Consider the following 57037-nt stretch of genomic DNA (forward strand, 5'->3'; position numbering starts at 1 on the left):
GTCCTTTGTTCCAGGTCGATATATCCGAGATCATAGTGCATGAAGCTGATGAGCCAAATGCCGTCGTCGACTTCGGTGATTCCGAGCCTTTGGCCGGCGAGCACGGTGGAGATGTTGATCTTCTTCCTGTGCATGCAGATGCGGCCGCAGGCGGTGACGAGAATGTCCTTGTCATGGAAGGGGTAGTCCAGCTCGGGGAGGCCTTGATAGGCTCTTGAAGAAGCTCTGTAGAGCTCGGCTGGCACTTTCATTTGGATCGCCTCGTGGGGTCTCTCGTCGTTGAATTCGCTCATGAAAGCATCGAACCGGGCCTGCTGCTGGAGGGCGTTCATGCCCGGCGGCCGCGNCTCTCGTCGTTGAATTCGCTCATGAAAGCATCGAACCGGGCCTGCTGCTGGAGGGCGTTCATGCCCGGCGGCCGCGTGGTCTCCTGCTTCAGGGTGCGGTGCATGCGCTCATGGCGGCCGTTCTGCTGCGGGTGACCGGGCTTGATGCGCTCGACGGCGATGCCGAGCCTGAGCCAGAAGACCGACAGCTTCGAGAGGTTGTAAAGGCCGTTGGGGCTGGCGAAGGGCAGGCCATTGTCGCTTCTGATCGCTTCCGGCAGGCCGCGTTCCTTGAAGAGCCGGACGAAAGCCTCGAGGACCGGAACCTCCTTTGTCGATTCAAGGGCTTCGCAGGCCAGCAGGTAGCGCGAGGCCTGGTCGGTGACCGTCAGGGGGTAACAGTATTGGCGGTTGCCGAGCTTGAACTCGCCCTTGAAGTCGGCGCACCACAGATCGTTGGGCACAACCGCCTGGGACAGTTGCATGCCCACGGCCTTGTTCGCTCGGTTCCTCTTGCGGGCCTGGCTCACAAGGCCGTGGCGATCGAGCACGGCATGAACGGTGCTCCTGGCCGGGATANCGGTTCCTCTTGCGGGCCTGGCTCACAAGGCCGTGGCGATCGAGCACGGCATGAACGGTGCTCCTGGCCGGGATACGGACGTCGCCGGCCAGCCTGCGCACCAGCAGCTCGCGTATCTTCCTGGCACCCCAGTGCGGCTTCTCCGCTTGCTCTCCACGATCAGCCGCTCGATCTGGTCGGGAAGCTGGTTGGCGTAGCGCACCGGCCGCCGCGAGCNACCTCCGGCCAAAAGCCAAAAGTGTTACCCATGTGTCCGGTACAAATCGTCACCTATGTCTCGGGCCGCTCACTGAACATCAAGGGCTTGACTTCCTGGCGCCGCACCGACGGATTCCTGATTTCGGCCTGCCGGCTGTGCTGGCAAGCCTGCGCAACCGAGTTATGAACTTTCGGGGCGCACGGTCTCCACGCGCAGCGAGCCGGCTGGAAGCGGCTGCAGCAGTTCGGCTTCCGGCTTCGTCAGACTGAGCCAAGCCGCCCAATCGCCGGGCCGAAGCACCACGACCTGCCGACTGTGATACGGCGCAATATCCGGTCCAGGCTCGGTTGTCAGCATGGTGAAGGTTGGCGGCTTGTTGCCGGCAGCTTCACGCCAAAGCCCTGCGATGGCCATGAACGGCGAGCCGTTGAGCGTGAAGCGATGCTTTGCCTTCGGATACTTCGTGCCCGTGAACTCGAAGAAGGCGGATGCCGGCACGAGGCAGCGTTTGCTGCCGGCGAATTGCCGGCCTTCGGAGCGGAAGTTGAACACTGGTCCGCCTTTCGGTCCGGCCGGTGGAAATCCGAACGTCATCGACGTCAGTTCAACGACGCCAGTGTCGCCGGCGGCGCGCATGATCGGGGCTGGATCGTTGATATGGATGTCATCAACCCGCGGCAGGTCAAGTTCGGTCTGATGGGTCGGGATCTCAAGTGCCAGCGACTCCAGCATCCGGCAATATTCAGCCCAGAGAATATGCTGCTCATAGTCGTTGCACATGGAAGGCTCCCGACCGGTCTGCCAGTTTACCTCACGCCAAACAAAGAGGCGATGGACCGCTCAACCCTCGCGGTCGCGCTCGACCAGTATATCGGCCTCGATCGCCGCGTTGACGAAGGCGGCGCGGGCATAGCGCGCCTCTTGAAGGCCTTCCAGAACGCCAAGGCAGGCTTTGCGGGCGGCGACGTGATAGCCGCCTGTCTTCACGGGCCATCGGTTCATCAGGATATCGGCGGCCTGCGCGACACGCTCCACCTTGTAGATCTTGTTTCTGGATCTGCCGAGCGCCACGCGAACCGGCTCATCGAAATGCTGATCTTGCATGCTTCCCCTCCCGAACGCGATCGCGAGTCAATTCGGGGGAGGCAAGTTCGGTTCCACGGGAGCGATCTGCCAACGCAATAAACCCGCCTTCTGAAATCACTTTGCGCGCATAGGCCAAATGGCGGATTTGATTTGCTTGGTGATCCCCTCTCCCTGGGGCAAACTACCTGCCGGGGCTGCAGGAGGAGAAATGCGAGCACGCGCAGCTACGATCGGCGATCTCGAAAGTGTCTTCCGTGATCTGTCCACGCGGATGTCGGACGAGTATGTGGCCGCCGGCAAGGACAGCAAGGTCGCCTACGACAATCTGATGATGAATTTGAAGGAAGGCCGGGCGCACGCGCTGGTCGACGGCGACAAGACGGTGGCGATCGTCGCCTGGCACGAAAACAGCGACGCCGCCGACACGCTGTTTGCCGCGCAGGAGGGTTTCTTCAGCGCCGCGACGGTCCGCTTCTGCAGGCGCCACATCCGCCACATTCAGGCGCTGGCCGGCAACCTTCCCATCCACTCGCGCAGCTGGCTGCAGCGGGCCGACGTCGGCAAATGGTTCCGTGTCATCGGTTATGTCGAACGCGGCCGAGAGAACGGCGCCACTGTGTTCGAATTGCCGCCGGCACGGGGAGCGTCAGCTGCGCGGGCTGCCTAGGGCTGCGCACCCACGGATGCCATCACGGAAAAGCCCCCGCCAGGATGGCGATGGGCCAATATCGCCTGCAATGGGCTCATATCCGGGGGCTCAGATATCGGGCTGATCCAGCGCCTCGAAAATCACCCGTTCCAGCGGACCGAGATCCTCTTCGATCTCGCTGACCTCAAGGCCTAAATGCCGAGCATCCAGGGCAGCTCGCGTGGTTAGGGTTCGAGCCGTTGCCTTGTCGGCAGGCAGTTCGCCCGGCAGGTGCTCGTGGATCCAGCCCTGCAGGAAATCAACGCCGCGCTCGCTCATCGATTTATCCCTTCCGTTATCTGGGGGATCATTCCCCCAGAATGACCCCAGAAGCGACGATCTGAGCCGTCAGGCTGGTGAGCCTGCCTCGCTTCACGAGCGTCGGCTTTTGGTAGATTTTCTTCATGGCGGTGCCTTTCGCGACAAATCGCTCGTCGGCAACAACGTCCGTCGCGGGGCAGCGTTCCATGGCGGGCTGTTGAGCCCGACCCCCCTGACACATCGTATTTGAGAACAGCCCCGCTCCCGCGACCCGTGATGTTGATGCCGCGGCAGGTTGCGAAGCCAATGCGGGGCGTGGCATTTGTCGATGCCGATCATTGGGATGGCAAGCAGGACATGGCACGGCCACCAGACATCGCCCGACACCAGGCCGCCAAGGCAGGCGTTAGCCTGAACCGGGCGCTTTCCAAACTCGGCCTGTGTTCGCGCAAGCAGGCCGAGCTGCTGATAGCCGAAGGGCGCGTGCGGGTTGGCGGCAAGGTGGTGCGCGATCCGTCGCTGCGTGTCGATCTCGGCCGCGACCGCATCGCTGTCGACGGCGAGCAGATCGTCGGCGAGGCAAAAGTCTACCTGATGATCAATAAGCCGCGCGGACAGGTCACCACGCGCGATGACCCGCAGGATCGTGGCACCGTCTATGACTGCCTGGTGGAACTGGAGTTGCCTTTCGTGTCGCCGGTCGGCCGCCTCGACAAGGCCAGCGAAGGCCTGTTGCTGATGACCAACGACACGCGCTGGGCCAACCGCCTGCTCGATCCGGCCTCGCATGTCGCCAAGACCTATCATGTCCAGATCGGCACCGCGCCCGACGAAGCGATGCTGGCGCGCTTTCGCGACGGAGCGATCGTCGACGGCGAACTGCTGACCGCAAGTTCGATCGAACTGCTGCGCAGCGGCGGCCGCACTGCCTGGCTGGAAATCGTGCTCGACGAGGGCCGCAACCGCCAGATCCGCCGCCTGCTCGGGGCATTCGATATCGAGATGCTGAGGCTGGTTCGGGTGGCGATCGGCGGTTTGCAGCTCGGCGAACTCGCCAAGGGCAAGGCGCGGCATCTGACATCGGAGGAATTGGCGGTGCTCGCGCGATAAGAGGCAGGCTTGCCGCGAAACCCTACTTCTGGTTCCACCTGCGTATCACCGGCTCGCTCAGATCGTGCTCATAGCCGAGGATGCTGAGGCTCGCGGTATCAAGTACGAAGTGCGCACCGCCTTCGGGTGGCAGACCGAGCCAGCGCGCGGCCAGCACGCGCAGGAAATGCGAGCTTGAAAACACCAGCACATTGCCCTCGATTGCCCGCAGCCCGGCGATGATCCTGTCGGCCCTGGCGCCAACATCCGCTACCGACTCGCCGTCGGGACAGCCGTCACGGAACAATTGCCAGCCGGGGCGCTGCACAAGAATCTCCTTGGTCTTAACGCCCTCATAGGCGCCATAGTCCCATTCCTGCAGGTCGTCCTTCTTGACGGCAGCAGCGCCGAAGCCGGCAAGCGTGCAGGTGCTGAAGGCGCGCTGCGACGGGCTCGACCACACCGCCTGGAAGGACAGATCCTTGAGCCGGTCCGCCACGACGCGAGCCGCCGCCTCGCCCTTTGCCGTCAACGGTATGTCGGTGCGGCCGGTGTGTTTTCCCGAAGCGCTCCACTCCGTCTCGCCGTGACGGACCAGATAGATCTCGGGGTATGCACTGCTCATTCGCCGGCCTTTCGGTTGAAAACCGCCGACATCCTAGCCGGGAAGCTTTGGCCAACACCAGCCGCCATGCGCGCCAAAACAAAAGGCCGCAACGGGCGAACCGGCTGCGGCCTTGTGGCGAACGTCTGCGTTCAGTAATCAGGCGGGCTGCAGATCGCCCGACAGCGCCAAAACAAAAGGCCGCAACGGGCGAACCGGCTGCGGCCTTGTGGCGAACGTCTGCGTTCAGTAATCAGGCGNGCGCCAAAACAAAAGGCCGCAACGGGCGAACCGGCTGCGGCCTTGTGGCGAACGTCTGCGTTCAGTAATCAGGCGGGCTGCAGATCGCCCGACAGCGCCAGGTCGGCTTCCTCGGACAATGTGCCGGCCATGGCGGCGGCGAACTTGGTCTGGTCGAGTTCGCCTTCCCAGCGCGCCACAACGATCGTCGCCACTGCATTGCCGACGAAATTGGTCAGCGCTCGGCATTCCGACATGAAGCGGTCGACGCCGAGGATCAGTGCCATGCCGGCAACGGGTACCGTAGGCACGACAGAGAGCGTGGCGGCCAGCGTGATAAAGCCGGCGCCGGTGATGCCGGCGGCACCCTTGGAGCTCAGCATGGCAACCAGCAGCAGCAGGATCTGGTCGCCATAGGTGAGCGGCGTGTCGGTCGCCTGGGCGATGAACAGCGCCGCCAGCGTCATGTAGATGTTGGTGCCGTCGAGGTTGAAGGAGTAGCCGGTCGGGATGACCAGGCCGACCACCGAGCGGTTGCAGCCGGCGCGCTCCATCTTGGCCATCAGGCCGGGAAGAGCGGCTTCCGAGGACGAGGTGCCGAGCACCAGCAGCAGCTCTTCCTTGATGTAGCGGATCAAGGCGAGGATCGAGAAGCCGTTGTACCAAGCGACAGCGCCGAGCACGACCAGCACGAAGAGCAGCGACGTCAGGTAGAAGGTGCCGATCAGAAAGGCGAGGTTGGCAATCGCGCCGATGCCGTATTTGCCGACGGTGAAGGCCATGGCGCCGAAGGCGCCGATAGGGGCGGCCTTCATCAGGATGGCGACCAGGCGGAAGATAGGCGAGGTCAGCGCCTGCAGGAAATCGACGACCGGGCGGCCGCGCTCGCCGACCAGAGCGAGAGAGATGCCGAACAGCACCGAGAAGAACAGCACTTGCAGAATGTCGCCTTGCGCGAAGGCGCCGGTGATGGTGTCGGGGATGATGTTGAGCAGGAAGCCGACGATGGTCGTGTCATGCGCCTTCTCGGTGAAGGTGGCGACCTTCGAGGGGTCGAGCGTCGCCGCATTGATGTGCATGCCGGCGCCCGGTTGGACGACGTTGGAGACGACCATGCCGACGACCAGCGCCAGGGTCGAAAAGACCAGGAAATAGATCATCGCCTTGCCGGCGACGCGGCCAACCTTTTTCAGGTCGGAGACGCCGGCAATGCCGGTGGTCACCGTCAGGAAGATGACCGGCGCGATCACCATCTTGACCAGCTTGATGAAGGCATCGCCGAGCGGCTTCAGCGAAGCACCGAGTTCGGGATAGAAATGACCGAGCAGCACGCCGGCGGCGATCGCCGTCAGGACCTGCACGTAGAGATGACGGTAAAAGGGTAGCTTGCCGCGCGGTTCGGCGGCAGCGAATGCTGGCTGCATGACGTCCTCCATGGCGCCCGATCGAAAGCTCGACCTCCCGGGGCAGTTGTTTTCCGCAGCCTTGCGACTGCTGTATTGGTCACTGCAACTGCCGTGCCAGACTGTGCGGCATACCGCAGCCATTGATTTTGTTGGGTATTCGTCCGATCGAGGCTGCTGCCGCTCAACGCAAGTGCGGACATCCGCATGACTGAATTGTGCTTTGTGCGAAATCATGCACAAATAGGGAATGCTGCAACGCCCTGCCGCGGTCCTGTCGCCGACGCCCGAGCAACTCGGCAAACGCGCGCGTCGCGCCTGGCTGCTGTTTGCGGCGATCGCGCTGGTGATCGTTGCCACGGCGCTCACCGGCGCCGGCCTCTACGCGCGCCGCGCCGAGGTCGCGGCACTGGCGGCGCAAGGCCGCACCGATGCCAATCTGAAGGTTGCGTTGCTGCGCGCCGTGCTGGAAAGCCCGCGGGCGCTGCCGCTGCTCTTGTCCGAGGACCAGCAGGTGCATGACGCCCTGCAGAACAAGGGCGCTGTCACGATCGACGTGCTCAACCGCAAGCTCGAAGGGCTGGTCTCCGGCACCAAGGCTTCGGTGCTTTACGTCACCGGCGTCGACGGGTTTGCGATCGCCTCCAGCAACTGGCGCGAAACAACCAGCTTCGTCGGCAACGACTATGGTTTCCGCGCCTATTTCTCCGGCGCCATGCAATCGAGAACGGCCGAATATTTTGCGCTGGGCAACATCAGCAAGCGCCCGGGCCTCTATATTTCGCGTCGCGTCGGCAATGCGGCGGCACCGCTCGGCGTCGTCGTCGTTAAGATGGAATTCGACCAGCTTGAAGCCGACTGGCATGAGGCCAACCGGCCGGCCTATGTCAGCGACGACCACGGCGTCGTGCTGATCACCAGCGTGCCGTCCTGGCGCTTCATGACCACCGCGCCGCTGACCGGCCCGGTGGCTGCCGCCATCCGGAGCAGCCAGCAATTCGGCAACGCGCCGCTGATCCCCTTGCCGATCACACGCCCCGAGGCATTGAGCCCTGACGTGTCGATGGTGCATGCGATAACACCGGGCGGCAGCGATGCCGAATATCTCAGGCTTTCGACACTGGTCCAATCGACGCCATGGCGGCTCGATTATCTCGTGCCGGTCGAAGCGCCGATCGCGGCTGCGGTGCGTGAGATGCGGCTGCTGGCGCTGGGCGTCGTGGTGCCGTTGCTGGCGCTGGCCGGCTATCTCCTGTGGCGCCGTCAGTCGGCGCAGATGCGCATCGCTGCCGAACAGGCAGCGCGCATCGAGCTTGAGCGCCGCGTCGTCGAGCGTACGCATGACCTCAGCCTGGCGCGCGACCGGCTGCAGGCCGAGATCACCGATCACCGCAGCACCGAAGCCAAGCTGCAGGTCATGCAGCAGGAATTGGTGCAGGCCAACCGTCTTGCTACCCTCGGCCAGGTTGCCGCCGGGGTCGCGCATGAGATCAACCAGCCGGTGGCGACGATCCGCGCCTATGCCGACAATGCGCGTGTGTTCCTGGAGCGCAAGCAGACCGCCTCGGCCGAGGAGAACCTTGGCGCGATTGCCGCGCTGACCGAGCGCATCGGAGGCATCACCGAAGAGTTGAAGGTCTTTGCCCGCAAGGGGCGCACGGCAGCCGAACCGGTCGAATTGCGCGGCGTCATCGAGGGCGCCGTGGTGCTGCTCAGAAGCCGCTTTGCCGGTCGGCTGGACGCACTCGATATCACGCTTCCGCCGGTAACGCTCAAGGTGATGGGCAACCGGCTGCGGCTCGAACAGGTGCTGATCAACCTGTTCCAGAATGCGCTGGAAGCGCTGGACGGGCGCGACGGCGCCAGGGTGCAGGTGTCGGCCCAGGAGACGGCCGACGGCGTGGCGCTTGCCGTCGCCGACAATGGGCCGGGCATTTCGCCTGCCATCCTCAAGTCATTGTTCACGCCGTTCAACACCTCGAAGGAAAAAGGCCTCGGGCTCGGCCTCGTCATCTCGCAGGACATCGTCGCCGACTATGGCGGACGCATCGAGGTGGCGAGCGACCAGGCCGGCACGCGCTTTACCATTCACCTCGCCAGGGCAGCATGATGGACACCGCACCGGTCGTATTGATCGACGACGATAGCGAATTGCGGAGGGCCACGCGGCAGACGCTGGAACTCGCTGGTTTTTCCGTCTCGGCCTTTGCGGTGGCGAACGAGGCGCTGGCCGGGCTCGACGCCAATTTTCCCGGCGTGGTGGTGTCCGACATCCGCATGCCCGGCATTGACGGCCTGCAGCTCTTCGACCGCGTCTTGCAGCTTGATGCCGACATTCCGGTAATCCTGGTCACCGGGCATGGCGACATCGCGGTTGCGGTCAAGGCGATCAAGGATGGCGCCTACGACTTCATCACCAAGCCTTTCGCCGCCGACCGGCTGGCGCAAAGTGTGGCACGGGCGGCGGAAAAGCGCCGGCTGGTGATGGAGAACCGCGCCTTGCGCGAAAGCGCCGAACAGGCGCAGGACGGCCTGCCGCTGATCGGGCAGACGCTGGCGATGGAGCGATTGCGCCGGACGCTGCGGCAAATCGCCGATACCGATGTCGACGTTCTGGTGACCGGCGAGACCGGCTCCGGCAAGGAGGTGGTGGCGAGCCTGCTGCATCGCTGGAGCCGCCGCGCCAGGGGCAATTTCGTGGCGCTGAATTGCGGCGCGCTGCCGGACACGGTCATCGAAAGCGAGCTGTTCGGCCATGAGGCCGGCGCCTTCACCGGCGCACAGAAGAAGCGCATCGGCCGGATCGAGCATTCGAGCGGCGGCACGCTGTTCCTCGACGAGATCGAAAGCATGCCGGCCTCGACCCAGGTGCAGATGCTGCGGGTGCTGGAAATGCGCGAGGTGACGCCGCTCGGCACCAATGAAATCCGGCCGGTCGACCTGCGCGTCGTCGCCGCCGCCAAGGTCGATCTCGGCGACGCCAGCCGGCGCGGCGCCTTCCGCGAGGATCTCTACTACCGGCTCAATGTGGTGACGATCTCGATCCCGCCGCTGCGCGAACGCCGCGACGACGTCGCCCTGCTGTTCTTCTACTTCGCCGAGCGTGCAGCCGGCCGCTTCCGCCGGCAAATGCCAGCCGTGCCTGCCTCAGTGCACCGCCATCTGAGCCAGCACGACTGGCCGGGCAATGTGCGTGAACTCGCGCATTTCGCCGAGCGTTTCGTGCTGGGACTCGAGGAAGCGGCGCAAGCGCCACCTTCCGCCCCGGCGGAGCCGGATGACGCCAGCTCACTGCCGGAACGGCTGGAACGCTATGAAGCCAATGTCATCCGCGAGGCGCTTGGCCGCAATGACGGCGATGTCCGGCGCACGATTGAAGCGCTCGGCATTCCGCGCAAGACCTTCTACGACAAGCTGCAGCGGCACCGCATCGTGCGCAGCGATTTTTCCAGGTAATTCATTTTCCAGGTATTCAGGCGTGTGGACCCGAAAGCAGGGTAGATTTTGTGAACCGGCGCAAAAAAACCGTGGCAAGTCGGCATCAGAAAGTGTTGAAGACCGCATCGGCGGCCTTCGGCACGGCGCGATCCGGTTGCGCTCGGCAGATGTTGATGATTTGTTGCCGGTCAGCGGAGAATGAATGATGCGAGAACCTGTCGGTCAAGATGAATATGGATCGACCAACCCGTTCGATCCGGACGATCTGACGAATTTGAACGCGATCGGCCCGGCCATGGGCGGCGGCAACGACTTCGAGAAATACGCCGTTGCCGTGATCATCGTCTTCGGCGCGCTGATCATTGGCGGGCTGATGGCCGCTTCCATGACCTTTGGTCACCGGAACGGCTTCCTGTTTGCGCTTGGCGGCGCAACCGCGGCCTGGATATCGGGCAATGCGCTGCTCCTCGACCGTCCCCGCATCTACGCGGCGTTCGTCGTGATCGCGGCGCTGATGCTCGTCGGGTCGACGCTTACGCTCGTCCTCTGATCAATCTCTTGTTTTGATCAGTAGCCAATCGCCTCGCCGGATGCGGCGCGGCTGTCGATGGCGCCGTTGTAGCGGGCGCCGCCGCCCTTCTCGATTTCCGCCAGGCTCTTGCCGCCGACAAGAATGCCGGCCGCCTGACCCCAGGTAGAATCCGCGAGATCGAGGTGGTAGCCCATGCCGGCCAGCAGTTTTTCAGTGTCGGGCGACAGGCCGAACGGTTCGACATAGATCGTGTCGGGCAGCCATTGATGGTGGATGCGCGATGCGTCGATCGCCTCCTGGATGTTCATGCCGTGGTCGATGACGTTGACGATGGTTTCCAGCGTGATGGTGATGATGCGCGAGCCGCCGGGGCTGCCGATAACCATGAACGGCTTGCCGTCCTTGGCGACGATGGTCGGGCTCATCGATGACAGCGGCGTCTTCTTCGGCTGGATGGCATTGGCCTCTCCCTGCACGAGACCGTAGAGGTTGGGCACGCCAGGCTTCTGGGTGAAATCATCCATCTCGTTGTTGAGCAGGATGCCGGTGCCGTCGGCGACCACGCCGGCGCCGAACGAACCGTTCAGCGTATAGGTGACCGCGACCGCATTGCCGTCATCGTCGATGATTGAATAGTGCGTCGTTTCCTTCGACTCGCCGAAGCCCTTCGGCATCAAATCCTGCGAGACGCCGGCGCGGAACGGGTCGATCTTGTCGCGGATCTCCTTGGCGTAACCCTTGTCGAGCAGTTTCGAGACCGGATTGTCGACGAAATCGGGATCGCCGAGCGCCGAGTTGCGGTCCACATAGGCGTAGCGCATCGCCTCGACCATGACATGCACGGTCTCGGCCGAGCGGGCGCCGAGATAAGACAGCGGGTAGCCCTCCAGCACGTTGAGGATTTCGCAGATGATGACGCCGCCGGAGCTTGGCGGCGGCGAGGACGTGATCTCATAGCCCCGATAGGTGCAGCTCACCGGTTGCAGCTCGCGTACCTTATATTGCTCGAAGTCTGAGTTGGCCAGAATGCCGCCCCTGGCGCCGCTCGCCTTGACGAGGGCGCCGGCGATGGCGCCTTTGTAGAAGGCGTCGGCGCCTTTTTCGGAGATGGCGGCGAGCGAGGCTGCAAGATCGGGCTGGAGGAGACGCTCGCCGGCGCCATAGGGTTTGCCGTCCGGCTTCAGGAAGATGGCGGCGGCGGCAGGGTCCTTCGCCAGCCGTGCGGCATTGCTTGCGAATGAAGCAGCGTCGCCCTGGTCGAGGATGAAGCCATCCTTGGCATAGGCAATTGCCGGCGCCATCAAATCCTGGCGTGGCAGCGTGCCATATTTTTCACGAGCCATCTCGAACCCTGCCACGGAACCCGGTACGCCGACCGCAAGGTAGCCATCAAGGCTGGCGCCCTTCACCGGATTGCCGTCCTTGTCGAGATACATGATCTTGGTTGCCGCCAGCGGCGCGCGCTCGCGGAAATCGAGGAAGGTCGATTTGCCGTCCTTGAAGCGGATGGTCATGAACCCGCCACCGCCGATATTGCCGGCATTAGGGTAGACGACGGCGAGCGCATAGCCGACGGCGACCGCCGCATCGACGGCATTGCCGCCCTTCTTCAGCACCTCGACGCCGGCTTCCGACGCCAGATGCTGGGCAGTGACGACCATGCCGTGCTCGCCCTTCGCCGGTTGAGGCGAGGCGGCATGGAGCGCGCCGGATGGCGCGAGCGCAATTGCGAGCGAAAGGGTGACGCCAATCAGCGTCCGGCGGGTCAAGGGCATGGCGGTGCTCCAAGTGCGGTGTGCCTAGAAGAGCTACATGGAGCGGCCGAGTCCATCATCAATATGAGCGAACACATATTGGTGTTCGCCTGCCGGCAGAGGCAAGCTGATCTCCCCCCTGTGGTGGAGATTAGCCAATCTCAAACAATCCCGCCTGAACCGCCCACAACCGCCGGCCGTTCCGCCGCGACCTTCGCCCGGTAGCCCGCCGCGCGATATGCGGCGACTGGATCGATGGCGCCGCCTGTGTTCAGCCGCGCCATGGCAAGGATCGGCTCGACATCGGTGCGGTAGGCAGCTTTCAGAGTCTGCGTCGCCATCAGCGCATCATTGCCGTCTTGGAAACCCTCGAGCGCCTTGCGGTCGACCAGCAGCGCCTGCGCATAGGCGCGCTGCACCTCGACTGCCGACAGCATCAGGCTTTCGATCGGGTCGGTGACGTTGTGGCTCTGGTCGAGCATGTGGGCGGGATCGAAACCCTCGGCGCCGGAAAGCTCTGCATCAACCAGTTCGTTGAAGACCAGGAACAGCCGATAGGGATCGATCGAGCCGGCATCGAGATCGTCGTCGCCATACTTCGAATCGTTGAAATGGAAGCCGCCCAGTTTTTTGAACTGGATCAGCCGCGACACGATCATCTCGATGTTGACATTGGGCGCATGGTGGCCCAGGTCGACCAGGCAGAACGCCTTGTCGCCCAGCTCCTTGGCGATCATGTAATTGGTGCCCCAGTCCTGCACGACCGTGGAGTAGAAAGCCGGCTCGTACATTTTGTGTTCGGTGAACAGTTTCCAGTCGGCGGGCAGTCCGGCATAGATCTCCTTCATGGCGTCGAGATAGCGCTCGAAGGCTTTGGCGAAATTGACCTGGCCGGGGAAATTCGAGCCGTCGCCGATCCACACTGTCAGCGCCCTGGACCCCAGCGTCTTGCCGATCTCGATGCATTCGAGATTATGCTCGACGGCCTGGCGGCGCGTGCCGGCATCGGCATGCGAAAGCGAGCCGAATTTGTAGGAGAGCGTCTGATCCCTGGCATCCGAAAAGGTGTTGGAGTTCATGGCGTCGAAGCCGAGGCCGAAGCGCGAGGCGGCCTGCTTCAGCCGGTTCGGATCGGCCTTGTCCCACGGGATGTGCAACGAGACGGTCGGTGTCGCCTGCGTCAGCTGGCTGATGACGGCGCAGTCCTCGATCTTGTCGAAAATGTCGCGCGGCTCGCCGGCGCCGGGAAAGCGGGCAAAGCGTGTGCCGCCGGTGCCGACGCCCCAGGACGGAATGGCGACGGCGAATTTCTCGACCTTACCGCGGATGGCGTCGATGGCGATGCCGCGACGATCGAGGCGTTCCCCGAGCGAGGCGTAGTCGCGTTCGAGGTCGGGTTTGCGCTGGGCGTTGTGGCTGGAGACGAGATCGGCGGCGATGATGGTTTCGGACAAGTGCTATTCCTCCCAATGCGTTCAGTCAGCGCTGCCCCTCATCCGGCCCTTCGGGCCACCTTCTCCCCGTATAGTGACGGGGAGAAGAGAAGCGCTCCGCCCTTAACTCAGCGCGTAAAGCTCTGCGCGTTGCCGGCGTCGACGTTGATGATGTTGCCGGTGGATTTGGCCGACATGTCGGACGCCAGGAAATAAATCGCTTCGGCAATGTCTTCCGGAAACACCGAGCGCTTCAGCATCGAGCGCGAGCGGTAGTGCTCTTCGAGGTCGTCGGTCGACATCTTGTAGGCGGCGGCGCGCTGTTCCTTCCACTCGCCGGTCCAGATCTTCGAACCGCGCAACACGGCGTCCGGATTGACGACGTTGACGCGGATCTGGGCTTCCGCGCCTTCCAGCGCCAGGCAGCGGGCGAGATGGATTTCGGCCGCCTTGGCGGTGCAATAGGCGGCGGCGTTGGGTGACGCGGCAAGGCCGTTCTTGGAGGCGACGAAGACGACATTGCCGCCGATCTTCTGGGCGCGAAACAGCCGGAAGGCTTCGCGCGAGACCAGGAAATAGCCGGTCGACAATATGTCCATGTTCTTGTTCCACAGCGCCAGCGTCGTCTCCTCGATCGGCGCCGAGGAGGCGAGGCCTGCGTTGGAGACGAGAATATCAATGCCGCCGAACTCGACGGCTGTCTGGGCGAAGCCGGAAATCACCTGCTCCTCCGCGGTGACGTTGATCAGCACCGGCCGGACGAAGTCCTTGCCATAGGCTTTCGCCAGTTCGTCATTGGCGCTGGCAAGTGCGGCCTCGTCGATATCGGCCAGCACCACGCAGGCGCCTTCGCGCAGCAGCCGGCTGGCGGTGGCGCGGCCGATGCCGCCGGCGCCGCCGGTGACCAGCGCGATTTGGCCGGCGAGCGACTTCGGCTTCGGCATGCGCTGCAGCTTCAAATCCTCGAGCAGCCAGTATTCGATGTCGAAGGCCTCCTGCGCCGGCAGGCCGACATAGGACGAGACGGTCGAGGCTCCGCGCATGACGTTGATGGCGTTGACGTAGAATTCGCCAGAGATGCGGGCGGTGGCCTTGTCGCCGGCGAAGGTGAACATGCCGACGCCGGGCATCAGGTAGACCACGGCATTGGGGTCGCGGATCGGGGGCGAGTCCGGATGCTTGCAGCTGTCGTAATAGGCCTGGTAGCCGACACGGTACTCAGCAATATCGTCGGCGAGGCGCGCAATCACGGCTTCGACGTCGGGCTTCGCTGGGTCGAACTCGATAACCAGCGGGCGGATTTTTGTGCGCAGGAAATGATCCGGGCATGAGGTACCGAGTGCCGCCAGCGGGCGCAAATCCCTGGAGTTGACGAATTCGAGCACAGCGGCGGAATCGTCGAAATGGCCGAGCTTGTGGCTCTTCTCCGAAATCAGGCCGCGGATCCTCGGCATCAGTCTCGCCGCGATGGCGCGGCGCTCAGCGGCGTCTAGCGATTTGACGACTTCGCCGCCGAAGATGGCGAGACCCTCGGAGCGGCGCTCGAACCATTCGATCGCCTGGTTGATGACCGAGATCGTCGTCTCATAGCACTCCTTGGGTGTGTCGCCCCAGGTGAACAAGCCGTGGCTTTCGAGGATGACGCCCTTGGCCTCGGGGTGTTCGACGCAGAATTTCTCCAGCCAGAGGCCAAGTTCGAAGCCCGGCCGCTTCCACGGCAGCCAGCCGATGGCGTCACCGAATATCTCCTTGGTCAACGCCTTGGAATCCTTGGCCGCGGCAATCGCGATAATGGCATCGGGATGCATGTGATCGACGAACGGCTTCGGCACATAGGCGTGCAGCGGCGTGTCGATCGAGGCCGCGCGCGGGTTGAGATTGAAGGTGCAGTGGGGAAGATAGCCCACCATCTCGTCCTCATGCGCGACGCCGCGATAAAGGCCTTTCAGCGCCTGCAGTTTGTCCATGTAAAGCGTGGCGAAACCGTCCAGCTTGATCGAGGCGCTGTCGCCGCCCGAGCCCTTGACCCATAGCACTTCGACTTCGGCGCCGGAGAGCGGGTCCTTCTGCCGGATCTTGGACGAGGTGTTGCCGCCGCCATAATTGGTGACACGCTTGTCGGAGCCGAGCGTGTTGGAGCGATAGACCAGAAGCTCAGGCTCGCTCAGCCCCTTGGCTTTAGCATCGTCCCAAAGGTTGGCAAGGCGCGAGCCGGAGCGCTTGTCGAGCATGATTATCCTCCCTGGACGCAAAAGGCGCGGTCCATTTTGCCGGAAATGTCTACGCAAGCATCTCGGTTGTCAATCATAAACGATCAAGATCGATCATATTGCACTGCACAATGAAATTATATGAGCGGAAATGATTGACACTGGTGGTTTTCTAGTGCCTCATGACCATGCAGGGAGGAACCATGCACGAAAAAGAGCGCCACAGGATCATTCTGTCCGCCGTCCAGGAAAAGCCTGTGGTGACGGTGCAGGAGATGGTCGACCTGACGGACTCCTCCGAGGCGACGATCCGGCGCGATATCGCGGCTCTTCATGTGCAAAAGCGCCTGCGTCGCGTGCGTGGCGGCGCCGAGGCGCTCTCGCCACCGCAGTTCATCGGCCTCGCCGGCCGGCCCTTTTCCGTCAACGAAACGCTTAACGCTTCGCAGAAGCGCGCGATTGCGCGCGAAGCGGTGGAGCTGTGCAAGGACGGCGAACCGATCATCATCAATGGCGGCACCACCACCTTCCAGATGGTGCATTTCCTGACCGGACGCCGCATGCCGATCTTCACCAATTCGTTCCCCATCGCCGAGCACCTGCTCAAGCATTCGAAGAACACCGTCATGCTGTCGGGCGGCACCATCTACCGCGAGCAGAACATCATCCTCTCGCCCTTCGACAATGACGTGACGCGTAATTTCTACGCGCGCCGCATGTTCATGGGCGCTCAAGGGCTCGGGCCTCTTGGCCTGATGGAAGGCGACCCGCTGCTGATCCAGGCGGAGCAGAAACTGATTGACCAGGCCGACGAACTGGTGGTGCTGGTCGACTCATCGAAATTCCGCCAGCGCTCGAGCCTGATCCTGTGCGGGCTCAAGCGCATCGCCACCGTCATCACCGATGACGGCATCGAGGATCGCGAAGCCAACATGCTGGAGGCCGCGGGTGTGACGCTGATCGTCGCCCGCAAGTCGGCAAAGGAAGAATCCTCGCTGCAGGCCTGAGGCCAACCGCAGCGACGATGGAATGCAACGCTCAAGGGAGGAAATACGATGAGCTTTCTGAAGAAATTGATGGTGACGGCCGCGTTCTCGGCCGCCATGTTCGTGAATGCCGCCTATGCCGAGAACGTCAAGATCGCGCTGGTGGTGAAGTCGCTCGGCAACGGCTTCTTCGACGCCGCCAATAAGGGCGCCGAAGAGGCGGCCAAGGAACTCGGCGATGTCGACATCATCTACACCGGCCCGACCAAGGCGACCGCCGAAGCGCAGATCGAAGTGGTCAATTCGCTGATCGCGCAGAAGGTCAACGCCATTGCGATTTCGGCCAATGACGCCGACGCGCTGGTGCCGGTGCTGAAGAAGGCCATGGAGCGTGGCATCACCGTCATCTCGTGGGATTCGGGCGTCGCCAAGGAAGGCCGCCAGCTGCATCTCAACCCGTCCGACACCGGCCTGATCGGCGAGACCATCATCAAGCTGGCCGCCGACTATCTGCCGGAAGGCGGCGAAGTCGCCATTCTGTCGGCTTCGTCGACCGCGACCAACCAGAACGCCTGGATCGACGCGGCCAAGAAGATCCTGCCGGAGAAATTCCCCAAGATCAAACTCGTCGCCACCGTCTACGGCGATGACGATTCGGCCAAGAGCACCGACGAAGCCAAGGGCCTGCTGAAATCCTATCCGAACCTCAAGGCGATCATCGCGCCGACCACCGTCGGCGTCGTTGCCGCTGCCCAGGTCGTCACCGACGCGAACCTGATCGGCAAGGTCAATGTCACGGGTCTGGCGCTGCCGTCGGAGTTCAAGAAGTTCATCGACAACGGTTCCAGCCAGGCGGTTGCCCTCTGGAATCCGATCGACCTCGGCTACTCCGCCGTCTACCTCGCTCATGATCTGGCGGTGAAGAAGGAAGAGGCAAAGCCGGGCGCAACGCTGTCGATCGGCCGCGTCGGCAAGGTCACGCTCGATGACAGCAACTCGGCTGCGATGGCTCCGCCCTTCCAGTTCGACAAGTCCAACATCGAAAAGTTCTCCAAGATCTATTGATCTCGGACGTCTCGGACCAAGCGCGGCGGGACCAAAATCCCGCCGCGACTTTAAACGGACCTTGTTTCAGGGCTTGATACGGATATGGACACGACAGCCCAGCACGGCATTGCGAAGGAGGAGCCCACGGGTCCTGCCCCGCGCCTGACGCTGTCCGGCGTCTCCAAAAGCTTTCCCGGCGTGCGCGCGCTGCACAATGTCAGCCTGTCGCTTTACCCCGGCCAGGTTACGGCGCTGATCGGTGAAAACGGTGCCGGCAAGTCGACGCTGGTCAAGATCATGACCGGCATCTACCAGCCCGACGCCGGCACGATCAGCATTGACGGCCAGGCCGTCACCCTGCCCAGCGCGCATGCCGCCTTCGGCCACGGCGTCACCGCCATTCATCAGGAAACCGTGCTGTTCGACGATCTGAGCGTCGCCGAAAACATTTTTCTCGGCCATGCGCCGCGCACGCGGCTAGGCACCATCGACTGGCGCACCATGCGAAAACACGCGCGCGAAGTGCTCGACACCATGCATGCCGGCCATATCGACGCCGATGCGCGGCTGAAAGACCTCGGCATCGCCAACAAGCATCTGGTAGCGGTTGCTCGCGCGATGTCGATCGATGCGCAGATCGTCATCATGGATGAGCCGACCGCAGCCCTTTCGATGAAAGAGATCGAGGAGCTTTTCCTGCTGATCGAATTCCTCAAGGAGGAAGGCAAGGCGATCCTGTTCATCAGCCACAAGTTCGACGAGATCTATCGGATCGCCGATCGCTACACCGTGTTCCGCGACGGCGAGATGGTTGGCGAGGGCCTTATCAAGGATACCGGCCAGAGCCAGATCGTGCGCATGATGGTCGGCCGCTCGGTCGATCACATCTTTCCGCAACGCAAGGCCGAGATCGGCGCGCCGGTGCTGTCGGTCGCTGGCCTTTCGCACCCGACCGAATTCAACGACATCGGCTTCGAACTGCACAAGGGCGAGATCCTCGGTTTCTACGGCCTTGTCGGCGCCGGGCGGTCAGAGGTGATGCAGGCGATATCGGGCATCACCCGCATATCGGGTGGAACGATCACGCTGGAAGGCAAGACGATCACGCCGAAATCGGCGGCGGATTCCATCGAAGCCGGCATCGTCTACGTGCCGGAGGAACGCGGCAAGCAGGGCGTGGTGATCGGCCTGCCGATCTTCCAAAACGTCTCGCTTCCCTCGCTCAAGCGCACCTCCAAATCCGGCCTGCTGCGATTGTCGGACGAATTCGCGCTCGCCCGCTCCTACACCGAGCGGCTAGACCTGCGCGCCTCGTCGCTGAGCCAGGATGTCGGCACGCTGTCGGGCGGCAACCAGCAGAAGANGATCATCCTGGACGAGCCGACCAAGGGCATCGACATCGGCTCCAAGGCCGCCGTGCACGGCTTCATGGCGGAGCTCGTCGCGCAGGGCCTGTCGGTGATCATGGTGTCGTCGGAACTGCCGGAGATTCTGGGCATGTCCGACCGCGTCGTCGTCATGCGCGAAGGGCTGGTTGCGGCGGTCTACGATAGTAAGGGGCTGGACGCCGAAACGCTGGTCCGGACGGCAGCGGGGATCGCGGCATGAAGGCTCTCCTGAAATTCCGCGAGATCTGGCTGGCAGCGGCGATCGTCGTTTTGATTGCTCTGATCTCGACGCGCTTCCCGGCCTTTGCCGACCCCGGCAATCTCGCCCAGGTGTTCAACGACACCTCGATCCTGATGATCCTGGCGCTGGGACAGATGGTCGTCATCCTGACCCGCTCGATCGACCTGTCGATGGCCTCCAACCTGTGCTTCACCGGCATGGTGGTGGCGATGCTGAACGCCGCGCATCCGGCGATCCCTATCCCGCTGCTGATCGTCATTGCGCTGGCCGTCGGACTGGTGCTCGGCGCCATCAACGGCCTGCTGGTGTGGCGGCTGAACATACCTTCGATCGTGGTGACATTGGGCACGCTCACCATCTATCGCGGCGCCACCTTCGTCCTGTCCGGCGGCGCATGGGTCAATGCCGACAAGATGAGCCCTGAGTTCATCGGCTTCCAGCGCGCAGCTTTCCTGGGCATTCCGGTTCTGTCCTGGATCGCCATACTGGTCATCGCGCTGTTCTTCGTGGTGATGACGCGAACCGCGCTTGGCCGTTCGATCTATGCCATCGGCGTCAACCCGACGGCGTCGGTCTATGCCGGCATCGATGTCGGCCGAACCAAATTCATCGCCTTCTGCATTTCCGGCATGATCGGCGGGCTCGCCGGTTATCTCTGGATTTCTCGTTATGTCATCGCCTCGGTCGAGGTCGCCAATGGCTATGAACTCAATATCATCGCCGCCTGCGTCATCGGCGGCATTTCGATTGCCGGCGGCATCGGCTCGGTCGGGGGCGCGGTGTTAGGGGCGCTGTTCCTCGGCATCATCTCCAACGCGCTGCCCGTCATCAACATCTCGCCCTTCTGGCAGATGGCGATTTCAGGCAGCGCCATCATCCTGGCCGTCGTGCTCAACGCGCGTGGCGAACGTCAGCAGGGGCGGATCATTCTGAGGAAGGCGGAGGCGGCATGACCGACACCCCCGCCCCGCGCCACATTCCCGACCGGCTCGACAAGCCGCTCTCCTCGGCGATCTTTTCCTGGGAGGCGCTGCTGGTCGTCGTGGCGGTCGCCATCTTCGCCATCAACAGTTTCGCCTCGCCCTATTTCCTTGACGCCTACTCCCTGTCGGATCTGACCTTCAATTTCACCGAGAAAGGCCTGATGGCCTTCGCGATGGCGCTGCTGATCATTTCGGGCGAGATCGACCTGTCGGTCGCCGCCATCATCGCGCTCGCCTCGACCATGATGGGCATGGCGGTACAGGCCGGCGCCGACACGCCGGTGCTGGTGGCTATCGGCATCGTCGTCGGGCTCGGTTGCGGCGCCTTCAACGGCCTGTTGGTGACGAGGCTCGGCCTGCCGTCCATCGTCGTTACCATCGGCACGATGAGCCTGTTTCGCGGCATTGCCTTCATCATCCTCGGTGACCAGGCCTACAAGGGCTATCCCGAGAGTTTTGCTTTCTTCGGCCAGGGCTATGTCTGGTGGGTGGTGTCGTTCGAACTGGTGCTCTTCCTCATCGCGGCCGTCGCCTACTGGTTCCTGCTGCATCGCACCAGCTTCGGCCGCCGTGTCTTTGCCATCGGCAACAATCCGGTCGCGGCACAGTTTTCCGGCGTTCGCGTCGGCCGCATCAAATTCATCCTGTTTTGCCTGACAGGGCTGATGGCCGGCATCGCCTCGGTGCTGATCACCTCGCGGCTCGGCTCGACGCGACCGTCCATCGCGCAGGGTTACGAGCTTGAGGTCATCACCATGGTGGTGCTGGGCGGCGTCAGCATTCTGGGTGGCTCCGGCAGCATTGTTGGCGTCGTGCTCGCCGCCTTTATCATGGGGCTGGTGACCTTCGGCCTCGGCCTGCTCAACGTGCCCGGCATCGTCATGTCGATCTTCATCGGCCTGCTCTTGATCTTCGTCATCGCGCTGCCGATCGTCTGGCGACAGCTGCGTGGTAACAGCTGATGCCTGAGAAATACGCCTTCAAGATGCAGCTCAAACCCGGCATGAAAGCCGAGTACAAAAAGCGCCACGATGAGATCTGGCCGTCGCTGGTGGCGCTGCTGAGAGAGGCCGGCGTCGCCGATTATTCGATCCATCTCGATGAAGACACCAACATCCTGTTCGGCGTGCTGTGGCGGCGCGACGACCATGGCATGGCCGACCTGCCGAAGCACCCGGTGATGCAGCGCTGGTGGGCGCACATGGCCGACATCATGGAGACCAGGCCGGACAACCAACCGGTGGCCATCCCCCTGGAAACAATGTTCCATTTGGCATGAGTGGGCTGCGCCATATCGCCGTCATCGACGTCGGCAAGACCAACGCCAAGGTCGCGCTGGTCGATCTCGTCACGTTGAGCGAAGTGGGGTTGCGCCGCATGGCGAACGCGCCGCTGCGGCAAGCGCCCTACCCGCATCACGATGTCGAGTCGCTGTGGAGGTTCATCCTCAACAGCCTTGCCAGCCTCAACCGCGAACAGCGTATCGAAGCGATTTCGATCACCACGCATGGTGCGACCGGCGTGCTGGTCGACGCAGCGGGCGATCTGGTGCTGCCTGTCCTCGACTATGAGTTCGACGGCCCCGACAGGCTGGCTACAGAGTATAGTGCGATCCGTCCGCCCTTCATTGAGACCGGGACGCCGCGCCTGCCGCTCGGCCTCAATCTCGGTGCGCAATTCTTCTGGCTTGAGAAGCGTTTTCCCACCGAATTCGCCAGGGCCGCCGCGATGCTGATGTATCCGCAATACTGGGCGCTGCGCCTGACCGGCGTTGCCGCCAACGAGGTGACCTCGCTCGGCTGCCACACCGATCTGTGGAGCCCTTGGGAGGCGGACTTTTCCTCGATGGTCGACAGGCTGGATTGGCGCAGGCTGATGGCGCCGGTGCGGCCGGCCAGGGACCAGCTCGGCCCGATCCTGCCGGCGCTTGCCGCGCGCACCGGGCTCGATCCGCAGACCCCGGTATTCTGTGGCCTGCACGATTCCAACGCCTCCCTATTGCCGCATCTTCTGTCCGACGAGCCGCCCTTCTCGGTCGTCTCGACCGGCACCTGGGTGGTATCGATGGCGGTCGGCGGCAGAGAGATTGCGCTCGATGCTGCGCGCGACACGCTGGTCAATGTCAGCGCGCTGGGCGACCCCGTGCCCTCGGCGCGTTTCATGGGTGGCCGTGAGTTTTCCCAGCTGACCAAGGACAAGCCGCAGGACTGCAGCGGCAGCGAGGTGCTGGCCGTTCTGACAAAAAAGATGCTGCTTTTGCCTTCTACCCAGCAGGGATCAGGACCGTTCCCGCACCATGCCGCGGCATGGCTTGGTGCCGAGGGCATCAGCAAAGGCGAGCGGTTCGCCGCCATCTCCTTCTATCTGGCGCTGATGACGGCGACCTGCCTTGAGCTGATCGGCGCCGACGGCCCGACCACCGTGGAAGGACCGTTTGCCCGCAACCGCCTCTTTGTCGGCATGCTGGCGGCAGCGACCGCGCGAATCGTCATCGCCTCCGAGGCCGCCACCGGCACCAGCATCGGCGCGGCGCTGCTGGCAACGGATCAGTCCGTTCCACACGGCAAGGGCGAGAGAACTGAACCGCAGACCGACCCGGTCTGGGCGGCCTATGTCACCGCGTGGCGCGCGGCAGTCGAGGCGCAAGGCTGATCACAAAATCCGCTTGCCAAAGGCCGACATGACGAAGTTGATGGCGTCGGCGCCGATCCGCGGCTCCAGACCGGCGGTCAGCCCGGAAACATCCATCGACAGCAGACCGCCGGACAGCGAGATCGCCTCCATTGCCTGATGCGTCTCGCGCACCGTCAGCCCGCCCGAGCCCGCAGCCCAGCCGGTAAATTCGGTCGCCGTCGGCGAATAGCTGACGTGAAAGCCCTGCGTGCCCGACGTCGCGATGCGGATCGCCTCATGCATGAGGTCGCGCATGCCCATGGCGTCGATGTCGGTCATGGTGAAGGCCGAGACACGCGAATCCTTGAGCACCCTTGCCTCCGCCGGATCGGCATGGCGCAGGCCGACGATGACGACATTTTCCGGCGACAGCTGCGGCTGCAGTGCGCAGGGCTTGTGATCGAGACCGAGCGCGCGGGCCAGCACCGAGACTTCAGGCATGTCTTTGGCCTCCTCGTACTCGGGCATCAGGGCGGCGATGGAATCGATCCAGATCAGGCCGAAGGAATGCGTCGCGCGCGCCGTTGCGGTCAGCGCCTTGTGGGCGATACGGCGATCGGCGCCGGCAGCGAGCCGGATCAAGCCCGAGGGCGGCCGCTCGACGTCGGCGAGTTCGACCACGTCGAAATTCATCGCCTCCAGACGCGCGCCGGTTCCCTCGCGGGCGATAATCCCGCCGGCTTCCGGTTCGGCCGAGATCGACACCATCTTGCGGCCGGAGAAATCCGCGACGTCGTGCATCGGCGCCTTCTCGACATATTCCGAGGTCATCGCCAGAAGCATGGCGCCATAATTCATGCGGAAGGCGACACGGTCGCCGACGGTAGGTCGCGGATCGGCATCCTGCACATCGAGCAGCAGATGGTCGCTGGAAGCGCCGAGCACCCTCACCCCCTTGGCGATCGGCGTCAGCCCTTCGACCAGCACGTCCTCGCGGCCTATATTGGCGATGGCGCGCAGCCGGTCGCCCTCGTCGGCGAAGACCGGCTGGTTGCCGAAGGCGTCGTAGCCGGATGTGCCGATCGGCCGCGAAGGCTTGAGTTTGACCTCGATGATGTCGCTGGTCAGCCGGCAGGCATCGGGTTCGAGTTCGGGCCACGGCACGTCGCGAAAGGTTTCGACACCGCCTTGCAGGATCGCCTCGCCCACGCGCAGATTGTTGATGCCGGGCGGCAGCTTGCCTTCGAGCAGCAGCGTCAGCGACGACGAGGCGCCGCCGGAAATGAAGTCGAGGCTTTTGCCGGACAGGCGCTCGGTCTTGTAGGCATGGGCGACGAGTTGGCCAAGGTTCTCCGGCGTCGGCATTATGGCGCCGAAGCAGCCGAGATTGGTGCCGATGCCGGCGATGCGCACGCCCTTGAATTCCAGGATCTGCTCGACGGTGGGGATCAGGTCGCTTGGCCAGATGCCTTCGCGGAGATCGCCGAGATCGATCATCAGCATGATATCGTGGACGCGGCCCATGCGCTCGGCAATGCGCGATATCTCGCGGATGGTGGTCAGTTCCGACTGCAGGCTGATGTCGACGGTGCGCACGACCTCCTCGACGCGCGCCATGGGCGGGCTGCGCAGCAGCATGACCGGCGCATTGATGCCGCTGTCGCGCAGCCGGCGGATGTTTTCGAAGCGCGATTCCGCGATGCCGGCAACACCGCCGCGCAGCATGGCCCGCGCCACTTGCGGCATGCCGCATGTGCCCTTCGTAACTCCGAACACCTTGATGCCGGACAGCGCGCAGCGCTCGACGATGGTGCGGGCGTTGCGCTCGATGCGGCCAAGGTCGATAGCGACTTGCGGTCCCGACATTTCGTCACTCAGGGTTTGTAGAATCTGTCAGCCAGATGCATCTTCCAGATCGTCGTACGATATTTGTCAAACTTTGCGCAGTGACGGCCTCAATGTTGGAAACCAGAGCAATTGTATGTGGGCACGTCTTTCGATCGGAGAGGCCGGTGACGCTGGTCGTTCATCATTTCGATGGTGAGTGGCAACTGACCTGCGGCGAACATGATCATCCTGCGGACTGTGGAGATTTCGAAGTTATCGGTCTCGGCCATTTGACCGCCAGGCAGGAAAACTTGGCACAGATTGGCCAGCTTGAGCGCGGATGGCTTGCCGAATGGGTGCACGGCGAATGGACTCCATGCCAACACGACGACTAGAGCTCCCTCAGTTCCCGTAGACCAGCCCTTGCGGGTCGATCTCCGGCTTGCGGCCGGCGACGAGGTCGGCCAGGAACTTGCCCGAGCCGCAGGCCATGGTCCAGCCGACATGGCCGTGGCCGGTGTCGAGGTAAAGGTTCTTGTATTTCGCCTTGCCGATGACCGGCACCGAGTTGGGCATCATCGGCCGCAGACCTGCCCACAACAGCGCCTTCTTCTCGTCGAAAGCGCCAGGGAAAAGGTCTTTGCCGGTGCTCAGCATGGACTTGAAGTCGCTGGGCTTGAAGCTGCGGTCGAAGCCGGTGAACTCGGCTGTCGAGGACATGCGCAGGCGGTTTCCGAGCCTGGAGTAGCCAACCAGCCGGTCCTCGTCGGCGCCGCCCATGGTCGGTCCCTTGCTCTCGTCCTCCAGCGGGATGGTCGCGCTATAGCCTTTAACCGGATAGACGGGCAGGTCGATACCGTAGCGGCGACCGATCAGGCCGCTCTCGGGGCCCATGGCGATGACGACGGCGTCGCCCGTCACCGGGCCGGCCGATGTCATGACCGCACGTACCCAGTCGCCCTCTATGTCGAGCCCCTCGACCGTGGTGTCGAACAGGAATCTGACGCCAAGCTTTTCGGCAGCATAGGCGGCGAGCCCGTCGACGAATATCCTGGAATCCCCGGTCTGGTCGATCGGCGAATAAACGCCGCCGGCGATCTTTTCCTTCACGCCCGCGAGCCCGGGCTCAAGTTCGACCAGCCGGTCGCGGCCCACGATCTCGATCGGCAGGCCATGCTTCGCCAGAAACTGGTAGTTGTCGGTGCCGGTGTCGAGGCTGTGCTGCGAGCGGAAGAAATAAAGAATGCCCTTCTTGCGCTCGTCATAGTGGATGCCGGTGGCGTCGGAGAGCGCGTTGATGCAGTCGCGCGAATAGAGCGCCAGGCGCAGTTTGACCTGGCTGTTGGCGCGCAGGCGCGCCACCGTGCACTGGCGCAGGAAGCGCAGGCTCCAGGCGAGGAAATAAGGATCGAAGCGCAGCCTGACCTTGATGCCGAGATCATGGTTCCAGAGCGCGCGCAGGAAGGTCTTCAGCGCCGCTGGCGAGGCCCAGGCGGTGGCGTCGCCCGGCGACACCAGACCGGCATTGGACTGGCTGGTGCCGCGCGCCGGCGCCGGATGGCGCTCGATAACGGTGACCTCATGGCCGTCGGCGGCCAGATAATACGCGGCCGCGGTGCCGACAACACCGGCTCCAAGCACCGTTATCTTCATGCCACCCCCCAAAGCTCTTCGCGGCGCAGCGCCTCCACGCCGCATCGCCAATGCCTTCAATAGCGCTTCGCCGCGCGCCTTGCGAGCCCTCGGAAGTGCCCGGCTCAGCCCCGCGCGGAGTTCTTGCCGGTGAGGATACGCTCCCAGGCGAGCGCATCGGCGACGATCTGGTCGAGGTCGTCGCGTTGCGGGGTCCAGCCGAGTTCGGCGCGTGCAAGGTCCGAATTGGCAACCACGGCGGCGGCGTCGCCGGGGCGCCGGTCGCCCATCTTGACCTCGAAATCCCGGCCGAAGGCGCGCCGCACGCTGTCGATGACCTCGAGCACCGAATAGCCGTGGCTGTAGCCGCAATTGGCGACGAGGCTGCCGCCGCCGGCGCGCAGGCGCTGCAGCGCCAGCCGGTGCGCCGCAGCCAGGTCGCTGACATGGATATAATCGCGCATGCAGGTGCCGTCCGGCGTCGGATAATCGGTGCCGAACACCTGCATGAAGGGGCGTTTGCCGAGCGCGGTCTCGCAGGCGACCTTGATCAGATGCGTGGCGCCAGGCGTCGACTGCCCCGTCCGGCCCCTGGGATCGGCGCCGGCGACGTTGAAGTAGCGCAGCGCCGTGTAGCGCAAGGGATGCGCAAGCGCTGCATCGCGCAGCATCCATTCGCTCATCAGCTTGGACTGGCCGTAGGGCGATTCCGGCGCCAGGCGGGCATCCTCACGCACCGGCTCCAGGCCGGCGCCGCCATAGACGGCGGCGGTCGAGGAGAAGATGAAATGCGGCACGCCCTCGCGCACCGCGGTTTCGATCAGCGTGCGGGTCTTGGAGGTGTTATTCTCGTAATAAGCGAGCGGGTCGGCAACCGACTCCGGCACCACGATGGAACCGGCGAAGTGGATGATCGCGTCGACTTTGTTCTCGCGGATGATCTGGCCGACCAATTCCCTATCGGCGACATCGCCGACGACAAGCTTGGCTTCCGGCGCTACCGCCCACTCGAAGCCGGTGGAAAGGCGGTCGAGAACGACGACGCTCTCGCCGGCATCCAGCAGTTCCCAGACCATGTGGCTGCCGATATAACCGGCGCCGCCCGTTACCAAAACCGTCATCCGTGTCCTCTTTTACTCATGATTTATCGGAAACTGTCTCAATCACCGCCTTACTGGAAAGCCTGCGGCAAGGCCATTAGAAACGCCTGAATGTTAAATCCGTAACAGTCTCACCGGCCTGTGGCATCGTACGGAAACAAAATTGATCCACATCAAGGGAATAGGCCACGATCTGGCATCGTTAGGAACAGGCTTGGGGCGTGGCATTTTGACCAAAACGGCCCGGTGGACGACGAATGGGCCAACGATTATGATCCCGCGCAAAACTGGGAAGGCGACATGAACTATCAGCGGTTCTTCGAGGAAGCGATCGATCAGCTCCACGCCGAGCGGCGCTACCGGGTTTTCGCCGATCTCGAGCGCATTGTCGGCAAGTTTCCGCGCGCTATCTGGCGTTCCAACGGCCGCGCCGAGGAAATCACCGTCTGGTGCTCCAACGACTATCTCGGCATGGGCCAGAACCCCGATGTCATCGCCGCTTTCCAGAACGCGGCCGGCAAGATGGGTTCGGGCGCCGGCGGCACCCGCAACATTTCCGGCACCTCGAACCCGTTGGTCGAGCTTGAGTTGGAACTGGCCGACCTGCACGACAAGGAAGCCGCGCTCGTCTTCACCTCCGGCTTCGTCTCCAACGAGGCCTCGATCTCGACCATTGCGCGGCTTTTGCCCAATTGCCTGATCATTTCGGACGAGCTCAACCATGCCTCGATGATCGAAGGCGTGCGGCGCTCGGGTGCCGAAAAGAAGATTTTCCGCCACAACGACGTCGCGCATCTCGAAAGCCTGCTGCAGGCGGCGGGCCGCGAACGCGCCAAGCTGATCGTGTTCGAGAGCGTCTATTCGATGGATGGCGACATCGCGCCGATCAAGCAGATCGTCGAGCTCGCCGAACGCTGCAACGCCATGACCTATATTGACGAGGTCCATGCCGTCGGCATGTACGGACCGCGCGGCGGCGGCATCACCGAGCGCGAGGGGCTGGCCGACCGCATCGACATCATCGAAGGCACGCTGGCCAAGGCATTCGGCACGCTGGGCGGCTATATCGCCGGCAACAGCGCCGTCATCGACGCGGTGCGCTCCTATGCTCCGGGCTTCATCTTCACCACGGCGCTGCCGCCGGCCGTCGCCGCCGCCGCCACCACGTCCATCCGCCACCTCAAGCGCTCGCAGGCCGAGCGCGATGCGCAACAGCGCCAAGCGTCGCGGACCAAGGAGGTTCTGTCTGCAGCCGGCCTGCCGGTGATGGAATCGCCGACACACATCGTGCCGGTGCTGGTCGGTGACCCCGAACTCTGCAAGATGGCCAGCGACCGTCTGCTCGGCGTGCACGGCATCTACATCCAGCCGATCAACTATCCGACCGTGCCGCGCGGCACCGAGCGGCTGCGCATCACCCCGACGCCGTTCCATACCGATGCGCTGATTGCGGGACTTCAGGACGCGCTGATCGAGACATGGGATGCGCTCGGCATTCCCTACGGCTCCGCCGGACGGCCCACTGTCGCCAAGAGCGACCGGATTGTGCCGCTGCTGGTGCCGAAGTCGGGCGGCTGAAGCCGCCGCCCATTTATCTCAAACCGTCCTCATCCATCCCGCCAAGCGATGTGCCGCTTCCTCGAGCTGGTCGAGGCGGCGGTGGAAGCACAGGCGCAAAAACGCCTCTCCGCCAGGGCCGAAGGCGGTGCCCGGCGCCAGGCCGACATTGGCCTTGTCGACGATGTCGAAAGCAGCCCGGCGCGGATCGGTGATGCCGTCGACCGTGAAAAACAAATAGAACGCGCCTTGCGGCACGGTGAAGCGCGCTTTGCCGGTTGCGCCGAGAATATCGCAGACCAGGTCGCGCGCTTTCCTGGCGCGCTCCACCTGCTCGACGATGAAGGCATCACCGTGGTCCAGCGCCGCGACGGCGCCGCGCTGCATGAACTGGGCGACGCCTGAGGTCGAATACTGGATCAGATTCTCGAACACCTGCTGCAGCTCGGGATGGGTCTTGATCCAGCCGACGCGCCAGCCGGTCATCGCCCAGTTCTTGGAAAAGGAGTTGACGAACAGGATGCGGTCTTCCGCGGTCGAAATGTCGAGGAAGGACGGCGCACGGCCGTGGCCGTAGTGGAACAGCGAATAGATCTCGTCGGCGATGATCCACAGGCCCTTTTGGCGGGCGAGATTCAGGATCGCCTGCAGCGTTTCCTTATCGGCCGTCCAGCCGGTGGGGTTCGATGGCGTGTTGACGAACAGCGCCTTGGTGCGCGGCGTCACCGCAGCCGCAATCTTGTCGACATCGCAGGACCAGCCATTGCCCGACTGGTCGAGCGTGACCGCAACCGGGGTAGCGCCGGAAATACCGGCGGCGGCGGCGAAATTCGGCCAGGCCGGGGAGAGATAGACCACCTCGTCGCCGCTGCCGGCGACCGCGGCTAATGCCAACTGAATGGCATGCATGCCGGAACCGGTGGCGATGAATTCCTCTTCGGCGAAGCTCTTGCCGAAATGCCTGGCATAGTAGCGAGAAAGCGCTTGCCTCAGCTCCGGAATGCCTTTCTGCCAGGTATAGAAGGTCTCGCCATTGGCGAGCCCCTTGGCGGCGGCTTCCGAAATGAAGGCAGGCGTCGGCAAATCGCCTTCACCGGCCCAGAGCGGGATCATGCCCTCGCGCGTACGGCCGTAATTGACGACGGCGACAATGCCGCTTTCGGGGGCGGCCACCGCTTCGGCGCGCAAGCTATCGATCAGGGTCATGAACAGGTCCGTTTTGATGTCTGCTTTGATGCATGTCATTATCCAGAACCGCTGCGCACTTATGGGCGACATGCATTGGCGGATGCTCTTAGCAGATACGGCAACAGAAAACCCCGGCCGCGAACGACCGGGGTTTTGGTCCAGAAATCTGGCCTTGTCTATTTCCTGGCGAGGAGATCGCGAATTTCGGTGAGCAGTGCGACGTCAGCCGGCGGCGGAGCCGCAGGTGCGGCCGGCTTCTCGCGCTCGAGCCGCTTGCGCATGTTGTTCACGGCCTTGACCATAAGGAAGATGATGAAAGCCAGGATGACGAAATTCAGCGCCACGGTGATAAAATTGCCGTAGGCGAACACCGCGCCTTCCTTACGCGCTTCGGCAAGATTGGTCGAATGCACTGTTGATGAGAGGCCTATGAAGTAGTTGGAAAAGTCGACGCCACCAAGTGCGCCGATGAAAGGCATGATGATGTCATTCACAAGAGAATCGACGATCTTGCTGAAGGCCGCGCCGATGATGACGCCGACCGCAAGGTCCATCACATTTCCTTTGGAAATGAATTCCTGGAATTCTTTCAGCATTCGACCCTCCTTGTCATGACGGACCGCGCTGCCGCCGTCCCTCCGGCGTCGGCCCGTGCGCACCATAACAAAAACCTGCGGTTGCAACAGAAGCAAAAGCTGGAAAACACCGCTTTCTCCTTACCTTAGGTCACGGTTCGACAGGGCGGCGTCGCGGCCATGCGCCGGAAAGCCGCGATGGACTTGACCTTAGAGCTGTGATTGCCTCTGGGCAGGCCGGGGTGAAAGCTGGCCTAGGAGGATTTTCGGGCGTGCAGGGCTGGTTCATCGTCATCATTGCGGTCGCCTATGTAACGCTGCTGTTCGTCATCGCCAGCCTCGGCGACCGGCGTTCAACGGCGCTGGGACCCGGCCGCGCCCGGCCCTTCATCTATGCGCTCAGCCTCGCCATCTACTGCACCTCCTGGACCTTCTTCGGCTCGGTCGGCCTGTCGTCCGAGCGCGGCCTCGAATTTTTGGGCATCTACACCGGGCCGGTGCTGGTGTTCGTGTTCGGCTTTCCGCTGCTCAATCGCATCGTGCGGCTGGCCAAGAGCGAGAAGATCACCTCGATCGCCGACTTCCTCGGCGCGCGCTACGGCAAGAGCTTTGCCGTCTCGGCGATCGCCACGCTGATCGCCACCATCGGCGCGGTGCCCTATATCGCACTGCAATTGAAGGCGATCTCCGGTTCGGTAGGCCTGATGGTCGAGCATTATACGGGATCGCCGCCCTCCTTCGATCCCTTCGTCAGCGACATCTCGCTGGTGGTGGCCATGCTCTTGGCGCTGTTTGCGGTGCTGTTCGGCACCCGCCATGCCGACGCCACCGAGCACCAGGACGGGCTGGTGCTGGCGGTGGCGGTCGAAACCGTGGTCAAGCTCGCCGCCTTCCTGGCGATCGGCCTGATGGTCACCTTCCTGATCTTCGGTGGCCCGGGCGACATGATCGACAAGCTGGCCGAAAACAGCCAGGTGCGGCAAGCCATGGGCTACAACACCTCGCTCGCCACCTGGCTGGTGCTGACTTGCCTGAGCGGCTTTGCCATCATCATGCTGCCGCGCCAGTTCTACGTCACCATCGTCGAGAACCGCGGCGAGGCCGAACTGCGCACCGCGACCTGGGTGTTTCCGCTCTATCTCGTGGCGATAAACCTGTTCGTGCTGCCGATCGCCTTCGCCGGCCTGGCGCTGGTCGGCGCCAAAACCACCAGTGACCTCTATGTGCTGGCGCTGCCCTTGTTCGGCGGCCATGACTTCCTCGCCATGGCCGCCTTCATCGGTGGGCTGTCGGCGGCGACCGCCATGGTGATCGTCGAAAGCGTGGCGCTGTCAATCATGATCTCCAACGACCTCGTCATCCCGCTGTTCCTGCGCCGCCTGCTCAAGACCACGACCTCGGAGAATGAGGATTGGTCGACGCTGATCCTCAACGTGCGGCGCGGCGCCATCTTCATCCTGTTGTTCATTGCCTTCCTCTACTACCGCGAAAGCACCAACTCGGCGCGGCTGTCGTCGATCGGCCTGATGTCGTTCGCGGCAATCGCCCAATTCGCGCCGGCGCTGATCGGCGGGCTGATCTGGCGCGGCGCCAATGGCCGCGGCGCGGCCCTTGGCATGGTCGCCGGCATCCTCGTCTGGGGCTATACGCTGCTTTTGCCGTCGCTCTCGGCAGCCGACGCGGACATCGTCGTGCAGGGGTTGTTCGGTTTCGAGGCGCTGCGGCCGCAGGCTCTTTTCGGCACCGTCGCCGAACCGTTGAACCACGGCGTGCTCTGGAGCCTGTCGGTCAACACGCTGTTCTTCGTGCTCGGCTCGCTGTCGCGCGCGTCAGTACCGCTGGAGCGTATCCAGGCGTCGATCTTCGTGCCGCGCGAATCCGGCCCGATGCCCAGCCTGCGCCGCTTCCGCACCGCCATCACCGTCAACGTGCTGAAAGACACCATCTCGCGCTACCTCGGCGTCGAGCGCACCGAGCGCTCCTTCCAGTCCTTCGAAAAGAGCACTGGCGTCTCGCTGCACGGCAATGAGCAGGCCAGCATGGATGTCATCCGCTTTTCCGAGCAGCTGCTGGCGAGCGCGGTCGGCTCGTCTTCGGCGCGGCTGATCCTGTCGCTGCTGTTTCGCCGCAACGACCGCGAGTCCAAGGACGCCTTTCGCCTGCTCGACGACGCCACCGAAGCGCTGCAGCACAATCGTGACCTGCTGCAGATCGCGCTCGACCAGATGGAACAGGGCATCACCGTCTTCGACCGCGATTTCCGCCTGATCTGCTGGAACAGACAATATCGCGCGCTGTTCGACCTGCCCGACGAGATGGGCCAGGTCGGCGTCTCGCTCGACCGCATCCTGCGCCACCTCGCCGAGCGCGGCGATATTCCGGCCGACCAGCGCGTGGCGATGCTCAACCGGCTGACCAGTTTCGTCAGCCCGTGGCAGATGGAGTTGAAGACCAGCGGCCGCATCCTCGAACTGCGCTCAAACCCGATGCCGGACGGCGGAATCGTCGCCACCTATGCCGACATATCAGGACGCGTCGAACAGGATTTGGCGCTGAAGCGGGCCAATGAATCGCTGGAGCAGCGGGTCAAGACGCGCACCATCGAACTGACTAGAGTCAACGAGGAGTTGACCCGGGTCAATGAGGAGCTGGCGCAGGCGCAGATGCTGGCCGAGGAGGCTAATCTGGGCAAGACGCGCTTCCTCGCCGCCGCCGGCCACGACATCCTGCAGCCGCTGAACGCCGCCCGTCTCTACTGCTCGTCGCTGATCGAAAAGGCCGGCAAGGGCCCGGCCGGGGAGGCTGCTATCAACATCGAATCCTCGCTCGAATCGGTCGAGACGATCCTGGGCGCCGTGCTCGACATTTCCCGCCTCGACGCCGGCGCGATGAAGCCGGACGACAGCGCCTTCCGCCTGGACGGGCTGCTGCGCCAGATCGGCAATGATTTTCAGCCGCTCGCCGCCGAAAAGAAACTCGATCTGACGATCATAGCCTCGTCGCTCAGCGTGTTGACGGACCGCAACCTGCTGCGCCGGCTGATCCAGAATCTGGTCTCCAACGCCATCAAATACACCCCCCATGGCCGCATCCTGGTCGGCGTGCGACGGCGCGGCGAACTCGCCGAAATCCAGGTGATCGACACTGGCATCGGCATTGCCGGCGACAAGCTGAACACGGTCTTCAACGAGTTCACCCGGCTGGACGAAGGCGTGCGCGAGGCCGAAGGTCTCGGCCTTGGCCTGTCCATCGTCGACCGCATCGCGCGGGTGCTGCGGCTCGAGATCCAGATCTTTTCCAACCCGGGCAAGGGTACGCGCTTTTCCGTTATCCTGCCGGTTGCGGCGGTTGAGGCGCCGCGGCGCGAGGTCGAGCCGAAGGCGCCTGCCCGCACCGCGAATTCGCTGGCCGGCCTGCGCGTCATGTGCATCGACAACGACGCCCGCATCCTCGACGGCATGCGGCTTCTGCTCGAGGGCTGGGGCTGCAGCATCGGCACGTTTTCGGGTTCGGAGGATTTCGCGAAGGCCGATCGTCCCGACATCGTGCTTGCCGACTATCATCTCGATGGCAGAAGCGGCCTCGACATCATCGCCCGCCTGCGTGACATCCATGGTTCCGACCTGCCGGCCGTGCTGGTCACCGCCGACCGCTCCACCGAGGTCCGTGCCGCTGCCGCCGCGCTCGACGTGCCGGTGATCAACAAGCCGCTGAAGCCGGCGGTGCTGCGTTCGATGATGGCAAGGGTCAGGCCGCTGGCGTCCGCGGCCGAGTAGAGTTTCTATCTTTTTGTTTTACGCAATTCCCAAGGGAAAGCGCTACGCACTTTTCCTGGAATAGCTTTAGCCCGCCGGCTGCAGCGGATCGCTGCCGATCTTGGACAGCTGGATCACCGCCTGGGTGCGGCTGTCGACGCCGAGTTTCTGCAGGATGGCCGAGACATGCGCCTTTACAGTCGCTTCGGAGACGCTGAGCTCGTAGGCGATCTGCTTGTTGAGCAGGCCTTCGGCCAGCATGCCGAGGACACGCGTCTGCTGCGGCGTCAGCGCCTGCAGCCGCTTGATCAGGTCGGATATTTCGGGGTCGCGCTCGACGCCGAGGTCGATGCCGACGGGCGCGGCGATATCGCCTGCCAGCACCGATTGCACAGCGCTGCGGATTTCCTCCATGCTGGCCGATTTGGAGATGAAGCCGGATGCGCCGAGATCGAGCGCACGCCGGATGGTCACCGGGTCGTCATGCGCCGACACCACCACAAGGGGCACCGCCGGGTGGATGCCGCGCAGCGCGATCAAGCCGGACAGGCCGCTGGCGCCCGGCATCGACAGATCGAGCAGCACGAGGTCGACATCCTCATGGGCCACGACCAGCGCCTTGGCGCTTTCGAAATCGCCGGCCTCGTGAATGGCGGCGACATCGCCGACGCCGGCAAGCGCCTCTTTCAAGGCGCCGCGGAACAGCGGATGGTCGTCGGCAATGACGAAGGTGTAGCCCGACGGCAAATGTTCCTCCCCAAATCCCTTATTGATTATCGGCTTTTACGGGACCGGACGATTATGCGGCGAAGCGCTTTGTTTCAAGCGGCAATGGCCGGACGGGGCATTTCCCCGCCGGGCAGTTCAGGTCTTTTTCGAATTGAGATTGGCGCCGTCATCCTTGTCCATCTCCTTGACGATGCCCATGAAGCCACGCAGCATGCGCTCCATATAGCTCATCGTCTTGTCGAAATCCTCTTCGCTCGGCAATTTCGACTCGAGACGGGCCGACAGCGAATTCTCCAACCTGGCGACGCGTTCGTCCATGGCCTTCATCGAGGCCTGCAAACGCTCGACCTCGTCCTGGAAGGCGGCGCGTTCGTCGGCCGCCATCTTGCAGACGAGCTGGCCGGAGCGCTCCTCGCAGATCGACATGGCGCCGGTCCGGGTGTCCATGCGGACATAGCCGTTGGCCGATTTTTCCAGCCGGTAGCGGTCGGTCTCTTCGGACCAGGCCGATGCCGCAACCAGCGAGACCAGTGCGGCGGGGATCAGTATGTGCTGCAGACGCATGTTCCATCCTCCACGAGCCAGTATGCGCAACCTATCACAGCTTTGCGCCGTAAATGCGGACGAGTTGCCCTTCCCCGCATGATCGGTTCGGATTATAGCGCAACCATGTCTCAGATTATCTACAAGATCGCGCCCGAAGCGCTTTGGCGCGAGGCCGAGAAAAACGGCCGTTTCACCGGCGCTCCGATCGATATCGCCGACGGCTTCATCCATTTCTCCACCGCTGATCAGGTCAGGGAGACGGCGGCGAAGCATTTCGCCGGCCAGATGGATTTGCTGCTGATCGCCATCGACGGGGCGCTGCTCGGTGACGCGCTGAAATACGAGGTCTCACGGGGCGGCGCGCTGTTCCCGCATCTCTATGGCGTGCTCGATATGAGCGCCGTGCTGTGGGTGCGGCCACTGCCGCTCGGGGCCGACGGCGCCCATCAATTCCCGGCGCTGGAGGCCGAATGATCGTGTTCGATCGCATCGGCCAGAAACTGCTGTTCACCTTCGATCCGGAAACGGCGCATGGCATGTCGATCGCGGCGCTGCGATGCGGTCTGCCGGTCGGCGCGCGGACGGTGCGCGACGACAGGTTGAAGCTCAGCCTCTGTGGCATCGCCTTCCCCAATCCGCTCGGCATGGCCGCAGGCTACGACAAGAACGCCGAGGTGCCCGACGCGCTGCTTGGCCTCGGCTTCGGCTTTGCCGAAGTCGGCACCGTGACGCCGCTGCCGCAGGCCGGCAATCCGAAGCCGCGCATTTTCCGGCTGACTGAGGATGATGCGGTGATCAACCGCCTGGGCTTCAACAATGAGGGCCACGAGGCGGCGGAAAAACGCCTTGCCGCGCGCCAGGGACGCGGCGGCATTGTCGGCGTCAACATCGGCGCCAACAAGGACAGCGCCGATCGTGTCCGTGACTATGAGTTGGGCGTTTCCCGTTTTGCGAAATACGCCAGCTATCTCACCGTCAACATCTCGTCGCCCAACACGCCCGGCCTGCGCACCATGCAGGCGCGCGAACAGCTCGGCGAACTGTTGTCTCGGGTCATGTCGGTGCGTGCAGCAGCTTCGGCGCAGCCGCCCCTCTTCCTCAAGATCGCGCCCGATCTGGTCGAGGCCGAGCTTGAAGACATCGCCGCCGAAGTCAGCGAGAAGCAGATTGACGGCGTCATCGTCTCCAACACGACGCTGGCGCGAACCGGATTGCGTAGCGCCACCAGCGAGACCGGCGGGCTCTCCGGCAAACCGCTGTTCGAGCGTTCGACCATCGTGCTGGCCAAGATGCGCAAATTGCTCGGGCCGGAGCGCGCCATTATCGGCGTCGGCGGCGTCGATTCGGCCGAGAACGCGCTGGAGAAAATCCGCGCCGGCGCCGATCTCGTCCAGCTCTACACCGGCATGATCTATGCCGGGCCGGCGCTGCCGGGGCGCATCCTTGCCGGGATGGTGCGATTTGCCGACAAGGAGCGGCTGAAATCATTGCGCGAACTGCGCGACAGCCGGCTCGATCAGTGGGCTGCCAGGCCGCTCTAAAACGCCGTGCGCAACCGGAGCCGCAGGATGGCCAGCAGGCTGAAGCCGCGCACCAGCAGGAAAACGTGCAGCGCCGCCCACAGGCCGTGATTGCCGAGAGACGGCGCCAAGCTGAACAATGCGGCGCTGAAGGCCAGGAACGACACCAGCATCATGTTGCGCATGTCGCGCGACCAGGTAGCGCCGATGAAGACGCCGTCCATCTGGAAGGCCAGCACGCCGCTCAGCGGTGTCAGTGCCGCCCACGGCAGATAGATGTCGGCAACAGCACGAACATCCGGCGACGTGGTGATCAACGAAATCAGGCCGGCGCCGCCGAGCCAGAAGATCAGCGTGGCGGTTCCGGCGAGGCCGAACCCCCAGAATAAGGTCAGACGTACCGCCCGGCGGAACGCCGTCTCGGCACGTGCGCCGATCGCGCGTCCCGCCAACTGTTCGGCCGCGGTGGCGAAACCGTCGAGAAAATAGCCGGCGACGAGGAAGAAGTTCATCAGCACGGCATTGGCGGCCAGCGTCAGCGTGCCGAACTGCGCGCCCTGGCGGGTGAACAGCGCGAAAGCGGCGAGCAGCGAGAACGAGCGGATCATGATATCGCGGTTGAGCGACAGCATGCGCAGGAAAGCGGGCATGTCGAGCAGGCGATGCCGCGGCAGGCGGGGTGCGGCCCGGAAGCGCCAGACAACGATGGCGAGACCCAGCAGCATGGCCAGACATTCGCCGGTGACGGTCGCCCAGGCCACGCCGGCGACGCCCCAGCCAAGCTTCAGGCCGAGCAGGATGCAAAGCACGATGTTGATGCCGTTGAGCACCGCCTGCAGCATCAGCCCAAGCCCGCCCTCGCCGCGTCCAAGGACATAGCCGAGGATGGCGTAGTTGATCAGCGTGAAGGGGGCGGCGAGCATTCTGATGTGGATATAGACGCCCATCGCCTCGCCGACGCGCGCTTCGCCGCCGATGAATTTCTGGCCGGCGATGGCAATCAGCGGCGCAAGGACGACAAGCACGATGCCGGCGGCGACCGCGATCAGCACGGCGCGCCAGAACACCGCCTGCTCCTCCAGTTCGTCGCCGCGCCCAAACGCCTGGGCGACGAGGCCGGTGGTACCGGAGCGCAGGAAATTGAAGGTGCTGAAGACCACGTCGAAGACCAGCGCCCCGGCCGCCAGGCCGCCGAGCAGGGCGGCATCGCCGAACTGCCCGACCACCGCCGTGTCGACGATGCCGAGCAGCGGCGTCGTCAGATAGGCGAGCGTCATCGGCACGGCGATGGCGAGCACCGAACGGTTGGTGACGGCGAAGGGTCTCGCGTCGGCTGGGATTGCACCCGTGTCCAGGGGACTGCTGCCTTGCTGATTGCGGCTTGATCGAACAGCCGATGTGCCCCATTTTCCCGCCACCGCGCAATCACTCTTGCCGTGACGGCCAACCGAAATGTTCTTCTGGCGCGAGCCCGCCGGATCCCAGTACTGGTTTTAAGCAATTCCCAAAGGGAAGCGCTACGCGCTTCTCCCGGGAAAACCGCTGCACACTTTTCCTGGAATTGCTTTAGCCATGCCCCTGCAGATCGTCCATCATCCCGACTACGATGCCGGCTTCGCCGTCAATCATCGCTTTCCGATGAGCAAATATCCGCTGCTGATGCAGGCCTTGCATATCAGGGGTCTGATCCATGCCGGGGCGCTGTCGATGCCCGAGCCGGCGCCGGCCTCCTGGCTGAAGCTCGCCCATGCGGCTGATTATGTCGACCAGGTCATCACGTGTTCAGTGCCTGAAAAGATCGAGCGCGAGATCGGCTTTCCCGTGGGACCGCGCGTTTCGCTCAGGGCGCAACTCGCCGCCGGCGGCACGGTGCTGGCGGCGCGACTGGCGCTTATCAATGGCATTGCCTGCAACAGCGCCGGCGGCAGCCACCATGCGCGGCGCGCGCAAGGCGCGGGCTTCTGCACCTTCAACGATGTTGCCGTCGCTTCGCTGGTGCTGCTAGCCGAAGACGCGGTGAAAAACATCCTGATCGTCGATCTCGATGTGCATCAGGGCGACGGCACCGCGGACATCCTGAAAGACGAGCCACGCGCGTTCACCTTTTCCATGCATGGCGAGCGCAATTATCCGGTGCGCAAGATTGCCTCCGATCTCGACGTTGCCCTGCCGGACGGCACCGGCGATGGCGCCTATCTCGAACGGCTGGGTGTCCTCCTGCCGGAGCTCTCGGCCAAGGCGCACTGGGACATCGTCTTCTACAATGCCGGTGTCGACGTGCATGCCGAGGACCGGCTTGGCCGGCTGTCGCTCAGCGATGACGGCGTGCGTGCCCGCGACGCCATGGTGATCGGTCATTTCCGCGCGCTGGGCATCCCGGTCTGCGGTGTCATCGGCGGCGGCTATTCGACCGATGTCGCAGCGCTGGCCGCGCGCCACGCCATCCTGTTCGAGGTGGCGTCGGACTTTGCCTGAGTGGCCTTCGGTTTGAGCACAATCTTTTCCGAAAACCGGTTGCCACTTTTCGGGATCATGCCTCCGCTTCACTTCCGGTAGTTCGCGACCCTGAGCAGGATGAACACCGGCACGACGATCGCGGCGCCGAGCAGGATATAGCCCAAGAAGCGATAGACCGCGTTGAAGCCAAGATTCCACAGATCGATGAAGAAACCCTGGATGCGGTAGAAGACGTCCATGGGCGTCCAGCCGAACGCATTCATGACCAGGCCGACGAGGAACGACACGACCAGCAGCTTGACGATCACCCTGACGGGCGAGTCACCGAGAAAGCGCGTCACTGTGGACAAGGGGCCTGCCTCCAGATTGGTGTGCCCGGATTCGGGGTACAAACCACGAATACGCACTTGCTGCGCCCACATCAAGGCAGGCGGACTGGCGCAATCGGTCGGGGTTTCCAACAGCCGTTTACGAAGAGCTGTCCAAGGGCGATTGCCCGAAGCACGCCCGTCATGATATCGAGAGGCCAATGCGGGTATGATGTAATGGTAGCTTGTCAGCTTCCCAAGCTGAACGCGAGGGTTCGATTCCCTCTACCCGCTCCAGTTCCTATCCCACCTCCCGCAAGATAAAATCGTGCAGCATCTTGGCTGCCGGCGACAGGACGCGGTTCTTCACCGTGATCAGGCTGTAGGGGCGGACCTCGATGTCAAACTCGGTCTGGACGACATCGATGGCGCCGGCGAGACCGTCGGGGTTCTGGATGAATTTTGCCACCTGGATCGACACCGGGGCGATGGCGTCGGACTGCGCCACCATGACCAGTGTGAGCAGCAGGGACGAGGTGTTAAGGATGCGGTCCGGCAGGGCGATGTTGCGGTTCAGGAAATTGCTCTCCATCGCCTGGCGCAGCGGCGACCCGCCCGACTGGAACACCCAGTCGAAGGCGGCGGTGTCCTCCAGCCGCACCGCCCTCCCATTGTTAAGAGGATGGCCATTGCTCAGCGGGTGGCCGCGACGCACGATCAGGCAGGCCTTCTCGACGCCGATGACACGGGATTCGAACAGCCGCGGATTGAGGTCTTCGGGAACACGGGCTATGATGAAATCATGGCGCGTGGCGATCAGTTCGCGCGCCAGCACATTCGACGTCTCGACCTGCATGGTAATTTCGATGCGCGGATAGAGGCGGCGTATCTCGCGGATCGCCGGGACCGCCAGTTCGATCGCCGGCGCCGTCACCGCGCCAAGGAACACCGAGCCGCCCTTGCCGGCCTTGAGCTCCGATATTTCGCGGTCGGCCTCGCGCATTTCGAGCAGGATCGAGCGCGCGCGCCGGGCCAGCGCCTTGCCGTAAGGGGTGAGTGTGATGCCGCGCGGCAGCCTTTCGCAGAGCTTCACCTCGAGCACCGCTTCCATCTCGGAAATCATGCGCGAGGCCGCCGGCTGCGAGATGTTCATCACCTGGGCGGCAGCACTCACCCGACCGTGATCGTCGAGTGCTGCGATCATGCGCATGTGACGCAGGCTCAAGCCGCTACGCAGAAGTGTCTCGCCATCGCCCGGCAATTCATCGTAACCGCTTGAAATTCCCTGAGGACCTCGTAAAGCCGCCATGCCTTTTCCCGCTTCCGCCACTGTTCCAGCCCGGTTTAGTCATATACCGGTTTTGGTATAGCAACCACCGAAGATCGCATTTGACAGTTATGGCAAAGGGTCACACTTTCGCGCGTCCTCAAGACTTGACGGTCGATGACGAGCAAAATCGTATCGATTTAAATCAAGACGGAGGGCCGATTGGGAGGATACCGGAGATCGATTATGACGGCGGCGGCGCTTTGGCGCATCCGCCCGACTGCGCGGCCCGCGAAGCCCCGAGGTGTCGCGTCCATCAACCAGGGAGAGTTTTACGTGAAAATCATCAAGACACTGGCCGCCGTCGCGGCCCTTGGCATCGCTGCCATGACCTACTCGGCGCACGCAGCCGACAAGGGTCTTGTCGGCGTGCTGATGCCGACCAAGACCTCGCAGCGCTGGATCAATGACGGCGATGCCGTCAAGTCCCAGCTCGAAGCTCTCGGCTACACGGTCGACCTGCAGTACGCGCAGGACGACATCCCCAACCAGCTCAGCCAGCTGGAAAACGAAATCACCAAGGGCCCGAAGGCGCTGATCATCGCTTCGATCGACGGCACGACCCTGTCGGACGCGCTGCAGAAGGCCGCTGACGCCGGCGTCGTCGTCGTCGCCTATGACCGCCTGATCAAGAAGACCGCCAATGTCGATTACTACACCACCTTCGACAATTTCGGCGTCGGCGTGATCCAGGCGAACTCGCTGGTCAAGGGCCTCAAGGAGCGCTTCCCGAACACCAAGCCGTGGAACGTCGAACTGTTCGGCGGCTCGCCGGACGACAACAACGCCTTCTTCTTCTACAACGGCGCAATCTCGGTGCTGCAGCCGCTGATCGATGACGGCTCGATCAAGATCAAGTCCGGCCAGACCGGCATGGACAAGGTCGGCACGCTGCGCTGGCTCGCCGCCACCGCCCAGGCGCGCATGGACAACCTTCTGTCGGCCAACTACTCGGACGGCAGCCGCGTCGATGGCGTTCTGTCGCCCTATGACGGCCTGTCGCGCGGCATCACCGCTTCGCTGCGCGCCGTCGGTTACGGCACCGACGCCCAGCCGTGGCCGATCGTGACCGGCCAGGACGCCGAGACCGCTTCGGTCAAGCTGATCATCACGGGCGAGCAATACTCGACCGTGTTCAAGGACACCCGCGAACTGGCCAAGGCCACCGTCGAACTCGTCGACAAGGTGCTCTCGGGCGGCAAGCCGGACGGCCTGGATGAAAAGACCTACAACAACGACGTCAAGGTCGTTCCCTCGATCCTTTTGACGCCGCATGAGGTCGACAAGTCGAACTACCAGGCACTGGTCGTCGACTCCGGCTACATCAAGGCCGACGAACTGAAGTAATCCGTTTAGAAAGACAGGGGTCCTGCGCGACGCAGGACCCCTTTCCGTTCACAAGCGACCCCGGTATTGTTTCTACCGGACTTAGTTTGCGTGCATGTCGTTGTCTCAAACCGCAAGCAATTTTGAGCGACATGCAACAGGAGGAGCTTGCCCTGATGACGACGATTTTGGAGATGCGCGACATCACCAAGACCTTCCCCGGCGTGAAGGCGCTGTCGAACGTCAACCTCAGCGTCGAAGAAGGCGAGATCCACGCCGTGGTTGGCGAGAACGGCGCCGGCAAGTCGACGCTGATGAAGGTTCTGTCGGGCGTCTATCCCGCCGGCACATATGACGGCCAGATCATTTTTCAGGGTCAGGAATGCCAGTTCAAAGGTATCCATGACAGCGAACACAAGGGCATCGTCATCATCCACCAGGAGCTAGCGCTGGTGCCGATGCTGTCGATCACCGAAAATATCTTCCTCGGCAACGAAAACGCCCGATACGGCGTCATCGACTGGGATGCCAACGAGGCGCGCACCGCTGCCCTGTTGAAGAAGGTGGGCCTCAAGGAGGACCCCAAGACACTGATCACCAATATCGGCGTCGGCAAGCAGCAGCTGGTCGAGATCGCCAAGGCGCTGAGCAAGGACGTCAAGCTTTTGATCCTCGATGAGCCGACCGCGTCGCTCAGCGAGAAAGACAGCCAGGCGCTGCTCGATCTTCTGCTCGAATTCAAGCGGCAAGGCATGACCTCGATCCTGATCTCGCACAAGCTCAACGAGATCAACCGGGTCGCCGACAAGGTAACCGTCATCCGTGACGGGCGCACCATCGAGACGCTGGCCAAGAAGGATATCTCCGAAGACCGCATCATCACCTCGATGGTCGGCCGTTCGCTAGACGACCGCTATCCGCCGCGCGAGCCCAAGATCGGCGAAGTCGTGTTCGAGGTGAAGAACTGGTCGGTCTATCACCCGCTCCATGCCGAGCGGCAGGTGATCAAGGGCATCGACATCAATGTGCGCAAGGGCGAGGTGGTCGGCATCGCCGGGCTGATGGGCGCCGGCCGCACCGAATTCGCCATGAGCCTGTTCGGCCGCTCCTATGGCCGCCGCATCACCGGCGAAGTGCTGCTCAAGGGCAAGCCGGTCGATGTCTCCTCGGTAAGCAAGGCGGTCCAACACGGCATCGCCTATGTCACCGAGGACCGCAAGACCTACGGCCTCAACCTCATCGACCATATCAAGCATAACATTACGCTGGCCAATCTCGACGGCGTGTCGCGCCACAGCGTGATCGACGACATGCGCGAACTTGCGGTCGCCAACGACTATCGCAAGAAGACCAATATCCGTGCGTCAAGCGTCTATCAGATGACCGGCAATCTTTCCGGCGGCAACCAGCAGAAGGTGGTGCTGTCGAAATGGTTGTTTGCCGACCCTGACGTGCTGATCCTCGACGAGCCGACACGCGGCATCGATGTCGGCGCCAAGTATGAAATCTACACGATCATCGCGCGCCTTGCCTCGGAGGGCAAGGCGATCGTGGTCATCTCGTCGGAAATGCCGGAATTGCTGGGGATTACCGACCGCATCTACGTCATGAACGAAGGGCGCATGGTGGGCGAAATGCCCGCGGCGGAAGCAAGCCAGGAAAAGATAATGCGCGCCATCGTCCGGGGAGAAGGAAAAGCAGCATGAGCACCGAAAGCGCCCCCGCCCCGCAGGGCAACGTCGCCGACGAACAGCGCCCGCGCATCGCCGTCTCGGCGCTGGCGACGAATTTACGCGAATACGGGCTGATCATAGCCCTGATCGTCATCATGCTGTTCTTCCAGTTCACCACGTCGGGGACGTTGTTCAAGCCGGTCAACCTCAGCAATCTGGTGCAGCAGAACTCCTTCATCATCGTGATGGCGCTGGGCATGCTGCTGGTGATCGTATCGGGCTATATCGACCTCAGCGTCGGATCGGTCGCCGGTTTCATCGGCGCGCTGGCGGCAAACATGATGGTCATCTGGCAACTCGGACCGCTGAGCAATCCGCTGGTGGTTTCGATCGTCTGCCTGGTCGCGGGTGGCCTGATCGGCGCCGCGCAAGGGTATTGGATCGCCTATCACCGGATACCGAGCTTCATCGTCACGCTGGCCGGCATGCTGATCTTCCGCGGCATTTGCCAGGCGTTGCTTGGCGGCGGCTCGTCGGTGGGTCCGCTTCCCGACGACTTCAAGATGCTCAGCTCCGGCTTCATCCCGGATGTGATCGGCCCACTGACGCTCGTCCCGCCGGTCGTGAACGCAGCCGGCAAGACCATCATGGGCAGCGGCGTGACCCTGCACATGACGACGGTCGTGCTGGGGCTGATCGCCGTGCTCGCCTATGCCTATTTCGGGGTCCGCACCCGGCGCAAACGAGAACGCCATGGTTATGAGGCCGAGCCCTTCACCCTGTTCGTGGTCAAGACGCTGGTCGCCAGCGCGCTGGCGCTGTTCCTGGTCTATGAGTTTGCCAGCTACCGCGGCCTGCCGGTGGTGCTGCTGGTCATGGGCGTGCTGATCACGCTGTTCGTCTTCGTCACCAAGCGCATGACCATCGGGAGGCGCATCTACGCCATGGGCGGCAATCCCAAGGCGGCGCAGCTGTCGGGCATCAACACCGAGCGGCTGACGCTGATGGTGTTCATCAATATGGGCGTGCTGTCGGCGCTTGGCGGCCTGATCATCGCGGCTCGTCTCGGCCAGGCGGTGCCGGCGGCGGGTCTCGGCTCGGAGCTCGACGTCATCGCCGCAGTGTTCATCGGCGGCGCCTCGGCGATGGGCGGCGTCGGCCAGGTCATCGGGGCAGTCGTCGGCGGCTTCATCATGGGCGTGATGAACAACGGCATGTCGATCATGGGCGTCAATGTCGACTGGCAGCAGGTGGTCAAAGGCCTGGTGCTGCTCGGCGCCGTGATCTTCGACGTCTACAACAAGAACAAGGCCTGACAAGCTTCAGGCGAGGCAAGCAGGAGGCATACGGTCGCGGCGCAGCCGGCAAGTTGTCGGCACAAGAAGTCCCCCGAGGGATGGAGCTCGCGAGCGCAATCCGGACGAAGAGTTCAACCCGTGGCGCGGCGAGGTCCGAGCCGCGCAGGTCAAGGTTTGCCAAGGGGCAACCCGGCCAAGGCACATGAGAGAGGATTTCATCATGCTAATCTCCCAGATCCTCGACGACGCCGAGACCATCCGCGTCGTCGCCCGCAATGGCGGCGGCAAGACCAGGATCATCAACGGCGCCCGCAGCGTCTATTCGCTGGCCATGGAAGCCGCGCGCACCGGAACGGCCCTCGCCGCGCTGATCGAGCGCAAGGGGTTCGGTGAAGCGATAGACCTCGACGCCGTCTACAAGAAGGGCCGGCTGGTGTCCCCGATCAACCATCCCGATCCTGCGCATCTGCATCTGACCGGCACCGGCCTGACCCATCTCGGCTCGGCGGCGACGCGCGATTCCATGCACAAGAAGCTCAGCGATGGCGGCGAGGAGCAGCTTACCGATTCCATGAAGATGTTCCGCATGGGGCTCGAAGGCGGCAAGCCGGCCAAGGGCCAGACCGGCGTGCAGCCGGAATGGTTCTACAAGGGCAACGGCACCATGGCGGTGGCGCCGGGCGCCGCACTGATGTCGCCGGCCTTTGCGCAGGACGCCGGCGAGGAGCCGGAAATCGCCGGCATCTATGTCATCGGCGACGACGGCGCGCCGTTCCGCGTCGGCTTCACGCTGTCGAACGAGTTTTCCGATCATGTTACCGAGCGGGTGAACTATCTGTTCCTGGCACATTCCAAACTGCGCAACGCCTCGTTCGGGCCGGAAATCCTGATCGGCGACCTGCCGGCCGACGTCAGGGGCTCATCGCGAATCTATCGCGACAGCAATTTGCTGTGGGAAAAGCCGTTCCTGTCGGGCGAAGCGAACATGTCGCACACAATCGCCAATCTCGAACATCACCACTTCAAATATTCGGCCTTCCGCCAGCCGGGCGACGTGCATGTGCACATGTTCGGCACGGCGACGCTGTCCTTTGCCGACGGCATCAAGACTCAGGCTGGCGACGTGTTCGAGATCGAGGCCGGGGATTTCGGCCTGCCGCTGCGCAACCCGCTGGAGATTGAGCAGCCGGTTAAGGTGGCGGTGAAGGCGCTTTGAGGCAGCATCACAATTTGGGAGCCGGAAATGAACGGAATGCGGCTTGTCATTGTGTTCACGGGCGTGGCCCTGTTCCTGACCCAACCGTCGGTGGCCTTTAGCGCCGGCCAGTGCAGCCCGAAGTTCTATCGTGAAGCCCGTTTGCCGATGACGAGCCGTCTTCTGGCAACCGGCTATTCGAAAGCCCAGGTGAGCTTTCTGATGCGCAACACGGATCACATGACATCAGCGCTTCGCGGCGACAGGCTGAACAACAATGGCAAGGTCTGCGGCATCGACTCCGCCAAGGCCCATGTCCTCGGTTGCCTCGACAAGCAGTTGTTCCCGTTGAAGCGCGGCTCAAACGCTTCGCTCGACGAGGTCAAACTGACCGAAGGCTTTTGGGGCAGGAAACGTTTGGCCGCACGCGAACTGCTGTCTATCGGCCATTTTCATGCCTGCCTTTGGCGCCGCGAAAGAGTATCTCTTTCGCGGCTGACGCCGGCGGACGGGACTCAATAAATATCGAAATCGAAATACTTGGCCTGGATCTTCTTGTAAGTGCCGTCGGCGACGATGGCGTCTATCGCCGCATTGAGCTTGTCGCGAAGTGCCGTGTCCTCCAGGCGGACAGCGATGCCGGCTTGCGTCTCGGTGCCCTTGACGTCACCGACAAGCTTGCAGCAGCCGTCGCTCGCCTTCTTCAGCCAGTCCATCAGCACGAATTTGTCGGAGATGACGGCGTCGAGACGGCCGTTCTGCAAGTCGGTGATCGCCTCTTCCTGGGTGGGGTAGAGTTTCGCCTCGGCGCCGGCCTTGCCATAGGCGTCCTGCGCATAGTCGGCCTGGGTGGTCGAGGCCTGCGCGCCCACCGTCTTGCCGGCAAGGGCTGCCGGTTCGGTGGAAGTGAGGTCGCTGTCCTTGGGCGCCACCAGCGCCAGCGGCGTCGTGTAGTATTTGTTGGTGAAGGCGACCTGTTTCTTGCGCTCCTCGGTGATGCTCATCGAGGCGATGATGGCGTCGAACTTTTTCGCCTGCAGCGCCGGGATGATGCCGTCCCAGTCCTGGGTGACGATCTCGCACTCGACCTTCATCTGCGCACACAGCGCATTGGCAATGTCGATGTCGAAGCCCTCGATCTTGCCGTCCGCGGTGATGGTGTTGAAGGGCGGATAAGCGCCCTCGGTGCCGATCTTCAATTTCTCCTGCGCCTCAGCCAGCGAGCCGGCCGATATCACCAGCATGGCAGCGCCCGCTGCCGATATGATCCATCTTGAAATCTGCATTTTGGTTCCCCTTGCGCGCCGTTCTCTTGCCGGCCACCGAAAGGCAGCCAAGCATGGTGAGGCAGCGCAGGCAAGTATTTTGCCTGACGGTGATCGAAGGTTCAGCCGGCGGGGCGGAAATGCTTGGAGAGCTTGAGGCCTTGCGCCTGGTAATTCGAGCCGAGATCGGTGCCGTAAAGCGCCTGCGGCCGCTTCAGCATGTGTTCGTAGACCAGCCGGCCGACGATCTGGCCGTGGTCGAGGATGAACGGGACTTCGTGGCTGCGCACTTCGAGCACCGCCCGGCTGCCGGTGCCGCCTGAGGCCGAATGGCCGAAGCCCGGATCGAAGAAGCCGGCATAGTGAACACGGAATTCGCCAACCAGCGGATCGAAGGGCGTCATCTCGGCGGCGTAGAGCGGCGGCACGTGCACGGCTTCGCGGCTGACCAGGATGTAGAACTCGTCCGGGTCGAGCACCAGTTCGCCGGCGCCGCTCTTATAGAGCGGCTCCCAGAAATCGACGGCATCCTGGGCGGCGCGCTTGTCGACATCGACCAAGCCGGTGTGATGCTTGCCGCGATAGCCGACCAGGCCGTTCTGGTCGCCGTCGAGATCGATCGACAGCGCAATGCCGCCGCCGGAAATGTTGGGCGGCTCGGTCGCCACCAGCATCTCGGCGCGGTGCAATTCGTTCAGTTCTGCCTCCGACAACAGCGCGTTGCCGGTGCGAAAGCGGATCTGCGACAGCCTCGATCCGGCGCGTACGACGATCGGGAAGGTGCGCGGACTGACTTCGAGATAAAGCGGCCCGTGATAGCCGGGGGCGATCTTGTCGAACTCATGGCCGCGATCGGTCATCACCCGGGTGAAGATGTCGAGCCGGCCGGTCGAGCTCTTCGGGTTGGCCGAGGCCGACACGTTTGCGGGCAGCGCCAGGCTTTCGAGCAGCGGCACGATGTAGACGCAGCCGGTTTCCAGCACCGCGCCCTCGGCGAGACTGAACTCATGCAATTTCAGCCGGTGAAGCTTGTCGGCCACCAGATGATCGGGACCCGGCAGGAAGGAGGCGCGCACGCGAAAAGCCTTGTCGCCGAGCCTGAGATCGAGGCTCGCCGGCTGCACCTGGTCGACATCGAGCGCGCGCGGCGACTTGAGCGCGCCGGACTGAAACAGCGCGGAAATGTCCTGATCGGGAAGAATGCCTGTCTGCCGCAAAAGGCTGGCTCCGCTCCAAGGTCGGTCTCTTTGTGGCAGGTTCTTGCCGCAAAACCGCTGGATATCATTGCGGAACCTGCCTGGTACAAACCTCTTAATGAAGCCGGCAATTGACGCAAGCGCAGGTGAGGTCTAAAGGGTCGTTATCCCGTGGTGATTTGGCCGGTCGGCTTGCAGCCACGTTAAACAAGTCGCTAAAGGACCGTCGGGCCGCAAGGCCATATGGACCGGTTGCGACTTTCGCGGCCGGTTTTTTTGTGTCTGGAACAAAAGCGATGAGCACCAAGAAGCGTAACTGGAAACCTCAGACCGCACTCGTGCACGGGGGAACGCTGCGTTCCCAGTTCGGCGAGACGTCCGAAGCGATGTACCTCACCCAAGGCTATGTCTACGAGACGGCGCAGGCTGCCGAGGCCCGTTTCAAGGGCGAGGAGCCGGGCTTCATCTATTCGCGCTATGCCAACCCTACCGTCGACATGTTCGAAAAGCGCATGTGCGCGCTGGAGGGTGCCGAAGATGCGCGCGCCACGGCGTCCGGCATGGCGGCGGTGACGGCAGCGCTCCTGTGCAGCGCCAAGGCCGGCGACCATATCGTTGCGGCGCGCGCGCTGTTCGGCTCCTGCCGCTGGGTGGTGGAGACGCTGGCGCCGAAATACGGCATCGAGGCAACGCTGGTCGACGGCACCGACATCGCCAACTGGGAAAAGGCGGTGCGGCCGAACACGAAACTGTTCTTCCTGGAAAGCCCGACCAATCCGACGCTGGAAGTGGTCGACATCGCAGCGGTGGCGGCGCTCGCCACCTCGATCGGCGCCAGGCTGATCGTCGACAATGTCTTTGCCACGCCCTTGCAGCAGAAGCCCTTGCAGCTCGGCGCCCATATCGTCGTCTACTCCGCGACCAAGCACATTGACGGCCAGGGACGCTGTCTCGGCGGCATCATCCTGTCGGACAAGAAATGGATCGACGAGAATTTGCACGACTATTTCCGCCACACCGGCCCGAGCCTGTCGCCGTTCAACGCCTGGACGCTGCTCAAGGGCCTGGAGACGCTGCCGGTTCGGGTGCGCCAGCAGACGGAAAGCGCGGCCAAGATCGCGGATTTCCTGGCAGGACGGCCGGAAATCGCCCGCGTCATCTATCCCGGCCGCGCCGACCACCCGCAGGCCGACATCGTCAAGAAGCAGATGACGGGCGGATCGACGCTGATCTGCCTCGACGTCAAGGGCGGCAAGCAGGCGGCCTTCGCCTTGCAGAACGCGCTCGACATCGTGCTGATCTCCAACAATCTCGGCGACGCCAAGAGCCTGATCACCCATCCGGCGACCACCACGCACAAGAACCTCAGCGACGAAGCTCGCGCCGAGCTTGGCATCGGGCCGGGAACGCTCAGGCTGTCGGTCGGTCTTGAGGATACGGACGATCTGCTGGAGGACGTTGCGCAGGCGCTGAAGGCCGCCGGATAGGCCGCGAGGCGTCACGCTCCCGACGAAACCTCTTCCAGTTCGGCCGTCTTGGTGCCGATGGTCATGATGTTGCCGCGCCAGTCGACGGCGCCGCTCAGCCAGCCGCGCGCCCAGATGGCGGGAAGCATCATGTCGCGCACCATCATCGCCGGGACCATGCGCAGCGACAGGTGCCAGCCCTTGGCCGCGGCCAGCGCGCATTCGGGAATGTAGGCCGCCGTCAGCACGGCCAACACCGTGGCCGGCAGGCTGATGCCGGCACTTGCGGCCGCCACCAGCGCCAACGCCAACGGCACGGCGACGCCGGTCAGGATCTCGGGTGCGAAAAACAGCGGGAAAGTGACGCGGCGCAACCGCGCCCAGCGCGCCTGGCGCGACCAGATGTCGGCAAGTCGGCGCTGCCCCAGTGGTTGCTCGAAAGGCGAGGCAACGAGATTGACGTGCAGGCCCAGTCCGTTGACCAGCTTGGTTGCAGCAGCATCCTCGGCGATCTCGGCGGCCAGCGCGCGGATACCGCCATTGGTATCGAGCATCGGCTTGTTCCACAGCATGCTCTTGCCCTGGGCAAAGCCGAGACCGAGCGCCTCGCCGGCATATTGCCAGCGCGCCTGCAGCGTGTTGAGGAACGCGCATTCGACCTCGGCCCAAAAGCCATCCGGCCGAGAGCCGATCGGCGTCGAGCAGATAAGCCCGGTATTGGTCCGCCAGGCCGCCATCAGGTGCTGGACGTAATCCCTTGGCATCAGCACGTTGGAATCCGCGAGAATAACCCAATGATAGAGCGCCGCTTCCCAGCCCTTGACGCAGTTGTTGAGCTTCGGGTTGCTGCTGACGCGGTCGTCGCCGATCAGCAGCCGGGCCGGCACGTTGGGAAACAGGACGATCGCCCTGTTTATCAGTTTGACGACGGGATCGTCGGCGTGAGCGACGCAGAAGATCAGTTCGTAGCGCGGCCAGTCGAGCGAGAAGGCTCGCTGCAGCGTCTCTTGTGTGAACGGCTCCACGCCGCGCGACGGTACGACGATCGAGACCGGTGGCTGCTCGTCGGACGGCGGAGGGATAAGGCGACGCGCTTGCAGTTTCGACGAAGCAAGCAGGATGCTGGCAAGATTGGAAAGAAGCAAAGCGGAGGAAGCGAAGGCGGCTGTGAGAGCTAGTTCCATGAGATCTGGTCACTCCGGAAAGGCCGCTCGCGGCTGCTTTGTCAGTCGACAGATGGGCCTTGAGTCGCCGGCAAGGTTTGCCCACACCAACACTGTCATGTGTCACTTAAATGACATTGTTTGTCGGCACCTCCGCTTTGAGGCTGGCAGGACATGCCGTTGTGCGCGTATCAAACCGCATAGCGCGACAAATGTTCCTTGCCGCGCAACCGGAGCAGCCCATGTATCGCGCCGTCACGCGCAACATCGAAGTGCAGGTCAGACCGTTCTACCTGGAGGACCGCTCGGACCCGGCGGAGAACCGTTATGTCTGGGGCTACCAGGTGACGATCGACAACCAGTCGGACGATTTCGTGCAGCTTATGTCGCGTTACTGGCACATCACCGACGGCAGCGGCCGGATCGAGGAAGTGCGCGGCGCCGGCGTGGTCGGCGACCAGCCTGAGCTCAATCCCGGCGACAGCTATCAATACACGTCAGGCTGCCCGCTCTCGACGCCCTCCGGCTTCATGGTCGGCCACTACACCATGCGCAACAAAAAGGGCGAGACGTTCGACGTCGCTATTCCCGCGTTTTCGCTGGATCTGCCGGGGACGCGGCGGACGGTGAATTAGGGGTTTTCTCCCCATCTCTATACGGGGAGAAATGCCCGGCAGTGCAACGAGGGGCGCCGCCGGACTCATGAGGTTATCTTCCACGCACATGACGCAGGCTATGCGCGGCCATTCACCAAAGTTCGCGCTGCCCCTCATCCGCCCTTCGGGCACCTTCTCCCGTGAACGGGGAGAAGGAAGAGATGCTACTGAGCTGCAAACTCCGCCGGGTCGAAGTCGTACTGCTTCGAGCAGAACTCGCAGGCGACGTGGATGCCGCCATCTTCGGTGCTGTCCTTGATCTCCTGCGCGGAAAACCCCTCGAGGATGCCGCGTATCTTGTCCCTTGAGCAGGAACATTGGTCGGCGACCGGCACGCCGCCGAAGACGCGCACGCCATGTTCGTGGAACAGCCTGTAGAGCAGCCGCTCGGCGCCGATGGTCGGGTCGATCAGCTCGGTCGGCTCGATGGTGCCGAGCAGCGCCACCAGCTCGCGCCACGAATTGTCGGCCGGCTCCTGCGTCACGTCACGCGGATCGCCGTCGCCGCCCGAAATGTCCGGCACGCGCATGCGCTCGGGTGACTGCGGCAGGAACTGCGCCAGGATACCGCCGGCGCGCCACTGCTCGCGCGCACCGCCGGGGCCGGGCGTCAGCAGCTTGGCCACCGACAGCCGGAGGTCGGTCGGGATCTGCTCCGACTGGCGGAAATAGGTGCGCGCGGCGTCTTCCAGCGTCTCGCCGTCGAGCTGGACGATGCCCTGATAGCGCTGCGTGTGCGCGCCTTGGTCGATGGTCAGCGCCAAAACGCCGCTGCCCAGCAGCGTCTGCTGCGAGGTTTGGCCTGCGGCCACCAGGGCCTCCAGCCGGTCGGCATCGAAGCGCGCATAGGCGCGCAATGCCGAGGGCGTGGAGAAATCCGCGACCAGCATGTCGACAGGCCCGTCGGTGCGGGTCTGCAGGATGAACTTGCCTTCAAATTTGAGCGAAGTGCCGAGCAGCACCGTCAGCACACAGGCTTCCGCCAGCAGGCGGGCGACCGGCTCGGGATAGTCATGACGGTTGAGGATGGCGTCGAGCATCGGCCCGAGCTGCACGGTGCGGCCGCGCACGTCGAGCGGGCCTACCTCGAAGGGCACGACATGATCGTCGCCGGCATAGCCGAACTCGCCGAGTTTGGGGTGATGTTCAGTCACTTGATGCGTTTCCAACATGACAAAGCTCCAGGGCGCGGCCATGCGGCCCGGAGGGGTGCATGCGTCCAAACGCGCTTGATTTGCGTGATGGGGCGCAAATAGGCATCGCGCCGCCCCGGATCAAGCGCTTGGAGATCAAGCGCCCAGACACCAGGCCAAAACCGCCTTCTGGGCGTGGAGCCGGTTCTCGGCTTCGTCGAAGACCACCGAATGCGGACCGTCGATGACCTCGTCGGTCACTTCCTCGCCGCGGTGCGCCGGCAGGCAGTGCATGAACAGGGCGTCGGGCTTGGCCCTGGCCATCAGCGCCGCATTGACCTGATAGGGCGAGAAGACATTATGGCCGCGGGCGCGGTGTTCCTGGCCCATCGACACCCAGCAGTCGGTGACGATGCAGTCGGCCTCGTCGACGGCCTCTTCGGGCGAGCGGGTGAAGTGCAGCTTGCCGCCATTGCTCTTCGACCAGTCAATGTGCTTCTGCGCCGGCTCGCTGCCTTCCGGCACGGCGACATTGAGGTTGAAGCGGAACCGCGCCGAGGCCTCGAGCAGCGAATGCAGCACGTTGTTGCCGTCGCCGGTCCAGGCGATGGTCTTGCCGGCAACCGGACCGCGATGCTCCTCGAAGGTCATGATGTCGGCCATCAGCTGACAGGGATGGGTGTCGTCGGTCAGCCCGTTGATGACCGGAATCGTGGCATTCTCGGTCAGCTCGAGCAGCCGCTCATGCGACGTGGTGCGGATCATGATGGCGTCGACATAGCGCGACAGCACCTTGGCGGTGTCGGCAATGGTCTCGGAGCGGCCGAGCTGCATTTCGGTGCCGGTCAGCATGATGGTCTCGCCGCCGAGCTGTCGCATGCCAACGTCGAAGGACACGCGCGTGCGCGTCGACGGCTTGTCGAAGATCATGGCCAGCACCTTGCCTTCGAGCGGTTTGGTCCGTTCGCCGGCCTTGAGGCGCGCCTTGCGCACCACCGCATCGTCCAGCATCAGGCGCAGATCGCCTTCGGAAACGGCGGAAAGATCGGTGAAATGGCGAAGGCTCATCGGGAATGGTTCTCGGGATTACTTCGCGGCGGCCGCGGCGATGGCGTCGGTCAGGCCCTTGGCGCCGGCGCGGATGCGATCGAGCGCTTCGCCGATCTCGGCGTCGGTGACGGTCAGCGGCGGCAGCAGACGAATGACGTTGTCGCCTGCCGGCACCGCCAGCAGATGCTGGTCGCGCAGCGCCATGTTGACCTTGGTGTTGGGCATGGCGCATTTCAGGCCAAGCATCAGGCCGCTGCCCCTGATGCCTTCGATGACATCGGGAAATTCGTCGGCGACCGCCGCCAGGCCCTGCTTCATCAGCAATGCCTTGCGCTGGACGTCTTCAAGGAAGCCGTCTTCCAGCACGACGTCGAGCACAGCGTTGCCGACCGCCATGGCCAGCGGATTGCCGCCGAAAGTGGTGCCATGCACGCCTGCCGTCATGCCGACGACAGCGTCGTCGGTGGCGAGGCACGCGCCCATCGGGAAGCCGCCGCCAATGCCCTTGGCAATCGCCATGATGTCTGGCGTCACGCCGGTCCATTCATGCGCGAACAGCTTTCCGGTGCGACCGATACCGCACTGGACCTCATCGAAGATCAGCAGCAGGCCATGCTGGTCGCAGAGCTGCCGCAGCCGCTTCAAGGATTGCGTCGGCACCGGGCGGATGCCGCCCTCGCCCTGTACCGGTTCGATCAGGATCGCGGCGGTCTCTGGTGTGATCGCCTTCTCGGCGGCGTCGATGTCGTCGAAGCCGACCTGGTCGAAGCCTTCGACCTTGGGGCCGAAGCCTTCGAGATATTTGTACTGGCCGCCGGCGGCGATGGTCGCCAGCGTGCGGCCGTGGAAGGCGCCTTCGAAGGTAATGACCCGGAAGCGCTCGGGATGGCCCTTGACGAACTGGTAGCGCCGCGCCGTCTTGATCGCGCATTCGAGCGCCTCGGCGCCGGAATTGGTGAAGAACACCTTGTCGGCGAAGGTGGCGTCAGCCAGCCGCTCGCCGAGCCGGGCCTGCCCCGGGATCTCGTAGAGATTGGAGACGTGCCAGAGCTTGGCCGCCTGTTCGGTCAGCGCCGAGACCAGATGCGGATGGCTGTGGCCCAACGAATTGACCGCGATGCCGCCAGCGAAATCGAGATATCGCTCGCCCTTGTCGGTAACCAGCCAGGTGCCTTCGCCATGGTCGAAGGCCAAAGGGGCGCGGGCAAAGGTCTCGTAAAGCGCCGAACCGCTCATTATATGCGTCTCCGGTACCGGAAAAATCAAAAAAGCCGCCAAAGCGGCGGCCTTTGCGGCTTATCGTGTTTTTCGGCCATGAAGTCAACGAAAACGTCGCGCAGAGGCGCGCGGCAAGCTCCCGACGAGACGCCGGCTCATAAGCGACCGGGCAAGTTGGGGAAAACCTAAAAAACCGATTCGTGTTGCACCTGGGACTCTTGTCACCGAGTCAACACATGAGGTAATTGTAGTCGGGAAATAACTAGATTTCGTGCGGCGGACCTAATCACCTAATATATGTGGTGTCTGCCCCGGCAAAGATTGCCGGGTCGGGAATGGATTCCGGCTGCCGCACACTTAGCAGGAGCGCGGTCTCATGAACTGGACTGACGAGCGGGTCGAACTTCTCAGGAAACTGTGGTCGGAGGGCTTGAGCGCAAGCCAGATCGCCGCACAACTCGGCGGGGTCAGCCGCAACGCGGTCATCGGCAAGGTGCACCGGCTGAAGCTGTCGGGCCGCGGACGCTCGACCGCGACGCCGGCGCGTCAGAAGAAGACAACGCAGGGATCTTCGATCCAGAAATCGGTGCCTCGCGCCGCAACCACGCAGCGCCATGTCACGACGTCGATCGGGGCGAACGCGCTGCAAGCGCAGTTCGACGCCGAGCCAGTGGCGCGCCACTACATCCGCCCGGTCGAAAACGTCGTCGTGCCGATCTCGCGGCATCTGCAGCTCACCGATCTCACCGAGCGCACCTGCAAATGGCCGAATGGCG

At 63.3% G+C, this 57037-nt stretch carries 51 protein-coding genes, 1 tRNA gene, 1 pseudogene and 1 riboswitch (1 of these 54 cut by a window edge); of the genes and pseudogenes, 27 read left to right on the forward strand and 26 right to left on the reverse strand.

All coding sequences use genetic code 11. From position 1 onward, the window contains the following. The 3 genes and pseudogenes from X757_RS1000000166735 to X757_RS146255 all read right to left on the reverse strand — a co-directional run. A pseudogene (locus tag X757_RS1000000166735) lies at positions 1–1135 on the reverse strand (integrase core domain-containing protein); the annotation flags it as partial. Between the two features lie 150 nt (positions 1136–1285). Next, a complete protein-coding gene (locus tag X757_RS146260) occupies positions 1286–1885 on the reverse strand; it encodes an SOS response-associated peptidase (protein ID WP_023726812.1) in 600 nt (199 codons plus the stop codon). 60 nt (positions 1886–1945) lie between these two features. Continuing rightward, positions 1946–2209, reverse strand: coding sequence for a DUF982 domain-containing protein (locus X757_RS146255; RefSeq protein ID WP_023669675.1), 264 nt, complete (start codon positions 2207–2209; stop codon positions 1946–1948). Positions 2210–2399: 190 nt separating this feature from the next. On the opposite strand from X757_RS146255, the gene X757_RS146250 reads away from it, so the two are divergent. Then, positions 2400–2858, forward strand: a complete 459-nt coding sequence (locus X757_RS146250; protein ID WP_023696662.1) for a hypothetical protein — start codon at positions 2400–2402, stop codon at positions 2856–2858. 90 nt (positions 2859–2948) lie between these two features. Here X757_RS146250 and X757_RS146245 read toward each other — a convergent pair whose 3' ends face one another. Together X757_RS146245 and X757_RS1000000169020 are read right to left on the reverse strand one after the other, a co-directional pair. Continuing rightward, entirely contained in the window at positions 2949–3158 is a 210-nt protein-coding gene (locus X757_RS146245; RefSeq protein WP_023669673.1) for a DUF768 domain-containing protein, read from the reverse strand. A gap of 28 nt (positions 3159–3186) precedes the next feature. Further along, positions 3187–3348 carry a hypothetical protein gene (locus tag X757_RS1000000169020; protein WP_023669672.1) on the reverse strand — a complete coding sequence of 54 codons (162 nt, stop codon included), beginning with the start codon at positions 3346–3348 and terminating at the stop codon, positions 3187–3189. Between the two features lie 149 nt (positions 3349–3497). Between X757_RS1000000169020 and X757_RS146240 the strand changes: the two genes are divergently transcribed. Continuing rightward, complete coding sequence (locus tag X757_RS146240) at positions 3498–4250, forward strand: pseudouridine synthase (RefSeq protein WP_023726814.1); 753 nt, start codon at positions 3498–3500, stop codon at positions 4248–4250. Between the two features lie 22 nt (positions 4251–4272). Here the strand turns inward: X757_RS146240 and X757_RS146235 are convergent, their stop codons facing one another. Continuing rightward, positions 4273–4854, reverse strand: a complete 582-nt coding sequence (locus X757_RS146235; protein ID WP_023726815.1) for a histidine phosphatase family protein — start codon at positions 4852–4854, stop codon at positions 4273–4275. 308 nt (positions 4855–5162) lie between these two features. Beyond that, complete coding sequence (locus X757_RS146230) at positions 5163–6497, reverse strand: dicarboxylate/amino acid:cation symporter (protein ID WP_023681916.1); 1335 nt, start codon at positions 6495–6497, stop codon at positions 5163–5165. A 229-nt stretch (positions 6498–6726) separates the two neighbouring features. Between X757_RS146230 and X757_RS146225 the strand changes: the two genes are divergently transcribed. The 3 genes from X757_RS146225 to X757_RS10815 all read left to right on the forward strand — a co-directional run bounded on the left by X757_RS146225 (position 6727) and on the right by X757_RS10815 (position 10464). Continuing rightward, positions 6727–8586, forward strand: coding sequence for an ATP-binding protein (locus tag X757_RS146225; protein ID WP_023692505.1), 1860 nt, complete (start codon positions 6727–6729; stop codon positions 8584–8586). Beyond that, entirely contained in the window at positions 8583–9932 is a 1350-nt protein-coding gene (locus X757_RS146220; protein ID WP_023669667.1) for a sigma-54 dependent transcriptional regulator, read from the forward strand. Before X757_RS146225 ends, X757_RS146220 begins: the two co-directional genes overlap by 4 nt. 184 nt (positions 9933–10116) lie before the next feature. Further along, the gene (locus X757_RS10815) at positions 10117–10464 is read left to right on the forward strand and encodes a hypothetical protein (protein WP_032885862.1); all 348 of its coding nucleotides are present in this window, start codon (positions 10117–10119) and stop codon (positions 10462–10464) included. A gap of 17 nt (positions 10465–10481) precedes the next feature. Here X757_RS10815 and ggt read toward each other — a convergent pair whose 3' ends face one another. The 3 genes from ggt to X757_RS146205 form a co-directional block, all read right to left on the reverse strand. Further along, on the reverse strand, positions 10482–12221 hold the full coding sequence (gene ggt / locus X757_RS146215) for a gamma-glutamyltransferase (RefSeq protein ID WP_023726816.1): 1740 nt from the start codon (positions 12219–12221) through the stop codon (positions 10482–10484). Positions 12222–12361: 140 nt separating this feature from the next. Continuing rightward, positions 12362–13654 (reverse strand): L-rhamnose catabolism isomerase, encoded by a 1293-nt coding sequence (gene rhaI / locus X757_RS146210; RefSeq protein WP_023726817.1) that lies wholly within the window; start codon positions 13652–13654, stop codon positions 12362–12364. A gap of 107 nt (positions 13655–13761) precedes the next feature. After that, a complete protein-coding gene (locus tag X757_RS146205) occupies positions 13762–15864 on the reverse strand; it encodes a bifunctional rhamnulose-1-phosphate aldolase/short-chain dehydrogenase (RefSeq protein WP_023703415.1) in 2103 nt (700 codons plus the stop codon). A 182-nt stretch (positions 15865–16046) separates the two neighbouring features. On the opposite strand from X757_RS146205, the gene X757_RS146200 reads away from it, so the two are divergent. The 7 genes from X757_RS146200 (at position 16047) to X757_RS146170 (ending at position 23140) form a co-directional block, all read left to right on the forward strand. Continuing rightward, on the forward strand, positions 16047–16850 hold the full coding sequence (locus tag X757_RS146200; RefSeq protein ID WP_023726818.1) for a DeoR/GlpR family DNA-binding transcription regulator: 804 nt from the start codon (positions 16047–16049) through the stop codon (positions 16848–16850). A 48-nt stretch (positions 16851–16898) separates the two neighbouring features. Beyond that, positions 16899–17894 (forward strand): rhamnose ABC transporter substrate-binding protein, encoded by a 996-nt coding sequence (rhaS, locus tag X757_RS146195; protein WP_023669661.1) that lies wholly within the window; start codon positions 16899–16901, stop codon positions 17892–17894. A gap of 84 nt (positions 17895–17978) precedes the next feature. Beyond that, positions 17979–19484 carry a sugar ABC transporter ATP-binding protein gene (locus X757_RS146190; RefSeq protein WP_023726819.1) on the forward strand — a complete coding sequence of 502 codons (1506 nt, stop codon included), beginning with the start codon at positions 17979–17981 and terminating at the stop codon, positions 19482–19484. Beyond that, positions 19481–20458, forward strand: a complete 978-nt coding sequence (locus X757_RS146185) for an ABC transporter permease (RefSeq protein ID WP_023726820.1) — start codon at positions 19481–19483, stop codon at positions 20456–20458. Before X757_RS146190 ends, X757_RS146185 begins: the two co-directional genes overlap by 4 nt. Continuing rightward, the gene (locus tag X757_RS146180; protein ID WP_023726821.1) at positions 20455–21450 is read left to right on the forward strand and encodes an ABC transporter permease; all 996 of its coding nucleotides are present in this window, start codon (positions 20455–20457) and stop codon (positions 21448–21450) included. Before X757_RS146185 ends, X757_RS146180 begins: the two co-directional genes overlap by 4 nt. Continuing rightward, positions 21450–21767 (forward strand): L-rhamnose mutarotase, encoded by a 318-nt coding sequence (rhaM, locus tag X757_RS146175; RefSeq protein ID WP_023715347.1) that lies wholly within the window; start codon positions 21450–21452, stop codon positions 21765–21767. Before X757_RS146180 ends, rhaM begins: the two co-directional genes overlap by 1 nt. Next, the gene (locus X757_RS146170; protein WP_023726822.1) at positions 21764–23140 is read left to right on the forward strand and encodes an FGGY-family carbohydrate kinase; all 1377 of its coding nucleotides are present in this window, start codon (positions 21764–21766) and stop codon (positions 23138–23140) included. Before rhaM ends, X757_RS146170 begins: the two co-directional genes overlap by 4 nt. Here X757_RS146170 and X757_RS146165 read toward each other — a convergent pair whose 3' ends face one another. Next, entirely contained in the window at positions 23141–24967 is a 1827-nt protein-coding gene (locus tag X757_RS146165) for an alanine racemase (RefSeq protein ID WP_023726823.1), read from the reverse strand. A 146-nt stretch (positions 24968–25113) separates the two neighbouring features. On the opposite strand from X757_RS146165, the gene X757_RS146160 reads away from it, so the two are divergent. Then, entirely contained in the window at positions 25114–25323 is a 210-nt protein-coding gene (locus X757_RS146160) for a hypothetical protein (RefSeq protein ID WP_023703422.1), read from the forward strand. Between the two features lie 7 nt (positions 25324–25330). Here X757_RS146160 and X757_RS146155 read toward each other — a convergent pair whose 3' ends face one another. Both X757_RS146155 and galE read right to left on the reverse strand, forming a co-directional pair. After that, on the reverse strand, positions 25331–26581 hold the full coding sequence (locus tag X757_RS146155; protein WP_023669653.1) for a D-amino acid dehydrogenase: 1251 nt from the start codon (positions 26579–26581) through the stop codon (positions 25331–25333). Positions 26582–26685: 104 nt separating this feature from the next. Continuing rightward, positions 26686–27681 carry a UDP-glucose 4-epimerase GalE gene (gene galE, locus X757_RS146150; RefSeq protein ID WP_023703423.1) on the reverse strand — a complete coding sequence of 332 codons (996 nt, stop codon included), beginning with the start codon at positions 27679–27681 and terminating at the stop codon, positions 26686–26688. Between the two features lie 279 nt (positions 27682–27960). On the opposite strand from galE, the gene hemA reads away from it, so the two are divergent. Further along, a complete protein-coding gene (gene hemA / locus X757_RS146145) occupies positions 27961–29238 on the forward strand; it encodes a 5-aminolevulinate synthase (RefSeq protein WP_023703424.1) in 1278 nt (425 codons plus the stop codon). Positions 29239–29256: 18 nt separating this feature from the next. Here hemA and X757_RS146140 read toward each other — a convergent pair whose 3' ends face one another. Together X757_RS146140 and mscL are read right to left on the reverse strand one after the other, a co-directional pair. After that, positions 29257–30423 (reverse strand): pyridoxal phosphate-dependent aminotransferase, encoded by a 1167-nt coding sequence (locus X757_RS146140; RefSeq protein WP_023669650.1) that lies wholly within the window; start codon positions 30421–30423, stop codon positions 29257–29259. Positions 30424–30581: 158 nt separating this feature from the next. Continuing rightward, a complete protein-coding gene (gene mscL, locus X757_RS146135; protein ID WP_023726824.1) occupies positions 30582–31001 on the reverse strand; it encodes a large conductance mechanosensitive channel protein MscL in 420 nt (139 codons plus the stop codon). A gap of 251 nt (positions 31002–31252) precedes the next feature. Between mscL and X757_RS146130 the strand changes: the two genes are divergently transcribed. Then, positions 31253–34756 carry a PAS domain-containing hybrid sensor histidine kinase/response regulator gene (locus tag X757_RS146130; RefSeq protein ID WP_023726825.1) on the forward strand — a complete coding sequence of 1168 codons (3504 nt, stop codon included), beginning with the start codon at positions 31253–31255 and terminating at the stop codon, positions 34754–34756. 66 nt (positions 34757–34822) lie between these two features. Here the strand turns inward: X757_RS146130 and X757_RS146125 are convergent, their stop codons facing one another. Next, the gene (locus X757_RS146125) at positions 34823–35482 is read right to left on the reverse strand and encodes a response regulator transcription factor (RefSeq protein ID WP_023688678.1); all 660 of its coding nucleotides are present in this window, start codon (positions 35480–35482) and stop codon (positions 34823–34825) included. A 117-nt stretch (positions 35483–35599) separates the two neighbouring features. Then, positions 35600–36028, reverse strand: a complete 429-nt coding sequence (locus X757_RS146120) for a hypothetical protein (protein WP_023726826.1) — start codon at positions 36026–36028, stop codon at positions 35600–35602. A 105-nt stretch (positions 36029–36133) separates the two neighbouring features. Between X757_RS146120 and X757_RS146115 the strand changes: the two genes are divergently transcribed. Next, on the forward strand, positions 36134–36484 hold the full coding sequence (locus X757_RS146115) for a DUF952 domain-containing protein (protein WP_023669645.1): 351 nt from the start codon (positions 36134–36136) through the stop codon (positions 36482–36484). Continuing rightward, complete coding sequence (locus X757_RS146110; protein WP_023711402.1) at positions 36481–37551, forward strand: quinone-dependent dihydroorotate dehydrogenase; 1071 nt, start codon at positions 36481–36483, stop codon at positions 37549–37551. The genes X757_RS146115 and X757_RS146110 overlap by 4 nt, the downstream gene beginning before the upstream one ends. Here X757_RS146110 and X757_RS146105 read toward each other — a convergent pair. Then, a complete protein-coding gene (locus tag X757_RS146105) occupies positions 37548–38885 on the reverse strand; it encodes an MATE family efflux transporter (protein ID WP_023696686.1) in 1338 nt (445 codons plus the stop codon). The two genes, X757_RS146110 and X757_RS146105, sit on opposite strands and share 4 nt — an antisense overlap. 217 nt (positions 38886–39102) lie before the next feature. Between X757_RS146105 and X757_RS146100 the strand changes: the two genes are divergently transcribed. Continuing rightward, positions 39103–40005, forward strand: coding sequence for a histone deacetylase (locus X757_RS146100; RefSeq protein WP_023726827.1), 903 nt, complete (start codon positions 39103–39105; stop codon positions 40003–40005). Positions 40006–40073: 68 nt separating this feature from the next. On the opposite strand, the gene X757_RS146095 is transcribed toward X757_RS146100, so the two are convergent. Continuing rightward, complete coding sequence (locus X757_RS146095; protein ID WP_023681941.1) at positions 40074–40337, reverse strand: DUF6460 domain-containing protein; 264 nt, start codon at positions 40335–40337, stop codon at positions 40074–40076. 181 nt (positions 40338–40518) lie between these two features. On the opposite strand from X757_RS146095, the gene X757_RS146090 reads away from it, so the two are divergent. Continuing rightward, positions 40519–40592, forward strand: a tRNA-Gly gene (locus tag X757_RS146090). 4 nt (positions 40593–40596) lie between these two features. On the opposite strand, the gene X757_RS146085 is transcribed toward X757_RS146090, so the two are convergent. Then, on the reverse strand, positions 40597–41604 hold the full coding sequence (locus tag X757_RS146085) for a LysR family transcriptional regulator (RefSeq protein ID WP_023669640.1): 1008 nt from the start codon (positions 41602–41604) through the stop codon (positions 40597–40599). 294 nt (positions 41605–41898) lie between these two features. Here X757_RS146085 and chvE point away from each other — a divergent pair, with 294 nt between their 5' ends. The 5 genes from chvE (at position 41899) to X757_RS146060 (ending at position 47636) form a co-directional block, all read left to right on the forward strand. After that, positions 41899–42969, forward strand: coding sequence for a multiple monosaccharide ABC transporter substrate-binding protein (gene chvE / locus X757_RS146080; RefSeq protein ID WP_023681943.1), 1071 nt, complete (start codon positions 41899–41901; stop codon positions 42967–42969). A 152-nt stretch (positions 42970–43121) separates the two neighbouring features. After that, positions 43122–44654, forward strand: a complete 1533-nt coding sequence (gene mmsA, locus X757_RS146075) for a multiple monosaccharide ABC transporter ATP-binding protein (RefSeq protein WP_027049369.1) — start codon at positions 43122–43124, stop codon at positions 44652–44654. Further along, positions 44651–45937 (forward strand): multiple monosaccharide ABC transporter permease, encoded by a 1287-nt coding sequence (gene mmsB / locus X757_RS146070; protein ID WP_023669637.1) that lies wholly within the window; start codon positions 44651–44653, stop codon positions 45935–45937. Before mmsA ends, mmsB begins: the two co-directional genes overlap by 4 nt. 202 nt (positions 45938–46139) lie before the next feature. Further along, on the forward strand, positions 46140–47135 hold the full coding sequence (gene araD1 / locus X757_RS146065; protein WP_023726828.1) for an AraD1 family protein: 996 nt from the start codon (positions 46140–46142) through the stop codon (positions 47133–47135). Positions 47136–47162: 27 nt separating this feature from the next. After that, positions 47163–47636, forward strand: coding sequence for a hypothetical protein (locus tag X757_RS146060; protein ID WP_156933447.1), 474 nt, complete (start codon positions 47163–47165; stop codon positions 47634–47636). Here the strand turns inward: X757_RS146060 and X757_RS146055 are convergent. Together X757_RS146055 and X757_RS146050 are read right to left on the reverse strand one after the other, a co-directional pair. Further along, entirely contained in the window at positions 47630–48400 is a 771-nt protein-coding gene (locus X757_RS146055) for an ABC transporter substrate-binding protein (RefSeq protein WP_023688688.1), read from the reverse strand. The two genes, X757_RS146060 and X757_RS146055, sit on opposite strands and share 7 nt — an antisense overlap. A 101-nt stretch (positions 48401–48501) precedes the next feature. Continuing rightward, complete coding sequence (locus X757_RS146050; protein ID WP_023699517.1) at positions 48502–49596, reverse strand: 2'-deoxycytidine 5'-triphosphate deaminase; 1095 nt, start codon at positions 49594–49596, stop codon at positions 48502–48504. Between the two features lie 140 nt (positions 49597–49736). Further along, positions 49737–49814, forward strand: a riboswitch (SAM riboswitch). 57 nt (positions 49815–49871) lie between these two features. Between X757_RS146050 and X757_RS146045 the strand changes: the two genes are divergently transcribed. Then, the gene (locus X757_RS146045) at positions 49872–51062 is read left to right on the forward strand and encodes an O-succinylhomoserine sulfhydrylase (protein ID WP_023669633.1); all 1191 of its coding nucleotides are present in this window, start codon (positions 49872–49874) and stop codon (positions 51060–51062) included. A gap of 11 nt (positions 51063–51073) precedes the next feature. Here the strand turns inward: X757_RS146045 and X757_RS146040 are convergent, their stop codons facing one another. Further along, a complete protein-coding gene (locus X757_RS146040) occupies positions 51074–52225 on the reverse strand; it encodes a ceramide glucosyltransferase (RefSeq protein WP_023726830.1) in 1152 nt (383 codons plus the stop codon). A gap of 221 nt (positions 52226–52446) precedes the next feature. Here X757_RS146040 and apaG point away from each other — a divergent pair, with 221 nt between their 5' ends. Then, positions 52447–52839, forward strand: a complete 393-nt coding sequence (gene apaG / locus X757_RS146035) for a Co2+/Mg2+ efflux protein ApaG (RefSeq protein WP_023681948.1) — start codon at positions 52447–52449, stop codon at positions 52837–52839. A 185-nt stretch (positions 52840–53024) separates the two neighbouring features. Here apaG and X757_RS146030 read toward each other — a convergent pair whose 3' ends face one another. The 3 genes from X757_RS146030 to X757_RS146020 form a co-directional block, all read right to left on the reverse strand. Then, the gene (locus X757_RS146030) at positions 53025–54056 is read right to left on the reverse strand and encodes an Hsp33 family molecular chaperone (RefSeq protein WP_027049368.1); all 1032 of its coding nucleotides are present in this window, start codon (positions 54054–54056) and stop codon (positions 53025–53027) included. 93 nt (positions 54057–54149) lie between these two features. Next, positions 54150–55061, reverse strand: a complete 912-nt coding sequence (argF, locus tag X757_RS146025; RefSeq protein ID WP_023726831.1) for an ornithine carbamoyltransferase — start codon at positions 55059–55061, stop codon at positions 54150–54152. Positions 55062–55079: 18 nt separating this feature from the next. After that, a complete protein-coding gene (locus X757_RS146020; protein WP_023681950.1) occupies positions 55080–56279 on the reverse strand; it encodes an aspartate aminotransferase family protein in 1200 nt (399 codons plus the stop codon). Positions 56280–56637: 358 nt separating this feature from the next. Between X757_RS146020 and X757_RS146015 the strand changes: the two genes are divergently transcribed. After that, positions 56638–57037 carry the 5' portion of a GcrA family cell cycle regulator gene (locus tag X757_RS146015; RefSeq protein WP_023669627.1) on the forward strand. 119 nt of this gene lie beyond the right edge of the window, so the window shows 400 of its 519 coding nt (coding positions 1–400); the start codon lies at positions 56638–56640; its stop codon lies beyond the right edge, outside the window.

The organism is Mesorhizobium sp. LSHC412B00 (assembly GCF_000503035.1).
Taxonomy (GTDB): domain Bacteria; phylum Pseudomonadota; class Alphaproteobacteria; order Rhizobiales; family Rhizobiaceae; genus Mesorhizobium.

Excerpts from the sequence above, each read along its gene's own strand:
- X757_RS146140 (WP_023669650.1), bottom strand. The coding sequence starts at position 30,423 with ATGACCCTGATCGATAGCTTGCGCGCCGAAGCGGTGGCCGCCCCCGAA.
- X757_RS146235 (WP_023726815.1), bottom strand. The coding sequence starts at position 4,854 with ATGAGCAGTGCATACCCCGAGATCTATCTGGTCCGTCACGGCGAGACG.
- X757_RS146220 (WP_023669667.1), top strand. The coding sequence starts at position 8,583 with ATGATGGACACCGCACCGGTCGTATTGATCGACGACGATAGCGAATTG.
- X757_RS146245 (WP_023669673.1), bottom strand. The coding sequence starts at position 3,158 with ATGAGCGAGCGCGGCGTTGATTTCCTGCAGGGCTGGATCCACGAGCAC.
- X757_RS146205 (WP_023703415.1), bottom strand. The coding sequence starts at position 15,864 with ATGCTCGACAAGCGCTCCGGCTCGCGCCTTGCCAACCTTTGGGACGAT.
- X757_RS146155 (WP_023669653.1), bottom strand. The coding sequence starts at position 26,581 with ATGAAGATAACGGTGCTTGGAGCCGGTGTTGTCGGCACCGCGGCCGCG.
- ggt (WP_023726816.1), bottom strand. The coding sequence starts at position 12,221 with ATGCCCTTGACCCGCCGGACGCTGATTGGCGTCACCCTTTCGCTCGCA.
- X757_RS146165 (WP_023726823.1), bottom strand. The coding sequence starts at position 24,967 with ATGTCGGGACCGCAAGTCGCTATCGACCTTGGCCGCATCGAGCGCAAC.
- X757_RS146085 (WP_023669640.1), bottom strand. The coding sequence starts at position 41,604 with ATGGCGGCTTTACGAGGTCCTCAGGGAATTTCAAGCGGTTACGATGAA.
- X757_RS146230 (WP_023681916.1), bottom strand. The coding sequence starts at position 6,497 with ATGCAGCCAGCATTCGCTGCCGCCGAACCGCGCGGCAAGCTACCCTTT.
- argF (WP_023726831.1), bottom strand. The coding sequence starts at position 55,061 with ATGAGCCTTCGCCATTTCACCGATCTTTCCGCCGTTTCCGAAGGCGAT.
- X757_RS146060 (WP_156933447.1), top strand. The coding sequence starts at position 47,163 with ATGAACGGAATGCGGCTTGTCATTGTGTTCACGGGCGTGGCCCTGTTC.
- X757_RS146225 (WP_023692505.1), top strand. The coding sequence starts at position 6,727 with ATGCTGCAACGCCCTGCCGCGGTCCTGTCGCCGACGCCCGAGCAACTC.
- X757_RS146020 (WP_023681950.1), bottom strand. The coding sequence starts at position 56,279 with ATGAGCGGTTCGGCGCTTTACGAGACCTTTGCCCGCGCCCCTTTGGCC.
- X757_RS146255 (WP_023669675.1), bottom strand. The coding sequence starts at position 2,209 with ATGCAAGATCAGCATTTCGATGAGCCGGTTCGCGTGGCGCTCGGCAGA.
- X757_RS146120 (WP_023726826.1), bottom strand. The coding sequence starts at position 36,028 with ATGCGTCTGCAGCACATACTGATCCCCGCCGCACTGGTCTCGCTGGTT.
- X757_RS146200 (WP_023726818.1), top strand. The coding sequence starts at position 16,047 with ATGCACGAAAAAGAGCGCCACAGGATCATTCTGTCCGCCGTCCAGGAA.
- X757_RS146240 (WP_023726814.1), top strand. The coding sequence starts at position 3,498 with ATGGCACGGCCACCAGACATCGCCCGACACCAGGCCGCCAAGGCAGGC.
- X757_RS146030 (WP_027049368.1), bottom strand. The coding sequence starts at position 54,056 with ATGGCCGCGCCCTGGAGCTTTGTCATGTTGGAAACGCATCAAGTGACT.
- hemA (WP_023703424.1), top strand. The coding sequence starts at position 27,961 with ATGAACTATCAGCGGTTCTTCGAGGAAGCGATCGATCAGCTCCACGCC.
- X757_RS146110 (WP_023711402.1), top strand. The coding sequence starts at position 36,481 with ATGATCGTGTTCGATCGCATCGGCCAGAAACTGCTGTTCACCTTCGAT.
- X757_RS146260 (WP_023726812.1), bottom strand. The coding sequence starts at position 1,885 with ATGTGCAACGACTATGAGCAGCATATTCTCTGGGCTGAATATTGCCGG.
- X757_RS146040 (WP_023726830.1), bottom strand. The coding sequence starts at position 52,225 with ATGGAACTAGCTCTCACAGCCGCCTTCGCTTCCTCCGCTTTGCTTCTT.
- X757_RS146055 (WP_023688688.1), bottom strand. The coding sequence starts at position 48,400 with ATGCAGATTTCAAGATGGATCATATCGGCAGCGGGCGCTGCCATGCTG.
- mscL (WP_023726824.1), bottom strand. The coding sequence starts at position 31,001 with ATGCTGAAAGAATTCCAGGAATTCATTTCCAAAGGAAATGTGATGGAC.
- X757_RS146180 (WP_023726821.1), top strand. The coding sequence starts at position 20,455 with ATGACCGACACCCCCGCCCCGCGCCACATTCCCGACCGGCTCGACAAG.
- X757_RS10815 (WP_032885862.1), top strand. The coding sequence starts at position 10,117 with ATGATGCGAGAACCTGTCGGTCAAGATGAATATGGATCGACCAACCCG.
- mmsB (WP_023669637.1), top strand. The coding sequence starts at position 44,651 with ATGAGCACCGAAAGCGCCCCCGCCCCGCAGGGCAACGTCGCCGACGAA.
- galE (WP_023703423.1), bottom strand. The coding sequence starts at position 27,681 with ATGACGGTTTTGGTAACGGGCGGCGCCGGTTATATCGGCAGCCACATG.
- X757_RS146250 (WP_023696662.1), top strand. The coding sequence starts at position 2,400 with ATGCGAGCACGCGCAGCTACGATCGGCGATCTCGAAAGTGTCTTCCGT.
- X757_RS1000000169020 (WP_023669672.1), bottom strand. The coding sequence starts at position 3,348 with ATGGAACGCTGCCCCGCGACGGACGTTGTTGCCGACGAGCGATTTGTC.
- araD1 (WP_023726828.1), top strand. The coding sequence starts at position 46,140 with ATGCTAATCTCCCAGATCCTCGACGACGCCGAGACCATCCGCGTCGTC.
- X757_RS146115 (WP_023669645.1), top strand. The coding sequence starts at position 36,134 with ATGTCTCAGATTATCTACAAGATCGCGCCCGAAGCGCTTTGGCGCGAG.
- X757_RS146100 (WP_023726827.1), top strand. The coding sequence starts at position 39,103 with ATGCCCCTGCAGATCGTCCATCATCCCGACTACGATGCCGGCTTCGCC.
- rhaM (WP_023715347.1), top strand. The coding sequence starts at position 21,450 with ATGCCTGAGAAATACGCCTTCAAGATGCAGCTCAAACCCGGCATGAAA.
- X757_RS146185 (WP_023726820.1), top strand. The coding sequence starts at position 19,481 with ATGAAGGCTCTCCTGAAATTCCGCGAGATCTGGCTGGCAGCGGCGATC.
- apaG (WP_023681948.1), top strand. The coding sequence starts at position 52,447 with ATGTATCGCGCCGTCACGCGCAACATCGAAGTGCAGGTCAGACCGTTC.
- X757_RS146045 (WP_023669633.1), top strand. The coding sequence starts at position 49,872 with ATGAGCACCAAGAAGCGTAACTGGAAACCTCAGACCGCACTCGTGCAC.
- X757_RS146170 (WP_023726822.1), top strand. The coding sequence starts at position 21,764 with ATGAGTGGGCTGCGCCATATCGCCGTCATCGACGTCGGCAAGACCAAC.
- rhaS (WP_023669661.1), top strand. The coding sequence starts at position 16,899 with ATGAGCTTTCTGAAGAAATTGATGGTGACGGCCGCGTTCTCGGCCGCC.